Raw genomic sequence first — 57,671 nt, forward strand, 5'->3', positions numbered from 1 at the left:
GGCCGGCTCTTCGAGTCGCCGACGGTGGCCTCGGTCGCCGAGTACGTCGACGGCGCGCTCGCCGAAAGCGGTCCCGCGGCCGCGACGGCCCCGATCAAGCGCGTGGACCGGGACAGCTACCGCAAGCGCCGCGCGGAACCCGCGGGCGCGGGAGGGACCCGGCGATGACCACCTCGCTCGTGGCCATGGACACCTCGTTCGCGCAGCAGAGCCTGTGGCTGCTCGACCAGGCCGATCCGGGCCAGCCGACCTACAACGTGCTCGCCGCGGTGCGGATGCGCGGCCCGCTCGACGCCGCCGCGCTGGAACGCGCGCTGAACCTGGTCGTGGCCCGGCACGAGGCCCTGCGCACGGTGTTCCACTTCGACGGCTACGACCCGGTGCAGCACATCCTGCCCGAGCTGACGGTGCCGCTCCCGGTCGTCGACATCGAACCGGACCGGCTCGACGACGCCGTCGCCGCGGAGATCGGGCGGCCGTTCGACCTCGCGACCGGGCCGCTGCTGCGGATGACGCTGCTGCGGCTGGCCGAGCAGGAGCACGTCTGCGTGCTGGTGATGCACCACATCGTCACCGACGGCTGGTCCTCGGCGATCCTGTTCCAGGAGCTGTCGGCCGCGTACGAGTCCTACCTGGCCGGCGCCGAGCCGGACTTCCCGGAACTGCCGATCCAGTACGCGGATTACGCGGTGTGGCAGCGCGACACGCTGTCCGGCGACGCGCTCGACAAGCTCGTGGACTACTGGGCGGAGCGGCTGGACGGGCTCGTCCCGCTGCAGCTGCCCACCGACCGGCCGCGGCCGCAGGAACCGTCGTCGGCGGGCGCGACCCACCACTTCGACATCCCGGGCCCGCTGATCGCCCGGCTGGACCGGCTCGCCCGCGAGCGCGGCGCCAGCCCGTTCATGCTGCTGCTGGCCGCGTTCGGCGTGCTGCTGTCGCGCTACTCCGGCAGCACCGACTTCACCGTGGCGACGCCGGTGGCGGGCCGCACCCGGCCGGAGGTCGCCGGGCTCATCGGGTTCTTCGTGAACACGCTGGTGCTGCGGCTGGACACCGGCGGCGACCCGACGTTCGAGGAGCTGCTCGAACGGTCGATCCAGACCTGCCGCGGCGGGTTCGCCAACCAGGACCTGCCCTACGACAAGCTCGTGGAGCGGCTGCGGCCCGAGCGCTACACCGGGCTCGGCGGTCCGCTCGCGCAGGTCATGCTGTCGTTCCAGAACATCCCGATGGACGAGTGGCGGGCGGGTGAGCTGGCCTTCAGCGTCCTCAACGTCGCCACGCGCACGGCGAAGTTCGACCTCTCGCTGGACATCGCGCCGGCCGGGCCGGACGGTTTCCTCGGCGCGCTGGAGTACAGCACCGAGCTGTTCGACGAAGCGACCGTGACGCGCATGGCGGTGCACTTCCGCACCCTGCTCGGCGCGATCGCGAGCAACCCGGCGCTGCGGCTCTCGCGGCTGCCGATGCTGTCCGAGTACGAGCGGGACCTGCTGGTGCGGGCCGGGAACCCGGCGTCCGCGCCGCCCGCCGAGCCGGTGCACAAGACGTTCGAGCGGCACGCGGCGCAGTGCCCGGACGCGCCCGCGATCGTCTGCGGGGCGACGACCCTGACCTACGGCGAGCTGGACGAACGGGCCGACGCCGTCGCGCGGCACGTCCGTGCCCAGGGCGCCGGGCCGGAAACGCTGGTCGCGGTGCTGCTGGACCGTTCGCCGGACCTGATCGCGACCTTCCTCGGCATCCTCAAGTCCGGCGCGGCCTACCTGCCACTGGACCCGGCGTACCCGGCCGCGCGGGTCGAGCACATCCTTGCCGACGCCCGGCCGGAGTTCGTCGTGACCACCGCGGCCCAGGACACGCCCGAGGGTCCGCGGCGGATCCTGCTGGAGGACGTGCCCGCGCACGCCGGGCCGTTCCGGTCAACGTCCACACTGGACGGTCTGGCGTACGTCATCTACACCTCCGGCTCGACCGGCGCGCCGAAAGGCGTGATGAACAGCCACCGCGGCCTGGCCACCCTGGCCGCCGCGCTGTCGGTGCGGCTGGGGCTCGGCCCGGGGGAGCGGGCGCTGCAGCTCGCGCCGATCGGGTTCGACGTCGTCGCCGAGGAGGTCTTCCCGCACCTGGTGGCGGGCGGCTCGGTCGCCCTGCCGGACGGCGCGGCGCCGGTCGGCACCGGCGAACTGTTCGCGCTGATCGCCGCCACGGAGACCACGACGATCTCGACCACGCCGTCCCGGCTGCTGTCCTGGACCGGGCGCGACCTGGCCGCGCTGCCGCCGACGCTGCGCACTGTCATCTTCGGCAGCGAGGTCGCGCCGAGCTGGCAGAGCCTGGCCGCCTGGCGTGACCTGCCGGTCCGGCTCGTGCAGGTCTACGGCGTCACCGAGGCCGCGTGCACGTCCACAGTGGAGGAACTCGGGTTCGGCGCGGGCGACGACCCGGCCGCGGTGGTGCCGATCGGGCGCCCGGTTCCGGGTGTGCGGGCCTACGTGCTCGACGACTGGCTCGAGCCCGTGCCCGCCGGCGTGCCCGGCGAGCTGTACCTCGGCGGTCACGGGGTCGGCCGCGGCTACTACCGGCGCCCGGCGCTGACCGCGGAGCGGTTCGTGCCGGACCCGTTCGGCGGCCCCGGCGAACGCCTGTACCGCACCGGCGACGCGGTCCGCCTCGGCGCCGACGGCCGGATCCGGTTCGTCGGCCGCACCGACGACCAGGTCAAGATCCGCGGCTACCGGGTGGAACCGGCCGAGGTCGAAGCGGCGCTGGCGAGCCACCCGGACGTCGGCGGCGCCGCGGTGCTCGCCCGGCCCGACCCCGCCGGCGGCACCCGCCTGATCGGCTACTTCGTACCGAGGGGAGACCTGGCCGAGGACGAGCTGCGGCGGTTCCTGGCCGGGAGGCTGCCCGAGTGGATGGTGCCCGCGCTGCTCGTGCCGCTCAAGGCGTTCCCGTTGTCCGCCAACGGGAAGATCGACCGCAAGGCCCTCGGCGACCACACCGCCGAGGCACCGCGCCGCGAGCACGTCGCCCCGCGCGACGACACCGAGCGGGAACTCGCGGCCATCTGGTCCGGCCTGCTCGGGCGCGACCGGATCGGCGTGCACGACAACCTGTTCGAGATCGGTGGCCACTCGCTGCTGGCCGTCCGGATGATCGCCGAAATCGAGGCGGCGTTCGGAGTGGTGCTGCCGCTGCGGCTCTTCTTCGCCGGCGAGCCGACGATCGCGGCCCTCGCCGCGCGGATCACGGCGGAAGGCCGAACCGACGGCATTCCCGTGCTGCCGCGTGACGATCGGCCGCTGCGGGTCCCGGCGTCGCCGTCGCAGCGGTGGTTCTGGTCGCTGCAGCGGGGACTGCCGGGCCGGGCCGCCTTCACCACGGTCGGCGGCCTGCGGCTGCGCGGCGGGTTCGACGTGCCCCGGCTGGAACGGGCGCTCAACGCGCTCGCCGAGCGGCACGAGGCCCTGCGCACGGTCTTCGAGCAGGCGGACGGCCGGCTGTGGCAGGTCGTCCGGCCCGCCGCCGAGCTGACCGTGCCGCTGCTGGACGTCACCGAGGACGAGGTCGAAGCCGCCGGGAAAGCCGTGGTGGACGAGCCGTTCGACCTGGCGGCCGGGCCGCTGGTGCGGCTGGCCGTGCTGCGGGTCGCCGCGGACGACCACCGGGTCGTCTTCGTCCTGCACCACAGCGTCAGCGACGTCCGCTCGATGGAGATCTTCGCCGCCGAGCTCTACACGCTCTACGCGGGCGGCGCCGACCTGCTCCCGCCGCTGCGCGTCCAGAACGCCGACGTCTCCGTGTGGGACGACGCTCAGCAACGTCCTGAACTAGAAACCTATTGGCGGCAGCGGATGTCGGCCGTCACGCCGCCGCGCCTGCCGCAGGCGGGCGACAGCGAGGGCCGCACCCACCGGATCCCGCTCGACGACAACCTGGTGGCCGGGCTGCGGGCGCTGGCCGAGCGGCACGGCACCACGTTGTTCGTCCTCACCTTCGCCGTCTTCACGCTGCTGCTGGCGCGGCAGGCGGGGCAGTCCGACGTCGTGGCCGCCACGGCGGTGACCCGCCGCGACCGGCGCGAGATCGACAGCCTGATCGGCGCGCACCTGAACTACCTGCCGCTGCGCGCCGAGGTCGACGAGCGGACGCCGTTCGCCGAGCACCTGGCCGCGGTCCGCGACCGCGTCGCCGCGGACCTGGCCCACCACGAGCTGCCGTTCGAACGGATCGCCGAGCTCGCCGGGCAGGACCCGGCCGGGCTGTTCCGCGTGCTGTTCCAGCAGGACGAGGACCCGGCCGTGCCGGTGGCGGGCGACGGGCTGCGCGGCGAGCTGTGGCCGGTCCGCTGGGACCACGCCCTGAACGCGCTGGCCGTCCGCGTCACCGAATCGGCGGCCGGCTCGTACGTGTTCGTCAACCACCGGCTGGACGCGTTCGGCCCGGCGGAAGCAGCCGCGCTGGGCCGGCGGTACCGGCACCTGCTGCACGAAGTCCTGCACCACCCACAGGCCCGGCTGGAGGAGATCGCATGACCACGCTCGTCAACCCCACTTCACGCGCGCTGGCGCTGCCAGGTGGCGCGGTGCCGGGCGGTGACTGGGCGCTCGCCGCCGTGGTCACCGTCCTGCACCGGCTCACCACCCAGGAGACCGTTTGCGTCGACAGCCTGCGCGGCGTGCTGCGGCTCGACCTGTCCGACGACCCGTCGGCGGCCGACCTGGTCGCGCGGATCGCCACCGCGCGGCCCGACGACGGCGCCGCGCCGGACCTGACCTACCGCGTCGGTGACGTTGACGGCGGCTGGGACGACGAAGCCGCGACGCCGGTGCTGCGGGCGACCGCGGACGGCGTCCACCTCACCGGCGCGGAAGGCCGGCTCGGCGCGCTCGCCGGGCGGGCGCTCGCGGAGATCTCCGCACGACCCGGCCGTCGTCTGTCCAGTGTGGACCTGGCCGACGCCGACGCGGTGTCGTGGGTGACCGCCTTCGGCAGCCGCGGGTCCGCCCGTCCCGAGGCCCGGCCGGTGCACGCGCTGGTCGCCGAGCAGGCCCGGCTGGCGCCGGACGCCGTGGCCGTCGCCGCCGGGGAATCCACGCTGACCTACCGGGAGCTGGAGGCCGCGGCCGACGCCGAGGCCGCCCGGCTGGTGGCCGCCGGGGTGCGTCCCGGCGACGTGGTCGGCGTGCTGGGCGTCCGCTCGGCCGCGCTGATCGCCGGCCTGCTGGGCGTGCTCAAGGCCGGTGGCGCCTACCTCGCGCTCGACATCGAGGCCCCGGCTCCCCGCGTCGCCGCGCTGCTCGCCGACGCCGGCGTCACGGTGGCGCTGGCCGACGAAACCCTGCGCGACCGGCTGCCCGGCACCGTGCGTGCCTTCGTCCTCGGCGAAAACGTCGACGCGGCACCGGAAGGATGGCGCCCGGTCGAGGTCACGGCCGGCGAGCTGGCCTACGTCAGCTACACCTCCGGGTCCACCGGCACGCCGAAGGGCGTCGCCGTGCCGCACCGGGCCGTGGTCCGGCTCGTCGGGCCCGGCGAATGGGCCGAATTCCGGGCCACGGACGTCTTCCTGCAGCTCGCGCCGGTCGCGTTCGACGCCTCGACGCTGGAGATCTGGGCGCCGCTGACCAACGGCGGCCGCCTTGCGGTCTTCCCGGCCGGGCCGGTCAGCACCGACAAGCTGGCCACGTTCCTGGCCGAGCAGAGCGTGACGGTTGCGTGGTTCACCGCCGGGTTGTTCCACCAGCTGGTGGCGGCCCGGACGAGCGCGTTCGCCGGCCTGCGGCACGTGCTGGCCGGCGGCGACGTGATCAAGGCCGACGCCGTGCGCAAGCTGCTCAAGGCCCACCCCGGCCTGACGTTCACCAACGGCTACGGCCCGACGGAGAACACGACGTTCACCGCCTGCTGGACCAGCACCGACGGCCCGGCCGGCGGGTCCGTGCCGATCGGACGGCCCATCACCGGGACCCGCGTGCTCGTGCTCGACGCGGACCTGCAGCTGGTGCCGATCGGCGTGCCGGGCCAGCTCTACGCCGGTGGCGCCGGGCTCGCCCGGGGCTACCTCAACCGCCCGGGCGCGACCGCGGCGGCGTTCGTGCCCAGCCCGCTGCCGACCCGGCCGGGGGAGCGGATCTACGCGACCGGCGACCTGGTCCGCTGGCTGCCCGACGGCACGCTCGACTTCCTCGGCCGCGCCGACCACCAGGTCAAGGTGAACGGCTACCGCGTCGAGCCCGGTGAGGTCGAGGCGGCGATCGTGGCCGACGAGCGCGTGCGCGACGCGGTCGTGGTGACCCAGCCCGACGCGGCGGGCGGCAAGCGGCTGCTCGCCTACGTCACCCCGGCCGACGCCGCCGACGAGCTCGCGGGCCTGCGCGACGGGCTGCGCGACCGGCTGCCCGCCTACCTCGTGCCGTTCGCGGTGATCCCGGTCGAGGAGCTGCCGCTCAACCGCAACGGCAAGGTCGACCGCGCCGCGCTGCCCTCGGCCGACCGCCTGCCGCGCGACGTCGGCGGCGAGTACGTCGCACCCGCCACGTCGACCGAGCGCTACCTCAGCCGGCTCTGGGGCGACGTGCTCGGCATCGAGCCCATCGGCGTCGAGGACGACTTCTTCGAGCTCGGCGGGCATTCACTGATGGCGGGCGAGCTGATCACCCGGCTGCAGGACGAGCTCTCGGTCGAGCTGTCCGCGCAGACCCTCTACCTCCGGCCGACCATCGCCGAACTCGCGGAAACGGTCGAGCAGGCCTGACCCCGCGCCCTTCCCGGAAAGGCAGAACCGATGCGACTCAACAGGCCTACCGACCCCGACGCCATCGACCTGGACGCGGTGGACTTCATCGACTCGACGCTCTACGGCGACGGCGAACCGCACGCGATCTGGCACGCCATGCGCCAGCGCGACCCGCTGCGCTGGCAGGCCGTCGGCGACGAGCTCGGGTTCTGGTCGGTGACGAAGATGGCCGACGCGGACCTCGTGCTGCGCGACCACACGAAGTTCACCTCCCAGCGCGGCACGATGCTGTTCCTGCTCGGCAAGGACGACCCGGCCCGCGGGCGGCAGATGGCGGCCACCGACCCGCCGCGGCACACCCGCATGCGGGTGCCGCTGCAGCGCGCGCTGGCGCCCAAGGCGATCGAGCGCTACCGCGACGCGATCCGCGAAGAGGTACGGCGGGTGCTCGCGCCCGCGCTGACCGGTGAGCCGTACGACTTCGCCGCCAACATGATGGTGATGCCGATGGCCACCGCGGGCCGCATCATGGACCTGCCGCGCGAGGACTGGCCGCGGCTGACCCGGCTCACCGCGATGTCGATCGCGCCGGACGACCCCGAGTTCGCCGGCGAAGGCGGCGCGCAGGCCACCCTGGAGGCCGCGCACCGCGAGCTGTTCGCCTACTTCCACGACATCGTCCGCGCGCGCCGCCGCAACCTCGGCGACGACCTGATCAGCCTGCTGCTGACCATGGACGTCGAGGGCAGCCCGATCGAAGTCGGCGCCGTGCTCGCCAACTGCTACAGCCTGTTGCTGGGCGCCAACATCACTACTCCGTTCGTGCCGATCGCGGCACTGGACCACCTGATCGGCACGCCGCAGCTGCGGGACTGGATGAACGACCCGGACGCGCTGACCCTCGGCGTCGACGAGGCCGTCCGCTGGGCTTCGCCGGCCAACCACTTCATGCGGTACGCGATCGACGACGTCGAAATCCGCGGCAAGCAGATCTCCGCCGGCGACGCGGTCGTGGTGTGGCTCGGCGCGGCCAACCGCGACGAAGAGTACTTCGACGACCCGTTCACCTTCGACTACCGCCGCAAGCCCAACAAGCACATCGCCTTCGGCATCGGGCCGCACTACTGCGTCGGGCACTCGGTGGCGCGGCTGAGCCTGCGGACGCTGTTCGAGGAGCTGTTCACCACGTTCGAGGACTTCGAGCCCGCCGGCGAAGTACAGCACCTGCGCTCCAACTTCGTGGCCGGCATCAAGCACATGCCGATCGTCGCCCGCGTGCGCCAGGGCGCGCTGGCCGGGCTCGGCAGCTGAAGGAGGCACCATGGTCCCCACGCCACGCTGGCTGCTGCGCGAGCCGTCGGAGTCCGCCGCGGTCCGGCTGTTCTGCATCCCGTACTCCGGTTGCGGCGCGAGCATGTACCGCCAATGGCCGCGGTTCCTCGGCGACGTCGAGGTCTGCGCGGTCCAGTTGCCGGGCCGCGAGAACCGGTTGCGCGAGCAGCCCTACCGCACCTACGAGGCGATGGCCGACGACCTGGCGGAAGCGCTGCTGCCCTACCTCGACCGGCCGTTCGCGTTCTTCGGGCACTGCGGCTCGGCGCTGCCGGGCTACGAGACGACCGTCCGGCTGGCCGAACGCGGGTACCCGCTGCCCGCCCGGCTGTTCGTCTCGTCCCAGGTCGCCCCGCACCAGGGCCCGGCGGGCCGGTTCCTGGAGATGTCGGACGACGAGCTCAAGGTCGAGGTACACGAGCTGATCGAGCAGCTGGGCGGCAAGGCGCTGCCCGACCTGGTCGAGCTGAGCGTGCGCATCCTCCGCGCCGACGTCGAGGCCAACAAGCGCTACCGCCCGCCGGAACCGACGCTGCTGCCGGTGCCGATCAGCGCGCTGGGGTGGCGGCACGACGTCGAGGTCGACCACCGCAGGATGAGCGGCTGGTCGGACTGCGGCCCCGCCACGTTCCACCTGCTCGACGGCCCGCACTACCGGTTCATGGAGGCGCCGCCGGAACTCATGCGGCTGCTCTCGGACGAACTGGCCGCGGCGGCCGTCGCGTAGACCGGCCCCGGCTGTGTTCAGCGGATCGTGTGCCCGGCCTCACGCAGCGTGGCGACGGCGTCGTCGAGGTGCCCGGCGGGCACCAGCACCATGTCGCAGTGGAACGTCGATGCCACGAAAACCGGGATCGCCGCCTCGCCCAGCGGGCCCACGACGGCCGCCAGCATACCCGGAAGGTCTAACCCGTGCGGGTCGTCGCCGTAAAAGGCGTGCCACTGTTCGGCGGCGTCCGGATCCGCCTCCCGGATGATCGTCATCCCCTCCGGTGCGCGGACCATCGCGGTCCACGGCGCGTCCGGGCCGGGCGGTGCGGATCCGTTGGGAACAAAGCGGATTTCGTAACGCTCCGGCAGGACACGCAGCTGCTGCCGGGCAAGATCCTTTGCCATGCCGGGAAGTCTAGGGCCCGCGGCCCGCCGCCGCCCCGTCGTGCGCGGCGCGCCTGGGACTGCTTGACTTTGGGTGGGCGCGAACCCCAGCATCGAATGCGAGTACGCACTGGGTGGGAACTCTCCATCGTCCCCGGCCCGGCCGCCGCCGGCCGGTCCCGGGGGCGCTCGGCGATGGGGAAGGGATGTACCGGCATGGAATTGAGGCTGCTCGGGCCCGTCGAACTCGTCGCGGGCGCCGGGCCGGTGGACCTGGGCGGGCCGCGGCAGCGCACCGTGCTGTCGGTGCTCGCGCTGAACAAGAACCGCGTGACCCCGGTCGCGCGGCTCGTCGACGCGGTCTGGGGCGCCACCCCGCCGTCGACCGCGCGCAGCCAGGTCCAGATCTGCATCTCCGGCCTCCGCAAGGTGCTCGACGGTGCCGGCGCGGCCGCGGCGATCCGGACGAAGGCACCCGGCTACCTGCTCGAACTCGACGACGCCGCGCTCGACAGCGCGCGCTTCGCCCGGATGGTCGCCGAGGCCCGCGAGCTGAGCGCGGGCGGCAGGCTCGCGCAGGCGTCCGGCACGCTGCGCGGCGCGCTGGCGCTGTGGCGGGGCGCCGCGCTGACCGGGATCGACAGCGACGTCGTGCGCCGCGACGCGGTCGTGCTCGAAGACCACCGGATGGCCGCCGAGGAGGAACGCCTGCGCATCGACCTCGAGCTGGGCCGCCACGAGGAGATCAGCGGCGAGCTGCGCGCCCTGGTCGAGGCCCAGCCGCTGCGCGAGAAGCTGCACAGCCTCCTGATGCTGGCGCTGTACCGCTCGGGCCGCCAGGCCGAAGCGCTGCAGGTGTTCCGGAGAGCGCGGACCGTGCTCGTCGACGAGGTCGGCGTCGAACCCGGCGCAGAGCTGCAGGACCTGGTCCGCGCGATCCTCAACCGCGATCCCGCCTTGGGCGTGCCCGAGACCACGCGGGCGCCGGTCCGCGAACCGGTCCGCCCGGCGCCGGCGGCCCCGCCGTCGGCCGTGCCGCGGCACCTGCCCGCCGGGATCGCCGACTTCACCGGGCGCGACATGCAGATCGCCGAGATCAAGGACCTGTTGTCGGGCGACCGGGATCCGTTCGCGGTGCCGATCGTGTCCATCGCCGGGCGCGGCGGGGTCGGCAAGTCGAGCCTGGCCGTCCGCATCGCGCACGAGCTGGGCGACGCCTACCCGGACGGGCACCTCTACGCCGACCTGCGCGAGCCCGGCGAAGACCGGACGCCGGAACTGCACGCCCGGTTCCTGCGCGCGCTGGGCGTGCCCGGCACGGCCGTGCCCGAGGACCGCCGGGAACGCGCGGAGATGTACCGCACGCGGACGGCGGGCAAGCGGCTGCTGGTCGTCCTCGACGACGTGGCGGGCGAGGAGCAGGTGCTGCCGCTGCTGCCGGGCAGCCCGAGCTGCGCGGTGGTGGTGACCAGCCGGGCGCGGCTGTCCGGCCTGCCCGGCGCGCACCGGGTGGACGTCGACGTGTTCGACGTCGGGCACGCGCTCGAGCTGCTGGGCCGGATCATCGGCCCGGACCGGGTGGCGGCCGAGCGCGCGGCCGCGGTCGAGCTGGTCGACTTCTGCGACGGGCTGCCGCTGGCGCTGCGCATCGCCGGGGCACGGCTGGCGTCGCGGCCGCACTGGCGGATCGGCGATCTGGTCCGGCGGCTCGGCGACGAGGCCGGCCGGCTCGACGAGCTGGCCCACCGCGGGATCGAGCTGCGGTCCAACATCGCGTTGACCTACCACGGCCTCGCCGCGCGGGGCCAGCGGCTGTTCCGGCTGATCGCGCTCGTCGAGGCGCCCGACTTCCCGGCGTGGACGGCCGCGGCGCTGCTCGACATCGACGTGCCCGCCGCGTCGGAGGTACTGGAGAGCCTCGTCGACGCCCAGGTGCTCGACACCGTCGTCTATCCCGGCGAACACGAGGTGCGCTACCGCTTCCACGACCTGATCCGCGTCTACGCGCGGGAACGCCTGCAGGAGCGGGAAACCGACGAAGACCGGCACGAGGCGCTGACCCGGCTGCTGGGCGCGTGGCTCGAGCTGGCCGAGGACGCGCACCGGCAGGAGTACGGCGGCGACTACACCGTGCTGCACGGTGACGCACCCCGCTGGCGCCCGCCGGGCCGGGCCGTACCGGTGGACCCGCTGGTCTGGTGGGAGAACGAGCGCCGCGTGGTGCCCGCCGCGATCCGGCAGGCCGCGGCCGCCGGGCTGGACGAGCTCTGCTGGGACCTCGCGCTGACGTCGGTGACGATGTTCGAGGCCAAGGGCTACTTCGACGAATGGCACGAGACCTCGCGGCTGGCGCTGGAGCTGGCCGAGCGGGCGGGCAACGACCGCGGCCGGGCCGCGATGCTCTACTCGCTCGGCAGCCTGCACCTCGCGCAGCGCCGGCTGGAGAAAGCCGAGGAGTGTTTCGCCGAAGCGCTGACGCTCTTCGCGTTGCAGGGCGATGACCACGGGCGCGCGCTGGTGCTGCGCAACGCGGCCTTCGTCGACTGGCTGCGCCGGGACCGGGCGGCCTCGGTGCGGAAGTACGACGAGGCGCTGGACCTCATGCGCGCGGCGGGCGACCGGATCGGCGCCGCGCACGTGCTGTGCAACCTGGCGCGGATCCGGATCGACGAGGGCGCCGAGTCCGGTGCCGTGCACCTGCTCGACGAGGCGCTGGCGATCAGCAGGCACGCGGGGTGCCTGCGGGTCGAGGCGCAGGTGCTCTACCGGTTCACCGAGCTGCACCTGCAGGCGGACAAGATCGACCTGGCCCGCCCGGCGCTGCACCGGGTGCTGCGGATCGTGCGCCAGATCGGCGACCGGGTCGGCGAGGCGTACGCCTTGCACGGCCTCGGCCTGGTGCGTTACCGCGAAGGGCGGCTGGACAACGCCGAGGCGACGCTGGCGCACGCGCTGGTCGCGGCCCGCGGGGTCGGCGAGCTGTTCGTCGAGGCGCGGATCCGGTTCACCCTCGGGGAAATCGCCAAGGCGAAGGGCGACGGCCAGGCCGCGCAGACCCAGCTCGTCGACGCGGCCGAGCTGTTCGAACGGCTCGAATCGGCGGTGTGGCAGGCGAAATCGCTGGTCCTGCTCTCGGAGATCCACGTCGCAGGCGGCGACGCGGACCGGGCGCGGGAGGAGGCGGAGCGGGCCGCGCGCCTGCTCCCGGGACCGGCGGTCGCCTGATCGGCGAAGCGGCACCGTCCGCTTCGACCAGGCCCGCTTCGACCACTGCGGTCAGTCCCGGTCGCCGGCAGTACTGAAACTCAGGCGGGCGCGGTGCCCGGCGCGGGCGTCCAGTGGGTGTCGCCGGGATCCGCGGCCGACCAGTGCGTGCCGCCGGTGGCGGCGGGTACGGTCCAGTGCGTGTCGCCCGGGTCGCCCGGGGCCGCGGTCAGCAGGCCGGCGACGGCGAACGCGCCGAGCGCGACTGTGATCTTCGAGCGGATGCCGTTCATGGGCTACCTCCGTGCTGGGATCGGCTGTTCGGTGGCTCACCCAGTCCAGGCGGCGGCCCTATCGATCCGGCGCAGCTGGGCTATCGGTCACCGATAGCGGCGGGATAGGCGACCGGAGGCGCGGCACCGGAGCGTGGTTTCCGTGACCACCGAAGGCGAGCGAGGCGGACCGCGGATCCCGCGGCTGTGCGCCGATCAGATCTGGACGGCGTTCGAGGCCATCGATCTGCTGGGTGTCCTGGCCGACGAGCTGACCGGCGCCGCGTGGGACGGCGCCGGGCGTTGCCGCCTGGCGCCGGAGGCCGGCGGCCTCGAGGACCACGTCGTGCTCCACGACCTGCACGCCGGGATCAGCAGGCTGCTGCCGGTGCCGGTGTTGCGCGCCTTCCGTGCCGCCGCCGTGACGACGCTGGTCGCGCGGCGGCTGCTCGTGCCGGGCGTGGTGCTCGGCGGCGTCCTCGGCGCCGGGTTCGCCGCGCAGGTGCACGTCGCGGTGCTCGCGCGGTTCCTGCCCGACTTCAGCCACGTGACGGTGTGCACGTGTACCGGCCTGTCGTCGACGCGGATCCTGCCGCGGCTGCTGGACCAGCTGGACCTGAGCGGGATCGGGTTTTCGGTGACCGACGACGCGCACGAGGCGGTGCTGGGCGCCAACCTCGTGGTCGCGCCGCCCGGCGGTGGCGGGTTCGCCGGCATCGGCCTGCCCGCCAGGGGCGCGGTGCTGGTCAACTCGTCCGGCCACGCGCTCGCGGCCCAGGTCGCCGACCGGGTCGACCAGATCTACGTCGACGACCCGGCGCGGACCACCCGGCACGAATACCGCGGCGCCGTCGTCGCGGGGCTCGGTGAGCTGATCACCGCGCGCGGCCTGCGGCGCCGCGCGGACGACGTCCTGCTCGCCGAGCCGGCCGGCGCGGACGCGCTCGACGTCCGGCTGGCCTGGGAGGTGCACCGGACCGCGCTCGAGCGGTCGCGGTGAACGAGGAGTTCCGCCCACTGGAGAAAGGGAAAGTGCGATGACCGAAGCGGTAGCGGAAGAGTACGAAGTGGTGGTCAACACCGAGGAGCAGTACTCCATCTGGCGCACCGGACGGCAGGTACCGGCCGGCTGGCGGACGGTCGGCAAGAGCGGCACGCGCGAGGACTGCCTGGGCTACATCGAAGAGAACTGGACGGACATGCGCCCGCTGTCGGTCCGCCGCGACTGACCGCCGCAGCCCTGGGGAGGTGGATCACCATGTCGGCTGACCTGTGGCGGGTACTCGACCGGCACCGGAAGAACCCCGGATTCGCCGGGCGCGAGGAGGAGCTGAAGGCACTGACCGGGCTGCTCGGCCCGCGCCCGGCCGGGGTCCGGCTGGTCACCCTGACGGGACCGGCCGGCATCGGCAAGACGCGGCTGTTCGCGCAGTGGTGGGAACAGCTGCCACCGGGCGGACCCGCCGTGGTCGCCGGCCGGGCCGAGCGCACGGCCCCGCCGTTCGAGGTGTTCTCGGACGCGCTCGACGGCTGGCTGCGCCAGCTGCCCGAACCACCGCTGGACGAGGACGGCATGGTCCGGCTCGCCGGGATCTTCCCGGCGCTGCCGGGCCACCGGCCCGCGTCCGGCGGCGGGCGGGCCGACGCCGTGTTCGCCGCGATCCGCGCCCTGCTGCTGCGGGCGGCCGGTCCCGATGGGCTGGTGCTGTTCTGCGACGACATGCACTGGGCGGACCCGGAGTCGCTGGCGCTGCTGGAGTTCCTCTGCCGGGAACCACCCGCCGTGCCGATCCTGATCGTGCTCGCCTACCGGTCCGCGCAGGCCGGTGCCGGGCTGACCGCCGTGGCCGAAACGGCGCGGCGCCACGGCGTCCTGCACGCGCTGGAACTCGGCGGGCTCGCCGAGACCGAGGCGGACCGGCTGCTGCCGCCCGGGCTGGACGTCCCGGCCCGGCGCGCGCTCTACCGCGAAGGCGACGGCAACCCCGGCCTGCTGCGGGCGCTGGCGGGCGCCGAGCCGCCCGCCGGGTACCTCGGCAGCGCCGAGCTGCGGACCGGCCTGCCGCCGGTGCTGACCGACGCCCCGGCGGGCGATCTGAGCAGGCTGTCCCGCGAAGCGTGGCCCACCGCGCACGCCGCGGCGGTGTGCGGCGACCCGTTCGACCCGGCGATGGCCGGGTGGGTCGCCGCGGCCGAGCCGGACCAGCTCCGGGAAAGCCTGGGCGAGCTGCGCCGGTGCGGGGTCCTCGAACCCGCGCCGGACGGCCGGCTCAGTTTTCGTGACCCGGTGCTGCGGGCCGGCGCGTACCACGCCTCCGGCAGCGGCTGGCGCCGCGACGCGCACGCGCGGGCGGTGTCCTGGCTCGAACGGGCCGGCGCCGGTGCGGAGGCGCAAGCGCAGCATCTCGAACACATCGCCGTCACCGGTGACGCGGTGAGCGCGCGCGTGCTCACCGAAGCGGCGCGCGACACGCTGTCGCGTTCGCCCGGCCGGGCCGCGCGCTGGCTCGAGCGGGCCGCGCAGCTGCTGCGCGGTGAACCGGCCGGGGAGGACCGGCTCGCGCTCGGCCGGGCCCTGACCCTGAGCGGCCGGTTCGCCGAGGCCGAGCGGGTGCTCCTGGCCGTCGATCTGCCGGAGGCCGGGCGCTGGCGGGCGAAGGTGTACCGGTTCCTCGGGCGCTACAGCGAGGCCGCGCACGAAACCCGTGTCCGGCGGCCGTCGGCGGGCGTGCGCGCGGAACTGCTCGCCACGGCGATGGAATGTCACGGCTGGCAGGACGCCACCCCGGCGGACGACCTCGCCCGCGAACCTTCGGCGGGCGAGGCGGCGGTGTGCAGCCTGCTCGCGGCGGCCTGGGGACGGCTCGACCGGCGCGACGGGCTGGCGCGCCACACCGAGCGGGCGACCGCGCTGGTCGACCGGCTCGGCGACGAGCACCTGGTGCCGGAGCTGGAAACCCTCCGCTGGCTCGCGGAGGCCGAGTGGCGGCTCGGCCGGCCGGGAGACGCGGCCCGGCATCTCGCGCGCGGCCGGAGACTGGCCAGTGAGTTCGGGCAGCATTTCCTGCGCAGCAGGTTCTCCGCGGGCCTGGGCCGGCTGGCGCTGGCCGCGGGCGAGCTGGACGCGGCCGCGTACCACACCGAAGAGGCCATGGGCTGCGCGGAGATCCTGGCCAGCCCGGCGCTGCTGGTCGAGGCGCAGGTCCTGCGCGCCGGCCTGGGCGTGGCCACCGGCGACGTCGAGACGGGCGTGCTGTACGCCCAGCGCGCGGTCGAGTTCGCGAGCCGGCTGGAGGACGCGAACCTGGACCTCGCGCGGCGGACGCTGCACCAGGCCCGGACGGCCCGGGCGGAACCCAGCGCCGCCTCGCACACGCTCAAGCTGCTCAGCCACCGCGAGGAGCAGATCGCGTTGCTGGTCAGCGAAGGCCGGACGAACCAGCAGATCGCGCGCGAGCTCGACCTGAGCCACAAGACGGTCGAGACCTACCTGGGGCGGATCTTCAAGAAACTCGGCATCTCGGCTCGCACGCAGGTGGCCCACCTCGTCGGAGTGGCGGGCGGCTGAAGGACTCGTGAGTCCTTCAGCCCGCCAGGGCGACCCAGATCGCCGAGGCACTCGCGAGCGCGGTGCCGTCGGCGTCATAGAGCGTGGAGGTGTTGCGCGCGGTACGCCCATTGCGGCTGTCCTGGTGCGCGACGACGACGTATTGCCGCCCAGGCGAAGGCAGCTCGTCGATCGTCGCCGTCATCCGGCCCAGCAGCAGCGGATCCGCGCGGGGATCGGTCGTCCAGCCGCCGGGACAGTCGAGCGCGCTCCACACGATCTCCGCGGGCACGCGGCCGTCCGGGCCGGCCAGCGCGTCGCCGGGTGCCCAGGTGCACGCCACGGTCGCGGGCCGGCCGGCGACCGGCGCCGGGGTGAGGCACAGGCCGTCCGGTTCGTGCCGGTCGACGCCGCAGGCGAAACACGTCGGGAACGGATGGCCTTCGCGCCCGGCGTAGGCGGAGGCGTTCGCCTCGGCCTCGTCCGGGCTCACCGGAGGCACGACGCCGACGGCCTCGGTGGTGCCGGCCGCGGTGGCGATCAGCGTTTCGCCGTGCCACACGTGCCGGCGTTTCCCGGCCTCGCGCAGGTCCAGCCCGGTGCCGAGCGGCACCGGCGCGTGCAGGGTGACCGTGTGCCGTCCGGGCAGCGCGCCCGCGATGAGACCGCACGCGTAACCGCCGTTGGCCGACCCGGGCGGCCCGTTGAAACGTCCGTCGATGGCAAAGGTGGGCATGCCGGCTCCGATACTCGCCGAAGGGGCGGAAATTCTCGTCGACCGTACTCCCGCGGCCGGCCCGGAACGTGTCAGGGAATGTCCCGACTGTCCGCGCACCCGGGGCGACGAGATGCTTTTCCCGCCGAATCACCGTGGTTCTCGCCGCCTTCGACTTTTCGGCGATTCCCGGGCGGCATTCGTGCCGAGCGCGCCGCGCTCGATTTCTCGAGGAGGCAGCAGAGTGAGTGTGACTGCGGACAAAGCGGCTCCCGGTGGTTACCGGGATTCGCTCGACGAGCGGGGCGGCACCCCGCGCCTGTCGCTGACACCGGACGAGCGCGCGGCGATCGCGGAGCTGACCGACGTGCTGCTGGACGATCCTTTTTCCGGCGAGCCGGAGCAGCGGCTGCACGAGCTGGTCCTGGCCGCGCACAGCCTGCCGGTACGGCTGCGTGCGGTGCTCACGGAATTCCGGCTGACCGGCCGCCCGCTCGGCGGGCTGCTCATCTCCGGCCTGCCGGTCGACGACCTCGCGCTGCCGCGCACGCCGACCTCATACACCGAGGTCCCGTACGGCCGCGAAGTCAGCCGCGCGGGCCTGATCCTGCTGCTGCTGGGATCGGCGCTGGGCGACCCGTTCTCCTTCGTGACCCAGCAGCAGGGCAAGCTGATCCTGGACGTCTTCCCGGTGCGCGGGCACGAGCAGGAGCAGCTCGGGTCCAGCTCGACGGTGAACCTGGAGTGGCACAACGAGGACGCCTTCCACGAGCACCGCGCCGACTGGCTGCTGCTGCTCGGCATGCGCAACCACGACGACGTCGCCACGACGTTCGCGCCGATCCAGGACATCCGGCTCGAGCCGGAGCACCGCAAGCTGCTCTTCCAGGAGCGGTACGTGATCCTGCCGGACGAGTCGCACTCGGCGTCGTTCAACGCCGCGACCACCGGGCTCGACGCCGACGACCGCATCGCCGAGGCGTTCGCCCGCGTGGCCGAGATGAACGCCGAGCCGCGGAAGATCCCGATCCTCAGCGGCGACCCGGACGCTCCGTTCGTGCGCATCGACCCGGCCTTCATGCAGCCGCTGCAGGACGCCGAGGCGCAGCAGGCGCTCGACATGGCGATCGACGCGATCGACGCGCGGCTGCGCGACGTCGTGCTCTACCCGGGCGACCTGATGATCGTCGACAACAAGCGGGCCGTGCACGGCCGCCGCCCGTTCAAGGCGCGCTACGACGGCACCGACCGCTGGATGCGGCGCATCAACGTCACCGCCCACCTCCGCAACTCGGCCGGACGCCTGCACGGTCCCCTCGGCCGCGCAGTGCTCTAGGGAGCGAATCGAACCATGAGCCCGGACAGCTGGAACGCGGTCCTCGCGCGGCACGCCCGGCGGCAGCCGGCGAAGACCGCGTTCACGCACCTGCCGGACGACCCGGCCGCCCCGCCCCTTTCGCTGGGCTACGGCGAACTCGACCGCCGCGCCCGCGACGTGGCCGCGCTGCTGGCCGAGCGCGGTCACGCCGGCGAACCGGTGCTGCTGCTGTACCCGTCCGGGCTCGACTACGTCGTCGCCTTCTTCGGCTGCCTGTACGCCGGCTGCGTCGCCGTGCCGGCCTACCCGCCCAACCGGCGGGCGGCGTCGGCCGAGCGGATCGCGGGCATCGTCGCCGACAGCGGCGCGCGGGCGGCGCTGACCGACGGCAGGCTGCTCGAACGGCTCGGCCCGATCGGCATCGAGCTGATCCGCACCGACGAGCCCGGCGAAGGCCAGTGGTGCGACGACACCGTCGACGCGAGTTCCGTGGCTTTCCTGCAGTACACCTCGGGAAGCACGGGCGAGCCGAAGGGTGTCGTGCTGACGCACGGCAACCTGCTCGCGAACGCGGCGCTGACCGCGGAGTCCTTCGGCACGTCGGGGGACACGACGGTGGTCTCCTGGCTGCCGATGTACCACGACATGGGCCTCATCGGTTCACTGCTCGGCACCGTCCACTGCGGAGGGTCGTGCGTGACGCTGTCGCCGGCGTCGTTCGTGCGCGAGCCGATCCGCTGGCTGCGCGCGATCAGCGACTACCGGGCGACCGCGTCGGGCGGGCCGAACTTCGGCTACGACCTGTGCACCGACCGGATCACCGCCGAGCAGCGGGAGACGCTCGACCTGAGCGGCTGGCGGGTCGCGTTCAACGGCGCGGAACCGTTGCGCGAGGACACGATCCGGGCCTTCGCGGAGTCCTTCGCGGACACCGGGTTCGACGCACGCGCCATGACACCGTGCTACGGCCTGGCCGAAGCCACGCTGATGGTCTCGGCGAAACCGGCGGGCACCGGCGTGGTGGTCGACACCCGCGGTGCGGCCGCAGTGGTCGGGTCCGGGCGTCCGGTGGCGGCGGGTCACCGGCTCGAGATCGTCGATCCGGCGACGGCCACGCCGTGTCCGGACGGGACGGTCGGCGAGATCTGGTTCACCGGCCCGAGCGTGGCCGCCGGCTACTGGAACCGGCCCGAGCAGACCGAATCGACCTTCCGCGCGCGGCTGACCGGCGACGGCACACCGTTCCTGCGCACCGGTGACCTCGGCTACCTCGACGGCGGCGAGCTGTACGTCACCGGCCGGGCCAAGGACCTGCTGATCATCCGCGGCCGCAACCACTACCCGCAGGACATCGAACGCACCGTCGAGGCGAGTCACCCCGCGCTGGTCCGTGGCGGCGGCGCGGCCTTCGGCGTCACCGCCGACGGCGCCGAGCGGCTCGTCGTGGTGCACGAGGTGGGCCGCGAACACCGCCACGACGACCTTTCGGCGGTCACGGCGGCGGCGCGAGCCGCGGTCGCGGCCGCACACGAAGTGCAGCCGCACGCCGTGGTGCTCATCCGGTCCGGCACGCTCCCGCGGACGTCCAGCGGGAAGGTCCGGCGGCAGGCCTGCCGGGCCGCCTTCCTCGACGGCGAACTGGCGGTGCTGGCCGCCGGGACCGCGCAAGCCGGCGCGGAGGCGGCCACTTCGGCCGCCGCGCGGCTGTGCGCGGGCATCGCCTCGCTGCTCGGCCGGGCACCGGGCGAGCTCACGACCGGCGCTCCGCTGCTGGAACTCGGCCTGGACTCGGTGGACAGCGTCCGGCTGGCCCACTGGCTGCACACGGCGCGTGGCGTGCAGATCGACGCCGAGGACCTCCTGGACACCACCATCGAGGAGATCGCCGCGGCACCCGCCGGGCCACGGCCCGCCGAGGCGGCGGCCGCCGAGCCGGCGGGCGACCATCCGCTGTCCGCCGGCCAGCAGTCGCTGTGGTTCGTCGGGCAACTCGATCCGGGCAACCCGGCGCACATCGTCGGCGCGGCCGTCCGGGTCCGCGGGAACCTCGACGTCACCGCGCTGGAGCGGGCGCTGAGCGCGCTCAGCGAGAGCCAGGCGTCGCTGCGCACCACGTTCCCGGTCGTGGCGGGCGAGCCGGTGCGGCGAGTACACGCGAAACTGGACCCGGGATTCGAGCACCACCAGGTGTCCGAAGTGGACGAGCTGAGCCGGATCGCCTACCGGCCCTTCGACGTCGCCGACGGGCCGCTGTTGCGGGTCGGCGTCGTCAGCCGCGGTCCGGACGAGCACTGGCTCGTCCTCGCCGCGCACCATCTCGTCGCCGACCTCTGGTCGACGGAAATCCTGCTGCGCGAGCTGGAAACGCTCTACCGCGACCTGCGGCCACTCCCCGTCCGCGGCAGGCAACCGGCCTCGCCGTCCGAGGCGGAAACCGAGGCGCTGGCCCGATTCTGGCGCGACCAGCTGTCCGGCGCGCCGGCGCGGCTCGACCTGCCGGGCGCGCGGCCACGGCGGGCCGATCGTCCGCGCGGGGACCGGCACGAGCTGACCGTCGGCGCCGAAGTGCTCGCGCGGCTCGAGAACCTCGCGCGGGAGCACCAGGTGACGTTGTACGACGTGCTGCTCGCCGCGTACCAGCTCACGCTGAGCCGCGACGCCGGAGTGTCCGACGTCGTCGTCGGGTCACCGGTGCACGGCCGCGACGAGCCGGGCGCGGCGGACGTCATCGGCTACTTCGTGAACATGCTGCCGCTGCGCGGCCGCTTCCGCCCGGAGCAGCCGCTCGCCGACATCCTGCGGCAGACGCACCGGACCACGACCGAGGCCCGGCGCCACGCCGGGCTGCCGTTCGCGACGCTCGTCGAGCGCCTCCGGCCCGAGCGCGACCCCGGCACGACGCCGTTCTTCCAGGCTGTGTTCACCTATCAGCCCGGCCCGCTCGGCGCGCTGGCGCTCGGCCGTGGCGAGGGCCGCCTGCCGTTCGCCGACCTGGAACTGTCCCCGGTCCCGCTGCGCCACGACGCGGCGCAGTTCGATCTGCTGCTCACCGTCGGCCGCGTGGGCGCCGGACTCGGCGGCATCCTCGAATTCGACGCCGATCGCTACGACACGTCCACCGCGGAACGGCTCGCCGCGCGGTTCCGGGCGACCCTGGCGGCGTTCGCGACCGGGACGTCCACGGTGGACGAGCCGGCCGTGGTCCTGCCGCGCGAGTTGACCTACGGCGCCGAGCCCGGTGCGTCGAAAGCCGCGCACGAGCTGTTCGCCGAGCACGCGACCGCGGCTCCGCACGACATCGCGGTGTCGTGGGACGGCGGCGAGCTGACCTACGCCGAACTCGAAACGCGCGCCAACCGTCTTGCCCACCGGCTGCGCGCCGCGGGCGCCGGTCCCGAGCGGCTGGTCGCGATCTTCCTGCCGCGTTGCGCGGAATGGCTCGTGTCCGTGCTCGCGGTGTTCAAGGCGGGCGCGGCCTACCTGCCGCTCGACCCGGCCCACCCGGCCGAGCGGGTGTCCTACGTCCTCGCCGACAGCGGCGCCGAGCTGCTGATCACCCGCGCCGCCGCGCCGGAGTTCGACGGTGCGGTGATCGACCTCGACACGGAGGACCTGGAGCAGCTGCCCGAGCGGTTCGACGCCGGTCCCGTCGACCCGCGCCGGCTCGCCTACGTGATCTACACGTCCGGCTCGACCGGACGGCCGAAGGGCGTGCTCGTCGAGCACGGCTCGCTGGCCAACCTGATCGCCGGGATGCCGGTGTTCGGGTTCGGTGACCACGAGCGGTGGACGCTGTTCCACTCGACCGCGTTCGACTTCTCCGTCTGGGAGACCTGGGGCGCGCTGGCCCGCGGCGGCACGGTCGTCGTGGTCGGGCCGGACGCGGCCCGTGACCCGGAGGCGTTCTGGAAGCTGGTCCGGCGGCACCGCGTGACCGTCCTCAGCCAGACTCCCGCGGTGTTCGCGCTGCTCACCGGGGCCGCGCCTGCTCGGCTGTCCGAAGTGGACCTGCGGCACGTCGTGTTCGGCGGCGAGAAGCTCGAGGCCGCGCAGCTGACGGACTGGTGGGCGCACGGCAACGGCAAGGTGCGGCTGTCCAACACCTACGGCATCACCGAGGTGACCGTGCTGCTGAGCGACGGGCCGGTCGCCGAAGACGCCGCCGGCCCGCCGCCGCTCGGGCTGCCGATGGCGGGCACCGAGCTGCACCTGCTCGACGAGCACGGCGAGCCGGCCGGGATCGGCGTCACCGGGGAACTGTACGTCGGCGGCATGGGCGTGGCGCGCGGCTACCTCAACCGGCCCGCGCTGACGGCGGAACGGTTCGTGCCGCACCCGTCCAGACCCGGCGCGCGGCTCTACCGCTCGGGCGACCTGGCCCGGCGCAACGCCGACGGCTCGCTCGACTACCTCGGCCGCACCGATCACCAGATCAAGATCCGCGGCCACCGCATCGAGGCGGGCGAGGTCGAGGCGGCGCTGGAGGAGATCCCCGGCGTGCGCCAGGCGGTCGTGGTCACCGGCGACGACGCTGCGGGGCAGCGCCGGCTGGTCGCCTACCTCGCCGGCACACTGTCCGAAGTGGACGTCCCGGCCCTGCGTGCCCGGCTGGGCGTGCGCCTGCCCGGCTACATGATCCCGGCCCGGTTCGTGCCGCTCGCCGAGTTCCCGCTGACCGCCAACGGCAAGATCGACCGGGCCGCGCTGCCGGACCCGGGCCGGGACGCGGGGGAGTACGCCGAGCCGTCGACCGAGAGCGAACGCCGCCTGGCCGAGCTGATCGGCGGCATGCTCAAGGCACCCCGCGTCGGCGCGCACGACGACCTGCTCGCGCTCGGCGGGCATTCGCTGATGGTGGCGCGGCTGGCCCTGCGCATCCGGGACGTGTTCGCGGTGGAAATCCCGTTGCGGGAACTGTTCACCGAGGAGATCACGGTCGCCAGGATCGCCCGGCTGGTCGACGACGCGGTGGCCGCCGGCGCGACCGCGGCACCGGCCCGGCGGATCGGCCGCGCCGACCGGGCCCGCTACGCCGCCGGCAGCACTTCCGGTGACCGGCTGAGCCTGCCGGACGGCCTGCGCCGCACCCGCGCCGAATCGAATGGGAGAGCATGATGCCAGCACAGCCGTCCGCCATCTTCCCGGTGAGCCCCGCGCAGGAAGCGCTGTGGGTCCTGGAACAGCTCGTCCCGGGCACGGCGGCCTACCACATCCCCGTCGCGCTGCGGCTGCTCGGCACGCTCGACCGCGCCGCGCTGGGCCGGGCGCTGTCCGCGGTGGCCGCGCGGCACGAAATCCTGCGCACGTCGTTCGCGGAGGTCGAAAACCAGGCCGTCCAGCTCGTCGCGGACGCCGTGGAGATCACCGTGGCGGAGGTCGACCTGAGCGCGACGCCGGAAGACCTGGACGCGCGGCTCGAGGCCGAGGCCGCGCGGCCGTTCGACCTCGCCGCGGCGCCGCTGCTGCGGGCGACGTCCTTCCGGCTGGCCGGCGACGAGCAGGTCCTGCTGATCACCGTGCACCACCTGGCCGCCGACATGTGGTCGCTGGGCCTGCTGATCGCCGAGCTGTCCGCGGCCTACGCGGCCGAGACCGGCGGAGAACCCGTGGCGGCGGACGAACTCCCCCTGCAGTACGGCGACTTCGCGGTGTGGCAGCACGAGCAGCTCACCGACGCCGCGGTCGAGACCCTGGCCGCCCATTGGCGGGAGCGGCTCGCGGGCGCGCCGGGACTGCTGGAGATCCCGGCCGACCGGCCGCGCCCGGCCGTGCTGAGCTTCCGCGGCGACATCCTGCCGGTCACGCTGCCGGCCGCGACGTCGGCGAAGGTCGCGGAGCTGGCCCAGCGGCGCGGCGCGAGCCCGTTCATGGTGCTGCTCGCGGCGTTCCAGGCGGTCCTGGCCCGGCACACCGGCGGTGAGGACATCGTCGTCGGCACCCCGGTTTCGACGCGGGAGGCCGACACCGAGGACCTGATCGGCTGCTTCGTCAACACCGTGCCGCTGCGGACGTCGCTGGCGGGCGACCCGAGCTTCGGCGAGCTGGTCGATCGGGTCCGCGAGGTCACCCTCGACGGCGTGCAGCACCGCGACCTGCCGTTCCCGAAGCTCGTCGAGCAGCTGCGCGTGCCGCGCGACCTGAGCTACAACCCGGTGGTGCAGGCGATGTTCGTGCTGCAAAACGCGCCGCTGCCGACGCCGGAACTCGCGGGCTTGAGCGTGACGCCGGTGCACGTGTCGCGCGGTGCCTCGCAGCTGGACCTGGATCTGCAGCTGTGGCACGACGGCGAACGGTTCGAAGGGTTCGTCGAGTACAGCACCGACCTGTTCGAGGCCGCCACGATCGGACGGCTGTGGGACCACCTGACCGTCCTGCTGTCCGCGGCGCTGGACGACCCGGACACCCGCCTGTCCCGGCTGCCGCTGCTGACCGCCGCCGAGGAAGAACGCGCGGTCGTGGCGTGGAACGACACCGCGGCGCCCGGCCCGGACGGCTGCCTGCACGAACTGGTCGAGCGGCAGGCCGGACGCACTCCGGACGCGGACGCCGTGCTCTGGTCCGGCGGCAGGCTCAGCTACCGCGAGCTCGACGCCCGGGCCGACGCCGTGGCCGCCCGGCTGCGCGAACTCGGCGTCGGCCGCGACGTCCTGGTCGGCGTGTGCGCCACCCGGTCCCCGGCGATGGTCGCGGCGCTGCTCGGCGTGCTCAAGGCGGGCGGCGCCTACCTGCCGCTCGACCCTGGCTACCCCGCCGACCGCCTGGAGTACATGATCACCGACGCGCGCCCGCTCGTCGTGCTCACCGACGACACGTCCGTCACGCTGCCCGAGGGCACGCCCGTCCTGCCGCTGAGCGAGATCACGGGTTCCGCGGCCGCCGTCGCCTCCGTGACCCGGCCCGGGGATCCGGCCTACGTCATCTACACGTCCGGGTCGACCGGGCGGCCCAAGGGGGTCGCGGTGCACCACGCGGGCGTGGTGAACACGCTGGCGCACCTGACCGCGGCCCACGGGATCGGTCCGGGCGACCGGATGGCGAACGTCTCGCCGATCAGCTTCGACCTCTCGGTCTTCGAGCTGTTCGGCGCGCTGACCTCCGGCGCGGCCGTCGTCCTGCCCGACGCCGGGCGCGCCACCGACCCGGCGCACTGGCGGGAGCTGCTGACCGCCTTCGGGCTCACCGTCTGGGGCTCGGCGCCGGCGTTGCTCGACGCGCTGGTCGGCGAGCTGGAACGCGAGGCGGCGACCCACCCGCTGCGGCTCGCGGTGGTCGCCGGCGACGTGCTGCCGCTGGGCGTGCCCGGCCGGGCCGCGGGCGTGTTCCCCGGGCTGACGATGCTCAACTACGGCGGCCCGACGGAGACCACGATCTACTCGATCGGCGCGCCCGTGGACGTCGTCGATCCACAGTGGACGTCCATTCCGTACGGCAGGCCGCTGCCGAACACGCGGGCGCTGATCCTCGACGACCGGCTGCGGCTGGTTCCGGTCGGCGTGCCCGGGCAGCTCTACCACGGCGGCACCGGGATCGCCCGCGGGTATCTCGGCCGGCCGGCCCTGACCGCCGAGCGGTTCCTCCCCGACCCGTACGCCGGGGACGGTTCGCGGCTCTACGCCTCCGGTGACCTCGCGCGGTATCGCGAGGACGGCCAGGTCGAGCTGCTCGGCCGCATCGACCACCAGGTCAAGATCCGCGGATTCCGGATCGAGCTCGGCGAGGTCGGGGTCGTCCTGGACCGCCACCCGGCGATCGCGGAATCGGTCGTGGTGGCCGCGCCGGATCCGGCCGGGCCGGAGAAGCGGCTGGTCGCCTACTACGTCCCGGCCGGCGCCGGAGAGCCGCCGGTCGCGGAACTGCGCGCACACCTCGAGCGGACCCTGCCGGACTACATGGTGCCCGCGGTGTTCGTGCCGCTGGCGGCGTTGCCGTTGTCGCCCAACGGGAAAGTCGACCGGAAGGCGCTGCCCGACGCCGGAACCGAGCGGCCGTCGCTCGGCGTCGAGTTCGTCGCGCCGCGCGACCCGGTCGAGGAGTTCATCTGCGGGGTCTGGCACGACGTGCTGGCCGTCGACACGATCGGCGTGCACGACCACTTCTTCGAGCTGGGCGGCCAGTCGCTGCACGCCACCCAGGTCGTCTCGCTGCTGCGCGAGAACCTCCGGGTCGACGTGCCGCTGCGCACGGTGTTCGACGCGCCGACCGTGGCGCGTCAGGCCGACGCGGTGCGCGAGCTCGGTGCCGGGATCGACGTGGCCGCCGTCGCCGAGACCGCGCTGCGGGTCGCGGAGATGACCGACGAGGAAGTGCTGGCGCTGCTGGCCGCGGGGGAGCGGGCATGACCTTCCGGAACCCGGTGCGCCGCGTCGGCGCGCCCGGCGTCGCGGGCGAACGCGAGGCGCTCACGGCGTGGCTCGCCTGGCACCGCGCCACGCTGCTGACGAAACTGGACGGCCTGGCCGACGAGCCACTGCGCCGGGCCGTCCTCCCGACGGGGCTGTCGCTGCTCGGCATCGTCCGGCACCTGGCCCAGGTCGAGCAGGGCTGGTTCGCGCTGGGGTTCGCCGGGATCGACGAGCCGGTGGTGTTCGGCGAATCCGATGACGAGGACGAATCGTTCCGCGTCGGCCCGGAAGAGACGACGGACGAAATCGTCGGCACGTATCTGCGGATGTGCGAGCGCAGCCGCGAGATCGTCGCCGCCGCGGAATCGCTCGACATCGCGGTTCCGGACGAGCGGCGCGGGAAGGTCGACCTGCGCTGGATCCTGATCCACATGATCGAGGAAACCGCCCGGCACAACGGACACGCCGACGTGATCCGGGAACTCGTCGACGGCACCGTCGGCGACTGAAGGGAGCAGGCCATGCGCGTGGCCATTGAGCAGGAGCGATGCGTCACTTCGGGCCGGTGCGCGTTCACCGCACCCGAGGTGTTCACCCAGAACGACGACGGCCTGGTCGAGGTCCTGACCGAACGGCCCGCCGCGGACCAGCAGGAGGCGGTCCGGGAGGCGGCGTTCCTCTGCCCGGCGCTGGCCATCGAAGTCAAGGGGGACTGATGGTAGTCGTCAGCCGCATGGTCATCCGGTTCGCGGGTGATTCGGGTGACGGCATGCAGCTGACCGGTGACCGGTTCACCTCGGAGGCCGCCGCGTTCGGTAACGACCTGTCGACGATGCCGAATTTCCCGGCGGAGATCCGCGCGCCGCAGGGCACCATTCCCGGCGTCTCGAGCTTCCAGGTGCACTTCGCCGATTACGACATCCTCACCCCGGGCGACCGCCCCGATGTGCTGGTGGCGATGAACCCGGCCGCGTTGAAGGCGAACCTGGGCGATGTCCCGCAGGGTGGGACGATCATTCTCAACACCGATGAGTTCGTCAAGCGGAACCTGACCAAGGTCGGCTACGCGACCGACCCGTTGGAGGACGACACGCTCTCGGCGTATCAGGTGCATCGGGTGGCGATGTCGACGTTGACGCAGGGTGCGTTGGCCGAGACCGGTTTGGGCAAGAAGGACGCCGAGCGGTGCAAGAACATGTTCGCGCTCGGGTTGTTGTCGTGGATGTATCACCGGCCGACCGAGGGCACCGAGCGGTTTTTGCGGGAGAAGTTCGCGAAGAAGCCGGAGATCGCCGAGGCGAACATCCTGGCTTTCCGGGCGGGCTGGAATTACGGGGAGACGACGGAGTCGTTCGCGACGACGTTCGAGGTCGCGCCGGCGAAGCTGGCGCCGGGGACGTATCGGCAGATCACCGGCAACACCGCGCTCGCGTACGGGATCGTCGCGGCGGGGCAGCGCTCGGGCCTGCAGATCCTGCTCGGCACGTATCCGATCACTCCGGCCTCGGACATCCTGCACGAGCTGTCCAGGCACAAGAACTTCGGGATCATCACCTTCCAGGCCGAGGACGAGATCGCCGGTATCGGTGCCGCGCTGGGCGCCTCCTACGGTGGCGCGCTGGGGGTGACCTCGACCTCCGGTCCGGGGGTCGCGTTGAAGTCCGAGACGATCGGGCTGGGGGTGATGGTCGAGCTGCCGCTGGTGGTGATCGACGTGCAGCGCGGTGGCCCGTCGACGGGGTTGCCGACCAAGACCGAGCAGGCCGACCTGCTGCAGGCGATGTTCGGCCGCAACGGCGAGTCCCCGGTCCCGATCGTCGCCCCGCTGTCGCCGGCGGATTGTTTCGACGCGGCGATCGAGGCGACCCGGATCGCGTTGACCTACCGCACCCCGGTGCTGCTGCTCTCGGACGGGGCGATCGCCAACGGGTCGGAGCCGTGGCTGATCCCGGACGTGGACACGCTGCCGGACCTGCGGGTGCAGTTCGCGTCCGAACCCAACGCCGACAACGACTCCGGCGAGTTCTGGCCCTACGTGCGTGACCCCGAGACCCTCGCCCGGGCCTGGGCGGTGCCGGGGACGCCGGGGTTGCAGCATCGCATCGGCGGGCTGGAGAAGGCCGACAAGACCGGCCACATCTCCTACGACCCGGCCAACCACGACACGATGGTCCGGTTGCGGCAGGCCAAGATCGACGGCATCGACGTGCCCGACCTGCTCGTCGACGACCCCTCCGGCGGCAAAGCCCGCGTCCTGGCGCTGGGCTGGGGCAGCTCGTTCGGGCCGATCGGGGCGGCGTGCCGGCGGGTGCGCAAGCTCGGCATGCCGATCGCGCAGGCGCACCTGCGGCACCTCAACCCGCTGCCGGGCAACCTCGGGGACATCCTGCGCTCCTACGACAAGGTCGTGGTGCCGGAGATGAACCTCGGCCAGCTCGCGCTGCTGCTGCGGGCGAAATACCTGGTGGACGTCCACTCCCACACCAAGGTCGCCGGGATGGCGTTCAAGGCCGAAGAACTGCAGAACGTCTTTTCCGAGATCATCACCAGCGTTACGGAGGCGGCGAAGTGACCGCGATCGACCTGGGGACACCCACGCTCGGTGGCCTGGACCTCGTGCCCACCACCGACCAGCCGCAGAAGGCCAAGGACTACAAATCCGACCAGGAAGTCCGCTGGTGCCCCGGCTGCGGCGACTACGTCGTGCTCAACGCGGTCCAGTCGTTCCTGCCCACCCTCGGGCTCAAACGCGAGAACATCGTGTTCATCTCCGGGATCGGCTGCTCCTCACGCTTCCCGTACTACCTCAACACCTACGGCATGCACTCCATCCACGGCCGCGCCCCCGCCATCGCCACCGGCCTGGCGACCACGCGCCCCGACCTGTCGGTGTGGGTGGTCACCGGCGACGGCGACGCACTGTCCATCGGCGGCAACCACCTCATCCACGCGCTGCGCCGCAACGTCAACATCAAGATCCTGCTGTTCAACAACCGCATCTACGGCCTGACCAAGGGCCAGTACTCCCCGACCTCCGGGCAGGGCATGGTCACCAAGTCCACCCCGATGGGCTCAGTGGACACCCCGTTCAACCCCCTGTCGCTGGCCATCGGCGCCGAAGCCTCCTTCGTCGGCCGCGCCCTGGACTCCGACCGCAAAGGCCTCACCGAAGTCCTGCAAGCCGCCGCCCAGCACCGCGGCTCGGCACTGGTCGAGATCTACCAGAACTGCCCCATCTTCAACGACGGCGCCTTCGACGTCCTCAAAGACGCCGACGAAGCCGCCACCCGCCTCATCCCCCTACACCCCGGCCAACCGATCCGCTTCGGCCCCAACCAGGAATTCGGCATCACACGCAGCGACTGGGGCGGCCTGGACATCGCCAAAATCGCCGACATCGGCGAAGACAACGTGATCGTGCACGACCCCTCCATCACCGACACCACCTACGCCTTCGCCCTCTCACGCCTCGGCGACCAAAACCTCAACCACGTCCCCACCGGCATCCTCCGCCAAGTCGAGCGCCCCACCTACGACGACGGAGCACGCGCCCAGGTCGAACAAGCCCGCACCACCCACACCCCCGACCTACAAGCCCTCCTCCACGGCAAAGACACCTGGACAGTCGCGTAACCAGCGGCGGCGGCCTTCCGGCATCCGTTGATCGACCGATGTCTCGATCCGCCGTCCGCGGGACCGTTGCCGCATGAACGTGAACGGGATCGAGACGACCTGTCTGGACCGGCCGCATCCGGCCGAGCTGCCGGACGCCCACGACCAGTGGAACTTCGCGGCGCGCCGCGAGACGCCGACCCAGCGGCTGGACCGGAACTACGCCGAGATACTGCAGGAAGTGCGGGTGGCGCAGACGGGGGTGCAGCTGTTGCTCGCGTTCCTGCTGACCGTTGCCTTCACGCCGCGCTTCGCGACGCTGACCGAGTTCGAACGGCGCGTGTACGTGAGCGCTCCGATTCTCGGCGCGGCGGCCACCGCGTTGCTGATCGCGCCGGCCGCCTTCCACCGGCTGGTTTTCCAGCGGCGGCTCAAGCGGGAACTGGTGCTCGCGTCCAGCCGGTTCGCGCTGTTCGGGCTGACCTTGCTGATGCTGTCCATCGGTTCCGCGCTGCTGCTGATCCTCAGCGTCACCCTCGGTGCCGTGCCCGCCGCGTGGTTCACCGTCGGTGCGCTGGGCTGGTTCGCGCTGTGGTGGTTCGTCGTGCCGATGTGGAGCCGGATCCGCAACTCCCGGTGCTGAACCTCATCCCGACGCAGAGTGGCGGCTCGCCTCCCGGGCGATGTCGATGCGGGAGTGCACGCCGAGCTTGGCCAGGATGTGCGAGACGTGCGTGGCGACCGTGCGCGGGGACAGGAACAGCCGGGCCGCGATCTGCGGGTTCGACAGGCCTTCGACCACGAGCGCGGCGATCTTCCCCTCGGTCGGGGTGAGGCTCGCCCAGCCGTGCGTGGCCTGGCGGTGCTTCACCGTCGGGCCACGCCGGATGCCGAACGTGCGGAACCGGGCTCGCAACCGGGCCACGTCCCACTGCGCGTCCAGGTTCTCGTAGAGGTCCAGGGCGCGGGTGAACGCGGCTCGCGCCGAGCCGCGGTCCCCGGCTTCGGCGAAGGCGACGGCGGCGGCTTCCAGCGACTTCGCGCGGGGGAGCGGACGGCCCGCGTCGCGGTAGTCGTCGGCCGCGCGCAGCAGCGTCGCCGCGTCGTGCCCGGTCAAGCCCTGGCAGTAGCTGCCCAGTGCCCGCCGGTGCGGCACGCCGGATCCGGTCGCGACGGCGCGCACGCGGGCCTCGATCCGGGCCAGGGTGCCGGTTTCACCGAGCTCCACGGCCAGCCGGACGGTGTCGCCGAGCAGGTCTTCGCCGCCGTCTTCGCCGGTCAGCGCGGCGGTCAGTGCGGCGAGCGCCCGGTCGGGTTCCCCGGCGTGCTCGAACGCGAGGCCGCGTGCCAAGGCGAGGGGTTCGACCACCCGGTCGCCGATCCGTTCCGCGGCCGGCGCCGCCGCGTCGAGGTGCCGGTACGCGGCGGCCGTTTCACCGCGGTGGAAGTGGATGATCGCGGCCACGCCGTGGTCGCAGCAGGCCACGCTCGGATCCTTGAGGTCGTCCGGGACGACGTCGACCTCGGCCACGGCGTCGTCCCACCGGCCACTGCCCAGCAGCAGCTGGCCGAGCGCGCTCTGCGACTGGGCCAGTCGGACCACGCTGCCGGCGCGGTCCGCCAGCTCGCGGGCGCGTTCCGCGGCGGCGAGCGCGTCGGGGTACCGATCGAGCGCGCCGAAGGTGACGGCCTGGTTGATGCGCAGCAGCAGCCCGAGATCGGTGAGCGCGGGGTCGCCGGGTGCGATGGCCATCGCCCGCTCGAACAGCGGCAGGGCCCCGGTCCACTCGCCGCGCATCATCGCCACCAGGCTCAGCACGTGCAGCGCCCAGCCGGTTGCCCAGTGGTCGTCGCCGGCTTCGGCCAGCGCGGCGGTGGCGACCCGGGCCGCGGTGTCGACCTCGCCGAGGTCGCGGTGGGTCCGGGCGGTGAGGACCAGCAACCGGGCCCGCTGCCGGGCGGGCAGGCCCGGTGTGGCGACGGCCTGCTCCAGCGTGGCGAGCGACTCGGCGGATCGTCCGGTCATCCCGCGGCACTGGGCCACGGTCGTGTGCAGGTCGACGAGCAGATCCGGGTCGCAGGCCCGGGGCAGGGCGCGGCCCGCGACGCGCTCGGCCTCGGCGAAGTCACCCACCCGGTACAGCGCCTCGGCGAGCCGGCAGCTCAGCACTCCGATCGCGGGGTGGCCATTTCGGGCGTCCCGGACCGCGTGGCGCAGCAAGGTGACCGCGACCTCGGGTGCCTGACCGATGAGCGGGGCGGACGCGCCGGGCAGCCAGTCCACGACCCAGCCGGGCACGGGTTCGCCGGCGTTCCCGGCGGACACCGTGGGCAGCAGCTGCCGGGCGACCCGCTCGACGGGGGCGCCGGCCTCGGCCAGCGCCCGTGCGGCGGCCCGGTGCCAGACGGCCCGCACGCCCGCCGGCATCTCGTCGTACAACGCCGTGCGGATCAACGGGTGCCGGAACGCCAGATCGTCACCCGCCGCCATCAGCACACCCGCTGCCCGGGCTTCGTCGAGCGCCGGCAGCAAGCGGGGAAGCTCGGCCTCCGCCACGATCGCCAGGTCGGCGACCGAGAAGCCGACGCCGAGCAGCGCGGCCGCCCGCAGCACGGTCCGCGTCCGCTCCGACAGGAAGCCGAGCCGGTCCGCGATCGCCTCCGGCAGGGAGTCCGGGGTCGGCCCGCCGGTCAGCTCGGCGATTCCCGCGTCGTCGACGGCGAGGCAGGAACTCCTGGTGAGCGCGTCGAGCAGTTCCGTGAGGTACAAGGGGTTCCCGGCGGCGCCGTCGGCCAGCTGGGCCAGCTGGTCACCGGGCTTGCCGCCGGCGAGCCGGGCGACCAGCTCGAGCACCGCCGGTTCGGTGAGCCGGCCGACCCGCAGCCGTTCGGCGGGCCCGACGATCCGCCGCAGCGCGCGCAGGTCGTCGCGGCGGGGGATCGGGCGCAGCACGCCGATCAGGAGCAGCGGCAGCTGCCGGACCGAGCGAGCCAGCCGGCCCCACACCGCCACCGTCGCGCGGTCGGCCCACTGAAGCTCGTCGACGACCAGCACCACCGGGCCGGCCTGGCAGAGCTCGTCCACGAGGCCGAGCAGCTGCTCGGCGGCCGCGGTGGCGAGGTCCGCTCCCTTGCCCCGTGCGGTTTCCCCGCGCAGGAGACCGGCGATGGCGTCCCGCCGCGGATCCGGCGGGGAAGCGGCGGTGACGCGCAACGCGTCCAGCAGCGGCAGCAGCGGCAGCGCCTGCCCCAGCTCGTCGCCGGCACCCCGGAAGACCTGGCACCCCGCGCGGGCGGCGGCCGCGCAGGCGGCCTGGACGAGGGTGGATTTGCCGATGCCCGGCTCGCCGTCGACCAGGACGGCCCGGCCGCGGCCCGCCGCCACGTCGTGCACCCAGCCGGCCAGCCGGGACAGCTCGCCGTCCCGGCCGATCAGGAGGTCAGCACCGTCCGTGAGCGGTTGCACACGGACGATAATAGAAGAAGAACACCGGCTGAACAAGAGATGTACTCGGCGTGGCCGGCCCGCTGGTTGGAAATCCGCTGTTCCGATTCGGGAAACATGCGGTTCCGATGTCGTTCGCCGCTGTGCGTGCGGCGGAATATCGCCGCCTGGTGTTGGCGCGGACTTAACCGCTCGTTGCCCGCCGGTTGTGCCGGCTCTGGAAGCGTCCGCAGGGCCCGAAGTCGGTTTCGCCCGATTGACCACCGGAGGAATGATGCGGGTTCACCGCGCGGTCGCCATGGTCGCGTTGACGCTCTTCGCGACGGGTTTCCTGGGTACTTCCGCGGCTTCCGCCGTCGCTGCCGAGAGCGCGGCACCGACCGCGGTCCTCGCCGGCGCCCCCGACGAGATGGGGTACAACGGCGTGTCGCCCGACGAAATGGGCTACAACTAAGGGTTTTCCGGCCCTGCGGCCGCGCCGGGAATTTATTTCCCGGCGCGGCCGTTTCCATTGTTCCGGCGAAAACGGCTGTGCCGGACAAAGCCGTCCGGAAACCTTTTCGTGGCGCGCCTGCGGCGATCTCAAGGGGTGGCCAGCGCCGCCCGGACCCGCCGTTCGACCAGGATCGGCACGAAGACGTGGATCCGGGCGCCGGCGAACCGGGCGCGTTCGCGGTCGACCATCGCGTGCAGCCGGGGCCGCGCGACGTCCGCGTAGTCGCGGTCCAAGCGGTCCTCGAGCTGCGTGAAATGGGTGTCGAGCTGCTCGGAGGCCATGGTGTCCAGCGTGCTCATCGCTTACCTTCCGTCGGGCGGTGTTGCGGGATACATGCCCCAAGAGACGGCGCCCAGGTGAACCGGAGGTGAACAAAAAGGTTTCACCCACTGCCCGGGGAGGACGGCGGCCGCAACCCGGCCGTGGCCCACCGGTGGGCGGTCGCGCACACCTCGGCTTCGGTGCCCCGGAGGTGCTCGACGACCTCGCCGCCGGACCAGAGCATGAGGGCGACGACGCCGGGCCGGATGGGCGTCAGCGCGATGAGGCACCGGTGCCCGCCGCGCTCGACGCCCCGCTCGGCGGTGAGCCATTGCCCGGTCGTGCCGGTGCGGGTGACCGTCCAGGCCGGGTCTTCGGCAAGTTCGGCCACCGACCGGGGGACGACCTCTGCCGGTTGTTCGTCGTGCACGTCTGCCTGCCTCGCGTGGTTCCGCACCTGGTGATCCGACAGGTGAAGCTCAGGTTAACAACATCGGCCCGTGCCTCCGACGGCACGCGGCTGACCTCGGTCCTCGGAACCACGACGGCCGTCGCCGCGGAACCCACCTGATCACCACGCTGGGCCACGGGGCAGGTATCGGCGAACGTGGCCATCGTCCGGGGTGGCCCCCACGCCCGGGTGCTCGGCCAGCGCGCGGTCGGCCTGTGCCGGCCGGACGCCGCGAAGTTCTTCTACGGCGCGAGCAGAGGGAGCCTGCTTGCCGCGCTGTCCACCAACTTGATCACCGCGCTGCAACCGGTGCCCCAGCACAGAGCGCAGACCGGGCAGCGCCGCAATCGTGCCCGCACCCCGGCTCCCGGCAGCGCATCCACGTCTACCCAGTCACCACCTGTCGTGCGTCGAGCGTCGTCGCAGCCTTCACCACAGGCGTGAAAACTTCTCGGGTGTGCAGTGACGAGCCGCCAGGTCGTTGAAGCAGTTCGGCCGGACGTTGGGGCCCCGGCGGCCTCGCCCGCTGGACGCGTTCATCATCCCAACCCGGCTGGCTCTTGACGTTGCCCCTGTGCCACCCATCCCTGCGAAGGTCGACGGCATGAACCGTCGAGACCTGCTGCGCTTGTTCAGCATGGCGGACGCGCTGCTCGCGCTGTCAGCGGGCGAGACAGCCCTCGGTGACGTCGCACGGCTCGCTGCCGCGGCTCACACCGGCATGGTGGATACAGCCCGAAGCAGTGGAGTCCACCAGGCCCGAGTCTCATCTGTGGCGCGTGTTCACGCGGTCGTCGACCAAGCCCATGTACTGCCGCTGGTGCGAGCTCAACGTCCTCCGGAGTGACGTGCCCGGAAATCCGCGCGGGCGTGAATCAGCCGACACGACATTACCTGATCAAGGCGAGAACTCTCCGAAAGTTAGCGGACGCTAAAAATATTGGCCGGGACGAGAATTCCAGTCGGCGGGTGGTTGTGGCGGGCAGGTTCTGCCCGGACCATGCGATTTCGGGTGGCCGTCGGCCGCCGTTTCGCCGAGGACTCTGCTGGGGAGAACCCATGAACAGACGGAAGTCACGGTTGGCGATCATCGCAGGTGTCATGCTCTTGCTGGGCGGCCTCGGCCTGGGCCCGGCCGTCGCGGGAGCCCGGCCGAACACGGGAGTCGGCTCGTGCACCCTCAAGAACTGGCAGCCGAGCGACGACCCGGACGACGCCAAGGACCTTCCGGAAGGAAATCGGCCACAGTCCTACAAAGGGGACGACTACGACTGCAGCGGCGCGACGTTCGCCGCGCCCGGCGTCGAATTCACGCAGTTCCCGCAACCGAAGAATTTCGCGAATCGGTCCGGCCTTGTGCAGGCACAGGCCGCGGCCGCGTCGAATCCGCTGGCGCCCTACTTCCCGCCGTTCACCCATTTCGTGGTGCTGGTCCGGGAGAACCACACCTTCGATGACTACCTCGGCGACTGCGCCACCACCGTGCAGGCCGGCTGCAACGGCGCCGTGCAGAGCACGAACCACATCAGCTCGGTCCCGAACTTGCACGCTCTCGCCAAGAACAACGCGCTGATGGACGCCTACAGCACCGGCACGCAGCCGCCGAGCGGCCCGAACCACTGGTGGCTCTTCTCCGCTCAGTCCCAGTCCAGCTCCCAGCAGCAGCCCTATCCGGCCACCACCGGGACGCAGTTCGACCGCTTCCTCAAGGGCGTCTCGAGCCCGGGCGGCCTCGGCACGGACCCATGCGCGACGCAGACCGGCACGACAACCGGCACCAGCCCGTACCCGTACGTCATGAACGGTGACTTCTACTGGATGCTCAGCAGCGGTAGCGGCGAGTGGAAGAACCCGGGCACGGGCAAGCCCGAGGTGCTCCCGGTCAACCGGCCCGGCACGTCCGTACCGGAGCTGCTGAACTACAACAACTACACGTGCAAGGCCCAGAACGACGACGATCAGGTCATCGGCGACGGCTTCCTGAACTACGTGTCCGCGAACGGTTTGCCCGCCTACTCCTACGTCGAGCTGTTCAACGACCACCCCGGGACCTACCAGGACATCCCGAAGAACGACGCGGTCACCAAGCAGGTCGTCGACTCGCTCATGAACAACTCGTCGTACAAGGACAACACGGTCATCGTGGTGACCGAGGACGACACCCAGAACGGCAGCAACGGGCCCGACCACGTCAGCAACACCTACCGCGTGCCGACCGTCGTGGTCGCTTCGCCGAAGTACATGAAGCAGGGCTACGTCTCGCACGTCGCCTACAGCACCAACAACGTGCTGGCCGCGATGGAACGCACCCTGGAGAACGTGTCGCCCGGCGCCATCGACCCGAACGACAACCTCGGCCCGACCACCTTCCCCATGACCTCCGCGGACCAGGCCGCGCTCGGCGACCCGCTGGAGGACCTGTGGGTCCAGGGCGCCACCCCGTTGTCGGCCACGGCCAACGCGTCGCCGACGACCGGTAACGCGCCGCTGACCGTGTCGTTCACCGGCTCGGCGACCGGCGGCCTGGCGCCCTACAGCTACAGCTGGAACTTCGGCGACGGGTCGGCGTCGAGCACTGCCCAGAATCCCAGTCACACCTACAACGCCGCCGGAAACTACACGGTGACGCTCACCGTGACCGACAGCGCTTCGCCAGCGCACACGGCCACTTCGAGCGTGGCCGTCACGGTCGGCGCTGTCGGCCAGCCGCTCGCGGCGTCCGCGTCCGCCGCGCCGACGTCCGGCCAGGTACCGCTGACCGTCGCGTTCAGCGGAACCGCCACCGGCGGGACACCGGCGTACTCCTACAGCTGGAACTTCGGTGACGGCAGCGTGGCGAGCACGGCGCAGAACCCGAGCCACACCTACAACAACGCCGGCACGTACACGGCGACGCTGACCGTCACCGACAGCGCTTCGCCAGCGAAAGCCGCCACCTCGACCGTGCAGGTCACCGCGTCGCCCATCGCCGGAGCGCCGCCGGGCGCACCCACCGGCCTCACCGCCACCCCGGGGAACGGCCAGGTGACGTTGAACTGGACGGCACCTGCGAGCAACGGAGGCGTCAACATCACGTCCTACCGCGTGTACCGCGGCACCGCAAGCGGCGGCGAAGCGCTACTGACCACCGGCGGCTGCAGCAGCCTCGGCGCCGTGCTTTCCTGCACCGACGGCGGTCTCACCAACGGCCAGCCCTATTACTACCGGATCAGCGCCGTGAACTCGATCGGTGAGGGCGCGCAGAGCACCGAGGCGACGGCGACCCCCAGCGGCTGCGCGCCCAGGCAACTGCTCGGCAACCCGGGCTTCGAAACCGGAACCGCGGCGCCGTGGTCGACGAGCTCCGGCGTGGTCGCCGACAACACCGCGGAACCCGCCCACACCGGCAGCTGGGACGCCTGGCTCGACGGATACGGATCGACGCACACCGACACGCTGTCCCAGCCCGTCACAATGCCGTCCGGGTGCTCGAGGTACCAGCTGGGCTACTGGCAGCACATCGACACGGCCGAAACCACGACGACGACCAAGTACGACACGCTCAAGGTGCAGGTGCTCAACAGCGCGGGGACCGTCCTGGCGACACTGGCGACGTACTCCAATCTGGACCACAACACCGGTTACAGCCAGAAAACCTTCGACCTGGCCCCGTACGCGGGCCAGCAGATCACGCTGAAATTCACCGGAGCGGAGGACTACACGAGGCAGACGTCCTTCGTCATCGACGACACCGCAATCACCGTGAGCTGACTGCCAAGCAAACCGGTCGCCCCGGGGAACCCCGCGCCCCCGGGGCGGCTTGTCTCGGTAGCCCCGGCGTGTGGCCTGGCCGCACGGCAGCGGCGGCGATGCGAACTGTCCACTATTCGACCGGCGGTCGACGGGTTCAAGGAGGGAATCGCGGAAGCTGTCCAGGAGTACACCTGCAGCCGCCGCAGATGACCAGGATCGATTTGGCGCTCGATGAAATCCTGGCCGGGCCGCCGGACGAAGGCGCGGCACCACGAAGGTGGGCGGCTTCCCAACTGCGATACAGGTGCACCGACACGGCCATCAGCTCGGTCTCTTTGGCCGGTGCCGCGCGAGCACACAGAAGGCCAGGCACGCTCCGCACGTCGGACACATCGCCATGTGCGGACCTGGTTGGAGATGCGTCCACGCTGGCGCGGTCGATCCAACGCGCCGCCCCTCGGCTGAGGCCGACGGTGGTCCGGCCCGCCACGCGCTTTATGGTCAGTCCAGGAAGAACTCGTTGCCTTCGGGGTCGGTCATCACGATGAACCCGGCGCTGAGCGGAGGCTCGGGCTCGAAGCGGCGCACCCGGGTGGCACCGAGTGCGATCAGCCGTTCGCACTCCGCTCCTGGCCCTGCAGCCGGTGCAGCGCTGGCCGTCCGCGGCCAGCGAGGATCTCGCCGTGTACAACGTCGCGACCGGCCGCGTCGCCACCATTGTGGACAATCGGAACAGCGATGAGCCGTAACCCGGAACGGCTCACGGCGAAGGCGGTCGCCACGATGGACACCCGTCGTGGCGACCGCCTCCGGCCGGCTGCGTCGCGACTAGATACCCATGCTCGCGCCGAGGCTGTCCAGCGCCTTCTGGACCAGGGCCTGGGCGTTGGCGTTCAGGTTGGCGTTGGTGCCGTTCACCACCCAGGACGAGCCGGAGAAGATCACCACGGTCACGCCGTTGTCGACGCCACCGGTGGTGCCGCTGCTGGGAATGCCGAGCAGGGAGGCCGACTTCACGGACGCCTCGCCCAGCTCGCGCGAGTCGTTGTCCGAAGTGGTCTGGTTGTTCCCGGTCTGCGTGTCGCCGAAGATGGCGCCGATGCACTTGCTCTTGTAGAACATCAGCGCGAACTGCCGGCCCTTGATGTTGTGTTCCTTGTAGAAGAAGTGCGGGCAGGGGGACTTGCGGTCGTAGCAGTCGTCGCCCAGCACGTAGAACGGCACGTGGTGCGCCGCGAGCTGCTTGCCGTTGCTGTCCTGGAAAGTCGTCGTCCCCTGGTGGTCGGGATCGGGGTCGGGGTCGCTGCCGTCGTCGTCGACGGCCAGGCTGGAACTGTAGGCGTAGACGCCCTTCGCCACCTGGAAGACGTTGACGTTCTTGGCCCGCGTCATGGTGTTGATGTGGGGCTTGGAGTTGACCTGGTTCGCGGACGTGCTGTTCTTCTTGACGCCGGCCAGTACCTCGGCGGCCGTGTAGGTCTTGGCCGCCGCCGCGTCCGGCGCGCCGGCCTGGGTGTCCATCGTGGCGGCGTCGGCGGATTTGACGGCGAACGGAATGGCGAGCGCCAGAGCCGCGGCGGCTGCCACGGCGAGGCGCGGACGGGATGACATGGCTGGCCTCCAGCGGTCGTGGGGACACTGCTTAGTTAGGAACACTTCCTAACATAGGGAACGCTGTCGGGAAATAACTTTACGAAGATTTTAACCAAATGTCCCGGTCGCCGGAGCATGCGCGACGGTTCCGGACCGGTTCCTTCCGGCGCGTGGGTGGTCTGCATCTGCGAAGAGTTCTCGGCCGCGAAGCCGCGCGAGCGGCCGGAGACCGTGGAGAGCCTGCCTGCCGCACCGCCGGACGAGGAGCTGGGGGACGTGCAACCAGGGCGTCATCCGCTCCGACCTTTGCACCGTCGCGCCTGAAATACCTGTCGTCGTCGGAGTCCGGCGGTCGCCTGGCCAAGCTCATGAAGCCCACTTGACGGATCGCCCGCACATCGGCATGAGCGTGCGCCTCCCCGAGGCGGTGAATGACCGCGCTCTGCGCTGGCACGGTGCGTTCCAGATCGATTCAAGGCTCGGGCCGGGCGTTCTTCTGCTCTGAGCGATCGCTGCGGGATCCGTGGGTTGGCCGGCCTAGGCTTTCCGTCATGGGGGCGCTGGAACAGACCACGAGCAAGGCCGACTCCCTTCGGATTTTCGGCGCTGCCGGGATATCATTGCTCGGCGACGGCGTCCGTAGCGTCGCTCTGCCTTTGCTCGCCGTCGCCCTGTCACCGACACCGGCAGCGGTCGGCATCGTCACCTTCGCCGGCACCGTCCCGATCCTGCTTTTCACGCTGCTGGGCGGTGCACTCGCCGACCGGCAGACCGCCGGGCCCTTATGTGGCGGACCGACCTGCTGCGCGGTGCCCTCGTCGCGGCGTTCGCCATCTGGTTGCTCGTGAGCACCCCGCCACTGTGGACGCTAGCCGTCACCACCTTCGTGCTCGGCAGTGCCGGTACCGTCTTCGACAACGCTTCCAACAGCTTCATCGTCGACCTCTTCGGCCCCGGTCCGGCCCAGCTGGCTACCGCCAACAGCCGCTTGCAGGCCATCCAAGTGGTGAGCTTCCAGTTCATCGGACCGCCTCTGGGCGCCGCATTGTTCACCGTCTCCGCCGGTGCGCCACTGGTCGTCGACGCGGTCTCGTTCATGGCGGCCGCCGTTCTCGTGCTCACCATCCGCGCCCGGCACACCGCTGCGCGTCCCGACCGGACCACGACCATCCGGGCCGACATCCGGTGAGGGCCTGCGCTGGCTCTGGCAGCACCACGGCCTGCGGCTGCTGGCACTCGAGCTCGGAGTGGCCAACCTAACCCTCACGATGGGCACCACCATGCTGGTTCTGCTCATCGTGAAGGTCCTGCACGGCCCGGCCGCGATCTACGGCGTTGTCCTGCTGGCCGGCGCGGCCGGCGGCCTGCTCGGCAGCCTCGCCGGCGGCCGGGTCCGCGAGCACCTTCGGCCCGCTCCGGGACTTGGGTTGTCGATCGGCCTGATCGCCGCTGGTCTGCTGCTCGCGGGGTTCGCTTGGTCCATCCCAGTCGTCGCAGTCGCCTACGCCGCCGGCGCGTTCGGCATCATGCTGTGGAACGTGCAGGCCGTGGTGATCCGCCAACGGCTCATCCCTCGCGAGCTGATGGGCCTGGCCACGAGCAGCTACCGGCTGATCGGCTGGGGCGCCGGCCCCATCGGCGCCGCCCTGGGTGGCCTCCTCGGCTCCGTACTCGGCGTGCGAGCCCCGCTCATCATCGGTGGGGCGGTCCTGGCGCTGTCCTTGCTGCTGGTCCCGCGGCTGGCCGTGCTGGAGCCCAGCGGGCCGGCTTCGGCCTAACCGGCCTCGACCGCTCCAAACTCACTATGCGACCCGTATGGTCCGGTGCCGCCGGCACGCTCGTCGGCATGAGCGGGCATCGCGGCCGCCGTCTCCAGCTGTGGGCCGTGGAGAGACAGCCAGGCGGCAAGTCGGCCGGCCGCGGCGATCGTCGAAGGCGTGCAGTCGAGCCCCGATCCGGTGGTTCGCCTGCCAGGACCGCAAGGGCTCACTCGGCGTGGTGCACAGCGCGACATGTCGTCAACGTGATCAAGACCGCCGGCGCCGGAACCGGACTCCGGGGGCGGTGGCCAGCGCAGCGGCCGCGTACCCTCCGGCCGTCAGGGCCGGCAGAGGCAAGGCGTTCAGCCATCCGTCGCGCACGGCTGTGTCGAGCCAGAGCACGTCCAGCAGATGCCACATCGCCACCACGAAAACGGGGGCGAACAGGGCAACTCGCCACGCCGGTCTCACCCCGGTTGCCCACAGCAGTGGCCAGGCTGCCAACGCCGCGACCGGCAACGCGAAGACCACGATGCCCAAGGCGCCCAGCTCGGCGCGTGACAGCGCCGCGTCCAGAGAGGATGTCTTCATCACTGCCAGCCAGGACAGGCCCAGGGCTCCGCCTACGATCGCGGCCATCCCACACCGGTGGGCCGGCCCCGGCCCGCTCGGCCGACATCCCGCGGGCTCGGCGTCGTGATCATCCACGTCGAGCACGGTAGGCCGTTCCCAGCCTGCGCCACCATGAGTAGGACTACTCGATTCCATCCAGGCCGGTATCGGGTTCCGATCGTCGCGCGGGCAACGCTCGCCCAGCGGCATGGGCGGACGCTGGAGCAGTCGTCATCGTCCATGGCGTCCACGGCCAGAATGCCGAGTGTCGCGAGCAGCCGCCGACGAAGTGGCCGGTCGGCCTCGATAGGCTGTTCCGTCGGTACGGCACATCCCGCGAGCATTGCGTTGACGCGGTACGCCATCGGTGCGGCGCCCCGAACCTTGCCCCGCGAAAGCCGGCGCTGCCGCCGAACCTCGTCCCGACGAACCCGCCGGTCCTTGCCCGCGCGGTTCTGGCGGGGGCGAGCATTCAGCGGGCGTGAGCGCCCCCCGCGCCGCCAGCAGCGCGGGGGCCGCTCGTCCGTAGCGCCAGACCGATTGAGGACGGAGCTGGAGGGGATTGCGGCGTTGGTGCGTTCTGCCGGCAGCACGCGAACCGTCGCATGTCGGGCGGCCAGGATCCAGGCGCTGCCTGAGCCTGTTGGTGCACCGCTCGCCCGCGTCTCGCTGTTGCATGAGGCGCGGATCGAAGGTGAGAGGTTCCCCTCAGGATCGGCGGCGTGTGAGGCACCGGGTCCGCGGTGTATCGGCCGGCGACCCACCGCGGTCGCCGACCCGGCAAGCCGGTGGGCGATGTCGACCAGCACCGGCACGTGCGGCCGCCGTTCCCGGATCCGCTGGCGCATCCGGGAACGCGGTCGCCCGTTACTGCCTGGCGATGCCGCCGGAGTCGTTGCGCCGGACCGGGCTGGCAACGGCCCACTCGGCCGAGGTCGCGTCGTCGGCCGCCCAGCTTTCGATGTCGAAGCAGGAGGTGCGGATCCGGGTGAAGGTGGCCAGCACTCCGGTGCGGGGACGGTGACGTTCGGTCGGCCCGGACGACGACGCGGATGCGGTCGCACCACGCCGCCGCCTGCGCCGGGGACAACGCCAGCGTGTCGATCCCGGCGTGGTGACGTTCCAGACCGGACCGGAACACAGCCTGGCGAGGATCGAGATTCAGCGCGGAAAGAGCTGAAGTCCACCGCGGGCCGCCGTGTGTCGAGGTAACTGATCAGGACCTCGTGGATCGTTGCGCGAGAGGAGTACCCGAGAAGGCCTGGGTAAACACGTCGGCTCTGCTCAAGCCGGTATCGCCGCGAGCTGCGCTGGTCACTGATCGGCTGGTTCGCTCCGGGTGCGATGCCCCGCGCTGTGCCGGCGGGCTGCTGCTCGCTCACGCCCCGCTCGCCCCACTCAAGCGTGCCCTCAGGGTGTTCCTGATCGGCGTGGTGATCTGGCGGCGGGTGCGTCGGCAACCGCGCCCCGCCGACCGAGCCGGCCTTCACCGCGGTCGGGACCGTGTCCGGGCTCGGGCCGGCGCTACTGGGCTCGGTCGGTCCGTTGACCGCACCGTTCTTCCTCGCCGTCGGCCTGACCCGCGCGGCCTACATCGGCACCGAGGCCGCCGGCGCGCTGACCATGCACCTGACCAAGATCGCCCCTACGGCGGCGGTGACCTCCTTACCAGCACAGCATGGCTCTACGGCGCAGCGCTCACCCCGGCGACCTTGCTCGGTGCGTGGGCCGGCAAGCAGATCGGCGGCCGGATCAGTGACCGCGCGTTCGTGCTGCTCGTCGAGATCGGGCTGCTCGCTGCGGGCGCACTCTTCCTGATCGGCTTATAGGGCAAGAACTTCGCCTTCAGGTCGGCTACATAGGAATCATCATCGCCAACATTCGGGACCGCGTCTCGGAAGCAAACCAGCGGCTGGCTCCGCAAGGTCGCTGGACTGTAGGTCGGTGTCAAGCGAAGCCCCCCGGAAGCTGGCCAGCCCTCGACCGCGCACGCTCCCGCATTCCAGTTCGTCCTCGCCGACCAGGGTGTCCGGTCATCGCCGACTTGCGGGGCAAGTAGTTGAGCAGACAGGTGTCCGGCGCGCAAGGGTGTGGGCTGCTCCGTCGTGCCCGGCACCCAGTCGTGCCGAGACGAGCACGATGCGCTTCATGCCCACTTGTTCTGCGACAGGTAGGTAGACGTTCTCCATGGTCATCGATCAACGTGGGTGACAGGCTTGCCGGTGAACGGGCGTCGCGTCGCACGGCTGGACATTGTGTCCGTATCGGACATTCTGCATGTCGGTTGGTCATTGTGCCCCAAGGGTTTCTGTGGGGCCGACGTCGAAGAATCTGTTCACCGGCTGTTCGCGTCGGCGTCGTTTCGTGGCCGGGTTGGTGACGTGGGATGCCGGGGACGGCCCGTCCCGGGCCTGGCGAGGAGGAAGCCTTGTCCCCGAACCGCATCCGCATCCCGGCCGCGCTCGCGGCAGTGGGGATGCTCACGGCCGTGCCCGTCGCCTCCGCGTCGGCCGTTCATCCCGGCAGTCACCACGTCCTGCTGATCTCCGTCGATGGCCTGCACCAGGCCGACCTGGCTACCTACGCCGCGCAACATCCGCATTCTGCGCTGGCCGGCCTGGTCGCTCGGGGGACCGAGTACACCGGTGCGCGCACGCCGGTGCCGTCCGACTCGTTCCCCGGCCTGATCGGGCAGCTGACCGGCGGCGACCCGGCGGCCACGGGGATCTACTACGACGCCACCTACAACCACCGGCTGCTGCCCGCGGGAACGACCTCGTGTGCCGGCGTACGGCCGGGAGCGCAGGTCGACCTCACCGAGGACCTCGATCGCGACCGGAGCAGGCTGGACGCCGGTCAGGGCCTGACCGGGCTGCCGGGCTCGGTGCTGGGCATGACCGGCAACCCCGCGACGCTGCTGAACCCCGCCGCGCTCCCCGTCGACCCGCGCAGTTGCCGTCCGGTCCAGCCGCACGAGTACCTGAAGGTCAACACCGTGTTCGAGGTCGCCCGCCAGGCCGGGCTGCGCACGGCGTGGTCGGACAAGCACCCCGCATACGAAATCCTCGACGGTCCGTCGGGCACCGGCGTGCAGGACCTGTTCACCCCGGAGATCAACAGCACCGGCCCGGCCGTAACCGGCGACTGGACCACCGACAACGCCGCCACCCAGCAGTACGACGGCTACAAGGCCCAAGCCGTGCTCAACGAGATCGACGGCTACGACCACAGCCGGTCCCGCCGCGTCGGCACCCCAGCGGTGTTCGGGCTCAACTTCCAGTCCGTGTCGACCGCCCAGAAACTGCCGAAGTCCGGCGGGCGACCCGGTGGGTACCTGCCCGGAGGTGTCGAGCCCGGCCCGGTGCTGACCTCGGCGCTGGACTTCGTGGACGGCCGCATCGGTGCGTTCGTGGCCGAACTGCGGCGGCACCATCTCGACCGCGACACCACGATCATCCTGTCGGCCAAGCACGGGCAGTCGCCGACCGACCGGGCCGCGTTGACCCGCGTGCCCGACGGCAAGCTGCTCGACGGGCTGAACGCGGCCTGGCGGGCCGGTCACCCCGGCGCCGGCGACCTCGTCGCCGCCTCGGCCGACGACGACGCGATGCTGCTGTGGCTCACCGACCGCTCGCCGGCGGCCACGGAGTTCGCGAAGCAGTACCTGCTGGCCCAGAACGGAACCGGCACCGACAGCACCGGCGCGGCCAAGGCATTCGCCCGCTCCGGCCTGCAGACGGTGTACGCGGGCGTGGATGCCGCGCGCTACTTCGGGGTGCGGCCCGGCGACGACCGGGTGCCGGACCTGTTCGGCGTCACGCAGTACGGCGTCGTCTACACCGGCGGGACGAAGAAGATCGCCGAACACGGCGGCGTCGCCCCGGACGATCGCGCGGTGCCGCTCGTGGTCACGGGACCGGGCCGGGAATCCCGGACGGTCGCCGCGCCGGTGACGACGACCCAGATCGCCCCGACGATCCTCCGGCTGCTCGGCCTGCAGCCCCAGGCGCTGCAGGCGGTACGCCAGGAAGGGACGCGCGTGCTGCCCTTCCTCGGCTGAAGGCGGTGAGCTAGCGGCCGGCCTGCGCGAGTTCGATGCCGTCGTGCAGGTCGGCCGCGCTGTCGAGGACCGTCGCGGCCGACAGCGCCGCGACACCCAGGACCGCCGCGCTCAGCACGGCCACCGACGTCCGCCGCAGCCCGGCGGGACGCTCGAGCAGCGCGGTGACCCGGCGGGGCACCGGGCCGCCCGTGGCGGCGAGGGCGAAGCCGCCGTGCGGGCGGGCGGCGAGGGCGGCCTTGGCCACCGCGTGCGCGACCACCGTGCGATCGCCGACCCGGGCCGCCGCGGCTTCGTCGGCCCAGCGTTCGAGGGCGAACCCGGCGGCCGAGCAGAGCGGGTGCAGCAGCGGGTTCAGCGTCGAGGACAACGTCAAAGCCAGCAGGAACACGTGGTGGCGCGAGGAGAGGTGGGCGCGTTCGTGGGCCAGCAGCGCCGCTCGTTCGTGCGGGTTCAGCGCGGCCAGCATCCCGCCGGAGACGGCGATGCGGCCGCCTCGGCCGGGCACGGCGAACGCCACCGGCTCTCGGCCGGGCAGCAGCACGACGCCACCGTGAGGGCTGTGTTCGTCGAGTTCGCGCGACACGCGGTGGATCCAGCGCGCGTTGTGGACGTTCGTACGGACCAGCAGCACGGCGAGGACGGCCAGCGCCGCGCCGGCGCCGATCGACACCGGGACGTCGACGCCGCCGAGCGTCCGCAACGCCTCCGGCGACCAGTGCCCGGCCTCGGCGACCACCGGCAGCAGCGACAGGCCGGAGAACGCCAGCAGGGCGAGTGCCGCGGTGCTTGATCCGGCGAGGATCAGGCAGGTGCCGGTGAGCAGCCAGCTCGCCGCGCGGGGTGGCACCCGGGGCGTGACCAGCCGCGACACCGGCCAGGCCAGCAGCGGCAGCAGCAGGGGGATCAGCGGGTCCGTGGTCACTTCCGGCCACGCAGGAGGTCGCGCAGCAGGGCTTCGTCCGCATCGGACAGCTGTGTCACGAACCGGGCCAGGACGCTGCCGCGGTCCGGTTCGCCGTCGAGGACCTTGGTCATCTTGCGGGCGGCCAGCCCGGCTTCGTCGTCGACGGCGTGGTAACGGAACGAGCGCCCGTGCTTCTCCCGCGTCGCCATGCCCTTGTCGTGCAGGCGGGTGAGGATCGTCACGACCGTCGTGTAGGCGAGGTCGTCCTCGAGCCGGGCCTGGACGTCGGCGGGGGACAGGGGTTCCTCCGCGCGCCACAGCACGCCCAGCACCTCGGCTTCGAGGGCGCCGGGGGCGCGTCGTGCCGGTTCCTTCCGCATCGTTCGAATCTACCCGGCTGCCGGATCAGCGGAGGGTGAGCACGGTCAGCGCGCCCGCCCCGGCCAGCACGCAGTAGAACGCGAACGGCGTCAGCGTCCGGGTGTGGAAGTAGCGGGTCAGGAACCGCACCGCCAGGTACGCGCTGGCGAACGACGCCAGGCTCCCGGCGAGCACCTGGCCGTGGATGCCCGCGCCGAGCGGGCCGAACAAGTCCGGGATCTTCAGCACCCCGGCCGCCAGGATCACCGGGGTGGCCAGCAGGAAGGAGAACCGGGCGGCGTCCTCGTGGGAGAGCCCGCGCAGCAGCCCGGCCACCATCGTGACGCCGGAGCGGCTGATCCCGGGCAGCAGCGCGAGCACCTGGGCGCTGCCGATCAGCGTGCCGCGGCCGAAGGACATGCGCGAAAGCCGCACATCTGCGGCCGCGTCCGCGGCTGCGTCGACGGCGGCTCCGGGTGCGTCGGCCGGGACCGGCACGGGTCCGGCGTTCGCCCGGCGGCGCAGGAGTTCCCCGGTGTAGAGCACGACGCCGTTGGCGATGAGGAACGCCGCGGCCGGGATCGGCTTGCCGAGCGTGGTGCGGAAGAGGTGCTCCAGCAACAGGCCGCTGACGCCGACCGGGATGGTCGCCAGGACGATCAGCCACGCCAGCCGTTCGCCCGCCGTCTGCACCCGGCGATGACGGATCGAGCTGAAGAACCCGCCGACGATTCGGACCCAGTCCCGCCAAAAGAACAGCAGCAGCGCCGCGGCCGTGGCCACGTGCAGGCCGACGATGAACGCCAGGTACGGCGACTCCGGCGCCGACACGTCCAGGTCCCGGGCCCACTGCCCGCCCACGACAGCGGGGATCAGCACGGAGTGGCCGAGGCTGGACACCGGGAACAGCTCGGTGACGCCCTGGAACGCACCGACGACGATCGCTTCGAAGTAGTCCAGCACAGCGCCTTCCCAAGGTGAATTCTACGCGACTGTAGAAATACTACGCGACCGTAGAACAAGGTCCACGGTCGCTTCGGCCGCGCTGTTCGGGGCTTCGGCGAGGACAGCTGGATTACCGTGACGCTCGGCGAGGTCAACGACTACGACGTGATCTAGGCGGACATCGCCGAGGATTGCCGGGCGTTCAAGCTCATCGCCGCCGGACACGACGAATGGCCCGGCGAACCTGCCAGGCAGGAGATCCAGAAGAAGACCCGGCTCGACGTCGCGCCGATCCAACAGACCTACCGCGGCCACACCTACGGCATGACCGAGTTGATGGCGCTCACGAAGTCGCGTGGCCGGGCTCACCATTCCAACCCGATCTCGGAGTGGTGGTTCGACGCCGTCGAGGTCCGGCAGCCCGCCGGGGACGCGGACCATCTGCGGCCCGACAAGCCCGGCCACCAGGCCGTCGGCAAGGCGATCGAACGCCGTGCCGACGGCCGGGATGACGATCACCCGTTGGCGCAAGCTGGCGCAGAAGCTCGTTCGCTCCGGCGCATGGTCGTGCGTTAGCGGACGTCCCGAGTCTGGTAGCCGGACGCGGGTCGTCCGTCGCGGTGCTCGGGCTCAAGCGGCGCGGAGTGCCGCGGCCTGGCATGTCGGCCGTTGCCGCTCCTGGTCGGCTGGGGTGCAAGCGTGGTCAGGCTCGGTCGAAGTTCGCCGGGTCGAGTGCGTGCTCGAGACGTTTGTCCAGTGCCGCCGCCTGGCCCAGGTCGATTTCCCGGAAGTCGACCGAATCGCGGCCGGGCCGGAGCTGGCCGACCTTCCAGAACGCCGCGTGCGCGACGGTGGCGATGACGGCGAAGCCACCGGAGGTGTTGGCTTCGGGACACAGGATCGTGAGCACGTCGCCGTAGGCGAGGATGCCGCCGAGGGGGTAGCTGCTGTCGAGCAGGTTCGAAGGGTGTCCGCCGGCGATGTCGCCGGAGGCGCGGGCCCAGTGGAGGCGGTGCGGGTTGAACCGGACGCCGACGCGGTCGGAACTCAGGTCACAGCGCCAGGTCGCGTCGAGGAAATCGCGGTAGCCCGCCTCGGAGAAGAAGTCGGGGTCGGCGTGCGGTCCGCGCAGGATCTCGATTTCCCAGTGGTCGGTGTAGGCGGGCCGGAGCGAGGCCGGGACCCGCCGCAGCACGCGGGACGCGGGCGTGGCGAAGGCGTCCAGTACGTCGGCCTGTTCGAGGGCGCGGCCGTCGAGCCCGCCGAGGCCGGCGACGAGGAACGTCGACCGCGAGCCGAACACCTCCGGCACGGCGATGCCGCCGGAGACCGCGAGATAGCGCCGGTAGCCGGGTCCCGCGATGATGCCGCACGCCAGCAGGTCGCCGGCGGACACCGGCACGGCTTCCCAGCCGGGGATCGGGTCGCCGTTGAGCGTGGCGCCGGCGTCTGGTCCGGTGATGGCGACGACGCAGTCGTGGAGGAAGCTCGCCTGGAACCGCCCCTGCGGGATTTCCAGTCCGGCGGCTCCCGCGCGGTTGCCGACGAGGAGGTTGGCGATGCGGAACGCGAGCGGGTCGACCGGTCCGGCCGGGAAGAAACCCATCGACTGCATGCCGACCCGTCCGGGGTGGTCCTGGACGGTCGTCTGCAGACCGGGCTCGATCACTTCGAGCACGGGAACGGTTTTCCCGGAAACCGGCTTCGTCATGGGATCTTGACCATTTCCCGGGCGGCGTGCCGCGCGGCCCGGCGGCGTTCCGCCTCGGTGGACACCTCCGGGGCGGCGGCGGTCGAGAAGTATTCCTCCGCGGCGAAGCGACCGGGCTCCACGTCGTAGTCGTAGCTCCCGGCGAAGGCTTGGCGGCGCAGCTCGATCAGTTCGGCTTCGGTGACGCGGAAGAACGAGATGCGGTCCCCGGGGTGGATGAGCGCGGGGTCGACCCGGTGCGTGCGCGGGTTTCGCGTCAGCTGGCTGATCGGCACCGTGCGGCCGAAGATCTGGTACGACCCGGGTGACTCGATCGGATGGATCACGATGCAGGGGCCGCCGAGTGCGACGGCTCCTTCCGGGGTCCAGCCCCGCGCCGGGTTGTACTTCGGGGCGACGATCTCGGACCGCGGGTCGAGCGGCAGCAAGGACGGGAGCCCGGGGTAGAAGCCGGTGAACGCGTTCCACCACAGCGATTCCAGCACGCGGGAGTAGAGGGCTTCGCGGTCGGGCAGGCCGTTGTACCGGACGATGTAGTCGACGTTGGTCCCGTCGACGACGTTCGGCGCGTCCGGCCTCGTGCTCACCCGGTAGCGGTGGACGGCTTCGCGCGAGGCCGAGTCGTCGAACGCGATGGGCAGCTTCAGCCGGCGGCTCGGCAGCACGATGGACCGCGGCTCCGGCAGAGCCCGGTGCACCTCTTCGAGAGCCGTCACGACGTTCTCCTGCTTGATCGCGCTCGGTTCGTAGTACACCGTCAGCGACCGCAGACCCGAGGCGATCTCCAGGACCCCGCGGACGGGGTGGGCGGTCAGGTGCCTGGCCGCGGCGTGCGCGAAGAAGTTGGCCGCGAGGTCGACCGGGAACGGCTGCCCGTACTCGACCATGAGCGCGCGGTCGCCGGCCGTCCGGTAGGTCACCCGCGGGTGACCCGCTGCGGGTTCGGGGGTGGCGATGATCGCTGGGGTCACGGTTGGTGTCTATACGTTTCCGCGGCGGACTGTCCAGTGTGCAGCGTCCGATCGGGTTACCCGCACGGCGGCGTGGGTCACGGCGGGCTGCGGTGGACCTGCCGGCGACGTACGATGCCTCGCCGGAGCGCGGCCGCCCGGATTCCACGGCGCCGGCTTCCCGGAAGACGGGTTGTGGAGGCGGCATGCCCTTGACCGTGCAAGCGCTGCTCGCGCGGACGGACCTCGAGCTGCGGCGCCTCTCCGGCTCGCCCGAGGCGCTGCGGCGCACGGTGAACTGGGCGCTGATCAGCGAGCTGCCGGATCCCCGGCCCTACCTCGGCGGGAGCGAGCTGGTCCTGACGACCGGTTCGGGCTTGCCCGCGGCGGCCGACCAGTACGTCGCCTGCCTGGTCGAGGCCGGAGCGGCGGCGCTCGGGTTCGGGCTCAGCGCGTTCTACCCCGAGGTCCCGGCGGCGCTGGTCGCCGAGGCGGCACGCGCGGACCTGCCGCTGCTGGTCGTCCCCGCCTCGACCGGCCTGGGAGCCGTCAGCCGCGTCGTCGCCGAGTGCATCTCCGACGAGCGGCAGAAGGAGCTCAACTCGGCGGTCGTGGTCCAACGCGACCTGATCCGCGCGTCGTTGTCGCGCTACGCCGCGCGAGCGATCGTCGAGCGGCTCGGGAAGGCCATGCAGGGCTGGGCATTGCTGCTGGACCGTGACGGCGGGGTCCGCGCGGGGCCGCCGGCCGGCCGATTGCACGCGCCGAGCCTGCGCATCGAGCTCCCGAGGCTGCGCTCAGGCAGCGCCGCCAGCCTCAGCATGACCGTGGCGGGCGAGTCGGTCGTCCTGCTGCCCCTGACGGTCCGCGAGCGCGTGCAGGGATTCCTCGCCGTCGGCCGGTCCACCCCGCTCAACCAGGCCGAGCAAGCGGTCGTGACCACCGCCGTCTCGCTGCTGTGCGCCGAGCTGCGCAGCGCGCGCAGCGTCCTCGACAGCGAACGCCGGAACCGGCTGGCCGTCGCGAAGGTGGCCATCGAAGGGAACCTCGCCCTGGCCGCCTCGATCGGCCGGGTACTCGGCACCGACGTGCCCGAAGGCGATCTGCGCGTGGCCATCCTCGGCGTGCCCGCCGGTCATGAGCTGGAACTGCTCGAGCACGCCGAAAGCGACTACGGGCTGCGCGCGGTCTGCGCCCTCGTGGCGGAGTGGGAGCCCGGCCGGGTCGTGGTCCTGATGCCCCCGGCCGAGGGGGACACCAGGACGCTCGAGGCGCTGCTGCGGCGGATCCCGCTCGCCCGCGGCGCGGTGAGCGATCCGACGCCTCCCGGTGACCTTCCCGACGCCTGGCGGCAGGTCCGCTCGGTGTTCAGCAGCGCGTCCGGGGCGGTCGGGAAGCTGACCCACGTCACCGACGTCGCCTCGGCCGGCCTGCTGCGCCACTTGGACAACGCCGAAGCGCGGGGCTGGGCCGAGGCGCTGCTCGCACCGCTGGTGGAGAACAAGAGCTCCAAGGTCGACTTCCTGAACACGCTGCGGACCTTCCTCGCGAACAACGGCCAGGCGGACGCCTCGGCGTCGGCGCTCGGCATCCACCGGCACACGCTCCGGTACCGGATGAGCAAGGTCGCAGAAACACTCGATCGAGACCTTGACGACCCGATGACCAGGACCGAGCTCTGGATCGCCCTCCAGCTGGTGGACCGCCCCTGAGCTGCGCCTTCGCTGCTCATTGCGCCAAGTTGGCGTAGCCGGCACCGCCGATTGTCCAAGGTGCGCACTACCTCCCGAACCGGGCTTCACCGATGGTTACCCGAGACAGCCGGTACGGAGTTCAACGGTGAGCTTGGAGGCGCCATGGGTACGTCACTGCACCCCCCGCAACTGGTGACCGGATCGAGAACCCTCTATCTCGTGTGGGTGCCGGCGGACCCCGACGCGGTGGCGAAACTCGTCCCGGAAGGACTGACGCCTGCCGAGGACCGGTCGTGCTACATCAACCAGTACGTCGTGGACGGTCCCGACCAGACCTCTTCGGACGGTGGCGAATCGTTCGGCGCGTACTCGCTGACCTACCTCGGCGTCAACCTGGCGGGGCTGGACACCGAGGCCGGCGTCCCCGGTCGCTGGTGGACCCACTACCACAACAGCTCCGAGGTGATGAGCCGGTACGCCAGGGCGCACGGCGTGCCCGCCGGTGATCCCGGCGAGACCACGCTCGAGTTCGAGGGCGACACCCTCGTGGCGACGACGTCGGTCGAGGGGCGGCCGATCATCCGGACCACGGCGTCGGTCACCGTCGGGACCACGCGGCGCGCCGTCGGCCAGCTGCGCTACATCACCCGCCGGGACGACGAGTTCATCAGCGGCCGGTACGCGTACGTGGCCGACCTCGCCGAGCGGTTCGAGGTCCGCTCCTTCGAGTTCCTCGACGAGAACCACCCGGTTCACGCGCTCCGGCCGGCCGACCCGCTGCAGATCACCTTCGGCTTCTACACGCCGTCGATGTCCTTCGTCTACCCCGGGGGCGAGGGCCCGCTCGGGTCCGAACACGGCAGCTGAGCAGCTGACCGCCGCCATCCCAGAGACCGATACGCGAGGAGCTTTCCATGGCCCTGCTGGAACGTGCGCAGTGGTACGACATCGCGCGCAGCACCGAGTGGACACCCCGATACGTGACCCAGGAAGAACTCTTCCCCACCGAGCTGTGCGGTGGCGAGGGGCTGCCCGACGACATCTGGTCGACCTACGACGAGCCCTACAAGATCAGTTACCGCGAGTACGTCGACATCCAGCGCCAGAAGGACGCCGGTGCCTACTCGGTGAAGGCGGCCCTGGAACGCGCCGACCTGTACAACAAGGCGGACCCGGGCTGGATCTCCATCCTCAAGGAGCACTACGCGGCGGTCGCACTGGTCGAGTACGGCGCCTCCTTCCAGGAGTCGCGGTTCATCCGCTGGTCCAAGGCACCGGGGATGCGGAACATGGCGACGTTCGGCATGCTCGACGAGATCCGGCACGGCCAGATCCAGCTGTTCTTCCCGCACGAGTACGCGCCGAAGGACCGGCAGTTCGAGTGGTCGCACGCGGCGATGTTCACCGACAACTGGGTCACCTTGGGGGCCCGGCACTTCTTCGACGACGTCATGATGACGCGCGACGCGCTGTCGACGTCGATCTTCGCGAACTTCGCTTTCGAGACCGGCTTCACCAACCTCCAGTTCATCGGTCTTTCCGGTGACGCGGCCAACGCCGGCGACTTCACGTTCTCCAAGCTGATCCAGAGCATCCAGTCGGACGAGGCGCGGCACGCCCAGCTGGGCACGCCGCTGCTGCAGATGCTGATCGAGAACGGCCAGAAGGCCGAAGCGCAGAAGAAGATCGACATCGCCTTCTGGCGGTCCTACCGGCTGTTCACCATCCTCTCGGGCATCCCGATGGACTACTACGTGCCGCTCGAGGTGCGGGGTGAGTCCTTCAAGGAGTTCATGGAGGAGTGGATCGTCACGCAGTTCATGCGCTCGCTGGAGGACCTCGGGCTGTCGAAGCCGTGGTACTGGGACATCTTCCTGCGCGACATCTCCGAGCACCACCACGGCCAGCACCTCGGGACGTACTCGTGGCGGCCGACCCTGTGGTGGAACCCGGCCGCCGGCGTCAGCCCCGAGGAGCGCGACTGGCTGGAGGAGAAGTACCCCGGCTGGAACGGCACGTTCGGCAAGGTCTGGGACGTCCTGATCGACAACATGGTCCACGACCGCATGGACAAGACCGTGCCGGGCACGCTGCCGGTCATCTGCAACGTCTCGCAGCTGCCCATCGTCGGCACGCCGTCGCAGACGCTGCGGGACATCTCGCTGGTGCACGAGGGCCGCCGCTACCACTTCGCGTCCGAAGTGGACAAGTGGATCTTCGAGGACGACCCGGAGCGCTACCGGCACCACAAGAACCTCGTCGACCGCTTCCTCGGCGGCGAAATCCAGCCCGCCGACCTCGGCGGTGTCCTGGAGTACATGGGGCTCGGTGTCGTCGGCCCCGGCGGGGAGGACGCCCACGGTTTCGCGTGGGTGGACGCCTACCGCACGAAGCTCGCGAACGTCGGCTGAGCAAGGAGGAACCCACCATGGCCGTTGTCCCGCTCGCCGCGCACTTCCACGGCGACTTCGTCCTCAAGCTGCTGCCGGTAGAGACCACGAACACGATGGACGAGGTCGCCGCCGCGGCCGCCGCCAACTCCGTCGGCATCCACGTGCCCGGGCAGCCCGGCCGGACCCTCCGGGTGCGCAAGCAGGGCGTCGACGCGCCCTACGCCCGCGAGAGCACCGTCGCCGAGTCCGGTCTGGAGCCGACCGAATGCATCGAAATCTACTACGAGTGAGGAGGACCGGTGACCAACACTGAACCCATCGCCGACCCGGTCGGCCCGGTCCTGCAGACCGGCGAGGTCGCCCGCGCCGTCGCCGACGCGGCCGTCATCGACAACGCCGGCCGCCGCGTCGACGTCCGCGATCGCGGCTCCTACGTCCGCATCGAGGTCGACGGCGGCGAGTGCGTGCTCCGGGCCGAGACCATCGCCGGCGAGCTCGGCCGCCCGTTCCGGCTCTCCGAGCTGGAGCTGATCATGCCTTCGTTCGTGGGGCGCATCGAAACCGGCTCCGACGTCATCCGCTTCTACCTCGGCAACAAGGAGGCCCGCGCATGAGTGCCCCGCTCAAGCCCCTCAAGACCTGGGGACACCTCGCCAAGCGCCGGCGCAAGCCCAGCGAGTACGAAATCGTCTCGACGAACCTGCTGTGGCACACCCGCGACAAGGACCAGCCGTGGGACGTCGGGCACACCGGGTTCATGGCGGACTTCTACCGCCGCCACCGCAACGGCAGCCCGATCACGCACGAGGACTGGAACGCTTTCCGCGACCCGGACGAGCTGGTCTACCGCACCTACAACATCCTCCAGGACGGTCAGGAGTCCTATGTGGATGGACTGCTGGACCAGCACAACGAGGAGGGCCACGACCGCGGCCTCCCGTCCGAGTGGGTCGCGACGCTCGCCGAGCTGTACACGCCGAGCCGCTACCTGCTGCACACCGTGCAGATGGCCAGTGCCTATCTGGTCCACATGGCACCGGCCAGCACGATCGCCAACTGCGCCGCCTTCCAGGCCGCGGACTCGCTGCGCTGGCTCTCCCGGGTGGCCTACCGGACGGCCGAGCTCGGGCTGGCGCACCCGGCCACCGGATTCGGCCAGGACGAGCGCCGGCACTGGGAGGAACTGCCCGCGTGGCAGGGCTTCCGCGAGCTGATGGAACGCCAGCTGACCACGTTCGACTGGGCGGAGGCGTTCGTCGCCCTCAACGTCGTCGCCAAGCCGGCCATGGACGAGGTCGTCCTGCGGCAGCTCGGCGTCAGTGCTCGCCGCCACGGCGACGTCCTGCACGCGTTGCTGGCCGAAGCCGCGCTCCGCGACAGCGAGCGGTCGCGCCGCTGGACGCTGGCGCTGGTGCAGCAGATGACCGAGGTCGAGGCGAACGTGCCGACGCTGGCGGAGTGGATCCGGAAGTGGGAGCCGCTCGGTGTCGCCGCCATCCGCGCCTACGCCGAGCAGATCCCGGAGAACGCCGAAGCCGCGGACAACGCGGTCGGCGCGCTGCGGGCCTTCCACCGGCAGCTCGGGTTCGGGGACTGACGTCGTCATGGCCACCGCTACCGGACACCACATCACCGTCGAAGGCAGCGGCGTCCGCTTTCCCTGCGCGGAGGGCGACACGCTGTTGCGCTCCGCCCTCCGCGCGGGTGTCGGGCTGAGCTACGAATGCAACAGCGGTTCGTGCGGGAGCTGCCGCTACGAGCTGCTGGCGGGCGAAGTCCACGACCGCCGGCCCGACGCGCCGGGCCTGAGCGCCCGCGACCGCCGGAAGGGCCGGCGGCTCGCGTGCCAGAGCGAACCCCTCTCGGACTGCACGGTGAAGGTCGCCGAGCCGGGCCCGGTCGCGACGCCCCGGCCGATCCGGCAGGACGCGGTGCTGCGCGCCGTGCGCCCGCTGACGCACGACATGGCCGAGTTCGTCTTCGACGCGGAGAAGCACGCCGCGTTCACGGCCGGGCAGTACGCGATGATCCACCTGCCGGACGGCGACGTCGAGCGGGCCTACTCCATGAGCAACCTCAGCAACTGCTCGCGGGAGTGGCGGTTCGTCGTGAAGCGCAC

General features: G+C 71.8%; 45 protein-coding genes and 1 pseudogene (2 of these 46 only partly in view). 31 read left to right on the forward strand and 15 right to left on the reverse strand.

Features of this window, described 5'->3' with window-relative positions:
* The 5 genes in view from BT341_RS17430 to BT341_RS17450 are tightly spaced (at most 30 nt apart) and all read left to right on the forward strand, a layout consistent with a single transcriptional unit that may run on beyond the window.
* Positions 1–168, forward strand: the 3' end of a protein-coding gene (locus BT341_RS17430) for a condensation domain-containing protein (protein ID WP_072477308.1). It extends 4,257 nt beyond the left edge of the window; only the last 168 of its 4,425 coding nucleotides appear in the window; its start codon lies beyond the left edge, outside the window; the stop codon is at positions 166–168.
* A complete protein-coding gene (locus BT341_RS17435; RefSeq protein WP_072477309.1) occupies positions 165–4,541 on the forward strand; it encodes a non-ribosomal peptide synthetase in 4,377 nt (1,458 codons plus the stop codon). Before BT341_RS17430 ends, BT341_RS17435 begins: the two co-directional genes overlap by 4 nt.
* Positions 4,538–6,763, forward strand: a complete 2,226-nt coding sequence (locus BT341_RS17440; RefSeq protein WP_084742894.1) for a non-ribosomal peptide synthetase — start codon at positions 4,538–4,540, stop codon at positions 6,761–6,763. Before BT341_RS17435 ends, BT341_RS17440 begins: the two co-directional genes overlap by 4 nt.
* A gap of 30 nt (positions 6,764–6,793) precedes the next feature.
* The gene (locus tag BT341_RS17445) at positions 6,794–8,056 is read left to right on the forward strand and encodes a cytochrome P450 (RefSeq protein WP_072477310.1); all 1,263 of its coding nucleotides are present in this window, start codon (positions 6,794–6,796) and stop codon (positions 8,054–8,056) included.
* 10 nt (positions 8,057–8,066) lie between these two features.
* Positions 8,067–8,804, forward strand: a complete 738-nt coding sequence (locus BT341_RS17450; protein ID WP_072477311.1) for a thioesterase II family protein — start codon at positions 8,067–8,069, stop codon at positions 8,802–8,804.
* 17 nt (positions 8,805–8,821) lie between these two features.
* On the opposite strand, the gene BT341_RS17455 is transcribed toward BT341_RS17450, so the two are convergent.
* Positions 8,822–9,193 carry an ACT domain-containing protein gene (locus tag BT341_RS17455; protein WP_072477312.1) on the reverse strand — a complete coding sequence of 124 codons (372 nt, stop codon included), beginning with the start codon at positions 9,191–9,193 and terminating at the stop codon, positions 8,822–8,824.
* A gap of 195 nt (positions 9,194–9,388) precedes the next feature.
* On the opposite strand from BT341_RS17455, the gene BT341_RS17460 reads away from it, so the two are divergent.
* On the forward strand, positions 9,389–12,397 hold the full coding sequence (locus BT341_RS17460; protein WP_072477313.1) for an AfsR/SARP family transcriptional regulator: 3,009 nt from the start codon (positions 9,389–9,391) through the stop codon (positions 12,395–12,397).
* 80 nt (positions 12,398–12,477) lie between these two features.
* Here the strand turns inward: BT341_RS17460 and BT341_RS17465 are convergent, their stop codons facing one another.
* Entirely contained in the window at positions 12,478–12,669 is a 192-nt protein-coding gene (locus BT341_RS17465) for a hypothetical protein (RefSeq protein WP_072477314.1), read from the reverse strand.
* 142 nt (positions 12,670–12,811) lie between these two features.
* Between BT341_RS17465 and BT341_RS17470 the strand changes: the two genes are divergently transcribed.
* From BT341_RS17470 to BT341_RS17480, 3 genes are read left to right on the forward strand one after another with little or no spacing between them, the layout of a single operon-like run.
* A complete protein-coding gene (locus tag BT341_RS17470; RefSeq protein ID WP_177328829.1) occupies positions 12,812–13,648 on the forward strand; it encodes a hypothetical protein in 837 nt (278 codons plus the stop codon).
* Positions 13,649–13,685: 37 nt separating this feature from the next.
* The gene (locus BT341_RS17475; RefSeq protein ID WP_072477316.1) at positions 13,686–13,877 is read left to right on the forward strand and encodes an MbtH family protein; all 192 of its coding nucleotides are present in this window, start codon (positions 13,686–13,688) and stop codon (positions 13,875–13,877) included.
* A 29-nt stretch (positions 13,878–13,906) separates the two neighbouring features.
* Entirely contained in the window at positions 13,907–16,216 is a 2,310-nt protein-coding gene (locus tag BT341_RS17480; RefSeq protein WP_072477317.1) for an ATP-binding protein, read from the forward strand.
* A 16-nt stretch (positions 16,217–16,232) separates the two neighbouring features.
* Here the strand turns inward: BT341_RS17480 and BT341_RS17485 are convergent, their stop codons facing one another.
* A complete protein-coding gene (locus BT341_RS17485) occupies positions 16,233–16,931 on the reverse strand; it encodes a hypothetical protein (protein WP_072477318.1) in 699 nt (232 codons plus the stop codon).
* A gap of 223 nt (positions 16,932–17,154) precedes the next feature.
* Between BT341_RS17485 and gntD the strand changes: the two genes are divergently transcribed.
* The 8 genes from gntD to BT341_RS17525 all read left to right on the forward strand — a co-directional run bounded on the left by gntD (position 17,155) and on the right by BT341_RS17525 (position 30,825).
* Positions 17,155–18,246 (forward strand): guanitoxin biosynthesis L-enduracididine beta-hydroxylase GntD, encoded by a 1,092-nt coding sequence (gene gntD / locus BT341_RS17490; protein WP_218177739.1) that lies wholly within the window; start codon positions 17,155–17,157, stop codon positions 18,244–18,246.
* A gap of 15 nt (positions 18,247–18,261) precedes the next feature.
* A complete protein-coding gene (locus tag BT341_RS17495) occupies positions 18,262–23,343 on the forward strand; it encodes a non-ribosomal peptide synthetase (protein WP_072477319.1) in 5,082 nt (1,693 codons plus the stop codon).
* Positions 23,343–26,567 (forward strand): non-ribosomal peptide synthetase, encoded by a 3,225-nt coding sequence (locus BT341_RS17500; RefSeq protein ID WP_177328830.1) that lies wholly within the window; start codon positions 23,343–23,345, stop codon positions 26,565–26,567. Before BT341_RS17495 ends, BT341_RS17500 begins: the two co-directional genes overlap by 1 nt.
* A complete protein-coding gene (locus BT341_RS17505; protein WP_072477321.1) occupies positions 26,564–27,079 on the forward strand; it encodes a DinB family protein in 516 nt (171 codons plus the stop codon). The genes BT341_RS17500 and BT341_RS17505 overlap by 4 nt, the downstream gene beginning before the upstream one ends.
* Positions 27,080–27,091: 12 nt before the next feature.
* Positions 27,092–27,286: a ferredoxin gene (locus BT341_RS17510; protein WP_072482016.1), complete on the forward strand. Its 195-nt coding sequence runs from the start codon at positions 27,092–27,094 to the stop codon at positions 27,284–27,286.
* Positions 27,286–29,142, forward strand: coding sequence for a 2-oxoacid:acceptor oxidoreductase subunit alpha (locus BT341_RS17515; RefSeq protein WP_245805002.1), 1,857 nt, complete (start codon positions 27,286–27,288; stop codon positions 29,140–29,142). Before BT341_RS17510 ends, BT341_RS17515 begins: the two co-directional genes overlap by 1 nt.
* Positions 29,139–30,203, forward strand: coding sequence for a 2-oxoacid:ferredoxin oxidoreductase subunit beta (locus BT341_RS17520; protein WP_072477322.1), 1,065 nt, complete (start codon positions 29,139–29,141; stop codon positions 30,201–30,203). The genes BT341_RS17515 and BT341_RS17520 overlap by 4 nt, the downstream gene beginning before the upstream one ends.
* A gap of 73 nt (positions 30,204–30,276) precedes the next feature.
* Entirely contained in the window at positions 30,277–30,825 is a 549-nt protein-coding gene (locus BT341_RS17525; RefSeq protein ID WP_072477323.1) for a DUF6328 family protein, read from the forward strand.
* A 3-nt stretch (positions 30,826–30,828) separates the two neighbouring features.
* On the opposite strand, the gene BT341_RS47300 is transcribed toward BT341_RS17525, so the two are convergent.
* Positions 30,829–33,648, reverse strand: coding sequence for a helix-turn-helix transcriptional regulator (locus BT341_RS47300; RefSeq protein WP_072477324.1), 2,820 nt, complete (start codon positions 33,646–33,648; stop codon positions 30,829–30,831).
* Between the two features lie 253 nt (positions 33,649–33,901).
* Here BT341_RS47300 and BT341_RS17535 point away from each other — a divergent pair, with 253 nt between their 5' ends.
* Entirely contained in the window at positions 33,902–34,081 is a 180-nt protein-coding gene (locus BT341_RS17535) for a hypothetical protein (protein WP_245805003.1), read from the forward strand.
* Positions 34,082–34,209: 128 nt separating this feature from the next.
* Here the strand turns inward: BT341_RS17535 and BT341_RS17540 are convergent, their stop codons facing one another.
* A complete protein-coding gene (locus BT341_RS17540; protein WP_072477326.1) occupies positions 34,210–34,422 on the reverse strand; it encodes a three-helix bundle dimerization domain-containing protein in 213 nt (70 codons plus the stop codon).
* An 83-nt stretch (positions 34,423–34,505) separates the two neighbouring features.
* Entirely contained in the window at positions 34,506–34,814 is a 309-nt protein-coding gene (locus BT341_RS17545; RefSeq protein WP_072477327.1) for a hypothetical protein, read from the reverse strand.
* A 1,080-nt stretch (positions 34,815–35,894) separates the two neighbouring features.
* Between BT341_RS17545 and BT341_RS47305 the strand changes: the two genes are divergently transcribed.
* Positions 35,895–38,585 (forward strand): PKD domain-containing protein, encoded by a 2,691-nt coding sequence (locus tag BT341_RS47305; protein ID WP_084742897.1) that lies wholly within the window; start codon positions 35,895–35,897, stop codon positions 38,583–38,585.
* Positions 38,586–39,068: 483 nt separating this feature from the next.
* On the opposite strand, the pseudogene BT341_RS17555 reads toward BT341_RS47305, so the two are convergent.
* A pseudogene (locus tag BT341_RS17555) lies at positions 39,069–39,194 on the reverse strand (VOC family protein); the annotation flags it as partial.
* A gap of 201 nt (positions 39,195–39,395) precedes the next feature.
* Positions 39,396–40,178, reverse strand: coding sequence for a glycoside hydrolase family 75 protein (locus BT341_RS17560; RefSeq protein ID WP_072477329.1), 783 nt, complete (start codon positions 40,176–40,178; stop codon positions 39,396–39,398).
* Between the two features lie 533 nt (positions 40,179–40,711).
* Here BT341_RS17560 and BT341_RS44325 point away from each other — a divergent pair.
* From BT341_RS44325 to BT341_RS17575, 3 genes are all read left to right on the forward strand, one after another.
* Entirely contained in the window at positions 40,712–41,008 is a 297-nt protein-coding gene (locus tag BT341_RS44325; RefSeq protein WP_072477330.1) for an MFS transporter, read from the forward strand.
* Positions 40,945–41,349, forward strand: coding sequence for an MFS transporter (locus tag BT341_RS17570; RefSeq protein WP_072477331.1), 405 nt, complete (start codon positions 40,945–40,947; stop codon positions 41,347–41,349). The genes BT341_RS44325 and BT341_RS17570 overlap by 64 nt, the downstream gene beginning before the upstream one ends.
* A 91-nt stretch (positions 41,350–41,440) precedes the next feature.
* Positions 41,441–41,938: an MFS transporter gene (locus BT341_RS17575; RefSeq protein WP_143168581.1), complete on the forward strand. Its 498-nt coding sequence runs from the start codon at positions 41,441–41,443 to the stop codon at positions 41,936–41,938.
* Between the two features lie 249 nt (positions 41,939–42,187).
* Here the strand turns inward: BT341_RS17575 and BT341_RS17580 are convergent, their stop codons facing one another.
* Both BT341_RS17580 and BT341_RS45340 read right to left on the reverse strand, forming a co-directional pair.
* Positions 42,188–42,559 carry a hypothetical protein gene (locus BT341_RS17580; RefSeq protein ID WP_072477333.1) on the reverse strand — a complete coding sequence of 124 codons (372 nt, stop codon included), beginning with the start codon at positions 42,557–42,559 and terminating at the stop codon, positions 42,188–42,190.
* A gap of 840 nt (positions 42,560–43,399) precedes the next feature.
* Entirely contained in the window at positions 43,400–43,537 is a 138-nt protein-coding gene (locus BT341_RS45340; RefSeq protein ID WP_177328831.1) for a hypothetical protein, read from the reverse strand.
* A gap of 1,423 nt (positions 43,538–44,960) precedes the next feature.
* On the opposite strand from BT341_RS45340, the gene BT341_RS17590 reads away from it, so the two are divergent.
* Positions 44,961–46,592 carry an alkaline phosphatase family protein gene (locus tag BT341_RS17590; protein WP_072477334.1) on the forward strand — a complete coding sequence of 544 codons (1,632 nt, stop codon included), beginning with the start codon at positions 44,961–44,963 and terminating at the stop codon, positions 46,590–46,592.
* A 10-nt stretch (positions 46,593–46,602) separates the two neighbouring features.
* Here the strand turns inward: BT341_RS17590 and BT341_RS17595 are convergent, their stop codons facing one another.
* Genes BT341_RS17595 through BT341_RS17605 form a run of 3 tightly spaced genes read right to left on the reverse strand, consistent with a single transcriptional unit; the run spans position 46,603 to position 48,822 of the window.
* Positions 46,603–47,517, reverse strand: coding sequence for a M56 family metallopeptidase (locus tag BT341_RS17595; protein WP_072477335.1), 915 nt, complete (start codon positions 47,515–47,517; stop codon positions 46,603–46,605).
* Positions 47,514–47,879 carry a BlaI/MecI/CopY family transcriptional regulator gene (locus BT341_RS17600; protein ID WP_072477336.1) on the reverse strand — a complete coding sequence of 122 codons (366 nt, stop codon included), beginning with the start codon at positions 47,877–47,879 and terminating at the stop codon, positions 47,514–47,516. Before BT341_RS17600 ends, BT341_RS17595 begins: the two co-directional genes overlap by 4 nt.
* 25 nt (positions 47,880–47,904) lie before the next feature.
* Positions 47,905–48,822: an undecaprenyl-diphosphate phosphatase gene (locus BT341_RS17605; protein ID WP_072477337.1), complete on the reverse strand. Its 918-nt coding sequence runs from the start codon at positions 48,820–48,822 to the stop codon at positions 47,905–47,907.
* 306 nt (positions 48,823–49,128) lie between these two features.
* On the opposite strand from BT341_RS17605, the gene BT341_RS17610 reads away from it, so the two are divergent.
* Positions 49,129–49,380, forward strand: coding sequence for a hypothetical protein (locus BT341_RS17610; RefSeq protein ID WP_072477338.1), 252 nt, complete (start codon positions 49,129–49,131; stop codon positions 49,378–49,380).
* Between the two features lie 127 nt (positions 49,381–49,507).
* On the opposite strand, the gene BT341_RS17615 is transcribed toward BT341_RS17610, so the two are convergent.
* Complete coding sequence (locus BT341_RS17615) at positions 49,508–50,515, reverse strand: 5-oxoprolinase subunit C family protein (protein ID WP_084742898.1); 1,008 nt, start codon at positions 50,513–50,515, stop codon at positions 49,508–49,510.
* Positions 50,512–51,486: a 5-oxoprolinase subunit B family protein gene (locus tag BT341_RS17620; RefSeq protein WP_072477339.1), complete on the reverse strand. Its 975-nt coding sequence runs from the start codon at positions 51,484–51,486 to the stop codon at positions 50,512–50,514. The genes BT341_RS17615 and BT341_RS17620 overlap by 4 nt, the downstream gene beginning before the upstream one ends.
* 185 nt (positions 51,487–51,671) lie before the next feature.
* Here BT341_RS17620 and BT341_RS17625 point away from each other — a divergent pair, with 185 nt between their 5' ends.
* From BT341_RS17625 to BT341_RS17655, 7 genes are all read left to right on the forward strand, one after another.
* Positions 51,672–53,177, forward strand: a complete 1,506-nt coding sequence (locus tag BT341_RS17625; protein WP_072477340.1) for a PucR family transcriptional regulator — start codon at positions 51,672–51,674, stop codon at positions 53,175–53,177.
* A gap of 201 nt (positions 53,178–53,378) precedes the next feature.
* Positions 53,379–54,026 carry an acetoacetate decarboxylase family protein gene (locus BT341_RS17630; protein ID WP_245805004.1) on the forward strand — a complete coding sequence of 216 codons (648 nt, stop codon included), beginning with the start codon at positions 53,379–53,381 and terminating at the stop codon, positions 54,024–54,026.
* Positions 54,027–54,073: 47 nt separating this feature from the next.
* Complete coding sequence (locus tag BT341_RS17635; RefSeq protein ID WP_072477342.1) at positions 54,074–55,570, forward strand: YHS domain-containing protein; 1,497 nt, start codon at positions 54,074–54,076, stop codon at positions 55,568–55,570.
* Between the two features lie 17 nt (positions 55,571–55,587).
* A complete protein-coding gene (locus tag BT341_RS17640; RefSeq protein ID WP_072477343.1) occupies positions 55,588–55,842 on the forward strand; it encodes a toluene-4-monooxygenase system B family protein in 255 nt (84 codons plus the stop codon).
* Positions 55,843–55,851: 9 nt separating this feature from the next.
* On the forward strand, positions 55,852–56,166 hold the full coding sequence (locus BT341_RS17645) for an MmoB/DmpM family protein (protein ID WP_072477344.1): 315 nt from the start codon (positions 55,852–55,854) through the stop codon (positions 56,164–56,166).
* Positions 56,163–57,149, forward strand: coding sequence for a ferritin family protein (locus BT341_RS17650; RefSeq protein ID WP_072477345.1), 987 nt, complete (start codon positions 56,163–56,165; stop codon positions 57,147–57,149). Before BT341_RS17645 ends, BT341_RS17650 begins: the two co-directional genes overlap by 4 nt.
* 7 nt (positions 57,150–57,156) lie before the next feature.
* Positions 57,157–57,671: the 5' end (the start) of a 2Fe-2S iron-sulfur cluster-binding protein gene (locus tag BT341_RS17655; RefSeq protein WP_072477346.1), read on the forward strand. 520 nt of this gene lie beyond the right edge of the window; the window shows 515 of its 1,035 coding nt (coding positions 1–515); its start codon is at positions 57,157–57,159; the stop codon falls past the right edge of the window.

Origin of the sequence: Amycolatopsis australiensis (genome assembly GCF_900119165.1) — a bacterium.
In the GTDB taxonomy this organism is placed as follows: domain Bacteria; phylum Actinomycetota; class Actinomycetes; order Mycobacteriales; family Pseudonocardiaceae; genus Amycolatopsis; species Amycolatopsis australiensis.

What these genes read in the sequence shown, in the direction of transcription:
- BT341_RS17455 (WP_072477312.1), bottom strand. Translation starts at nt 9,193, where the DNA reads ATGGCAAAGGATCTTGCCCGGCAGCAGCTGCGTGTCCTGCCGGAGCGT.
- BT341_RS17610 (WP_072477338.1), top strand. Translation starts at nt 49,129, where the DNA reads ATGACCGAGTTGATGGCGCTCACGAAGTCGCGTGGCCGGGCTCACCAT.
- BT341_RS44325 (WP_072477330.1), top strand. Translation starts at nt 40,712, where the DNA reads ATGGGGGCGCTGGAACAGACCACGAGCAAGGCCGACTCCCTTCGGATT.
- BT341_RS17505 (WP_072477321.1), top strand. Translation starts at nt 26,564, where the DNA reads ATGACCTTCCGGAACCCGGTGCGCCGCGTCGGCGCGCCCGGCGTCGCG.
- BT341_RS17600 (WP_072477336.1), bottom strand. Translation starts at nt 47,879, where the DNA reads ATGCGGAAGGAACCGGCACGACGCGCCCCCGGCGCCCTCGAAGCCGAG.
- BT341_RS17535 (WP_245805003.1), top strand. Translation starts at nt 33,902, where the DNA reads ATGCGGGTTCACCGCGCGGTCGCCATGGTCGCGTTGACGCTCTTCGCG.
- BT341_RS17465 (WP_072477314.1), bottom strand. Translation starts at nt 12,669, where the DNA reads ATGAACGGCATCCGCTCGAAGATCACAGTCGCGCTCGGCGCGTTCGCC.
- BT341_RS17500 (WP_177328830.1), top strand. Translation starts at nt 23,343, where the DNA reads ATGCCAGCACAGCCGTCCGCCATCTTCCCGGTGAGCCCCGCGCAGGAA.
- BT341_RS47305 (WP_084742897.1), top strand. Translation starts at nt 35,895, where the DNA reads ATGAACAGACGGAAGTCACGGTTGGCGATCATCGCAGGTGTCATGCTC.
- BT341_RS17625 (WP_072477340.1), top strand. Translation starts at nt 51,672, where the DNA reads ATGCCCTTGACCGTGCAAGCGCTGCTCGCGCGGACGGACCTCGAGCTG.
- BT341_RS17525 (WP_072477323.1), top strand. Translation starts at nt 30,277, where the DNA reads ATGAACGTGAACGGGATCGAGACGACCTGTCTGGACCGGCCGCATCCG.
- BT341_RS17580 (WP_072477333.1), bottom strand. Translation starts at nt 42,559, where the DNA reads ATGGCCGCGATCGTAGGCGGAGCCCTGGGCCTGTCCTGGCTGGCAGTG.
- BT341_RS17475 (WP_072477316.1), top strand. Translation starts at nt 13,686, where the DNA reads ATGACCGAAGCGGTAGCGGAAGAGTACGAAGTGGTGGTCAACACCGAG.
- BT341_RS17650 (WP_072477345.1), top strand. Translation starts at nt 56,163, where the DNA reads ATGAGTGCCCCGCTCAAGCCCCTCAAGACCTGGGGACACCTCGCCAAG.
- BT341_RS17570 (WP_072477331.1), top strand. Translation starts at nt 40,945, where the DNA reads ATGTGGCGGACCGACCTGCTGCGCGGTGCCCTCGTCGCGGCGTTCGCC.
- BT341_RS17445 (WP_072477310.1), top strand. Translation starts at nt 6,794, where the DNA reads ATGCGACTCAACAGGCCTACCGACCCCGACGCCATCGACCTGGACGCG.
- BT341_RS17615 (WP_084742898.1), bottom strand. Translation starts at nt 50,515, where the DNA reads ATGACGAAGCCGGTTTCCGGGAAAACCGTTCCCGTGCTCGAAGTGATC.
- BT341_RS17560 (WP_072477329.1), bottom strand. Translation starts at nt 40,178, where the DNA reads ATGTCATCCCGTCCGCGCCTCGCCGTGGCAGCCGCCGCGGCTCTGGCG.
- BT341_RS17510 (WP_072482016.1), top strand. Translation starts at nt 27,092, where the DNA reads ATGCGCGTGGCCATTGAGCAGGAGCGATGCGTCACTTCGGGCCGGTGC.
- BT341_RS17515 (WP_245805002.1), top strand. Translation starts at nt 27,286, where the DNA reads ATGGTAGTCGTCAGCCGCATGGTCATCCGGTTCGCGGGTGATTCGGGT.
- BT341_RS17640 (WP_072477343.1), top strand. Translation starts at nt 55,588, where the DNA reads ATGGCCGTTGTCCCGCTCGCCGCGCACTTCCACGGCGACTTCGTCCTC.
- BT341_RS17440 (WP_084742894.1), top strand. Translation starts at nt 4,538, where the DNA reads ATGACCACGCTCGTCAACCCCACTTCACGCGCGCTGGCGCTGCCAGGT.
- BT341_RS17495 (WP_072477319.1), top strand. Translation starts at nt 18,262, where the DNA reads ATGAGCCCGGACAGCTGGAACGCGGTCCTCGCGCGGCACGCCCGGCGG.
- BT341_RS17460 (WP_072477313.1), top strand. Translation starts at nt 9,389, where the DNA reads ATGGAATTGAGGCTGCTCGGGCCCGTCGAACTCGTCGCGGGCGCCGGG.
- BT341_RS17540 (WP_072477326.1), bottom strand. Translation starts at nt 34,422, where the DNA reads ATGAGCACGCTGGACACCATGGCCTCCGAGCAGCTCGACACCCATTTC.
- BT341_RS17435 (WP_072477309.1), top strand. Translation starts at nt 165, where the DNA reads ATGACCACCTCGCTCGTGGCCATGGACACCTCGTTCGCGCAGCAGAGC.
- BT341_RS17480 (WP_072477317.1), top strand. Translation starts at nt 13,907, where the DNA reads ATGTCGGCTGACCTGTGGCGGGTACTCGACCGGCACCGGAAGAACCCC.
- BT341_RS17635 (WP_072477342.1), top strand. Translation starts at nt 54,074, where the DNA reads ATGGCCCTGCTGGAACGTGCGCAGTGGTACGACATCGCGCGCAGCACC.
- BT341_RS17450 (WP_072477311.1), top strand. Translation starts at nt 8,067, where the DNA reads ATGGTCCCCACGCCACGCTGGCTGCTGCGCGAGCCGTCGGAGTCCGCC.
- BT341_RS17575 (WP_143168581.1), top strand. Translation starts at nt 41,441, where the DNA reads ATGCTGGTTCTGCTCATCGTGAAGGTCCTGCACGGCCCGGCCGCGATC.
- BT341_RS17485 (WP_072477318.1), bottom strand. Translation starts at nt 16,931, where the DNA reads ATGCCCACCTTTGCCATCGACGGACGTTTCAACGGGCCGCCCGGGTCG.